Annotated in this window: 53 protein-coding genes (1 of these 53 running past the window's edge); 32 read left to right on the top strand and 21 right to left on the bottom strand. The window is 38.2% G+C overall.

Annotated elements, in window-relative coordinates:
- Positions 1-1,089 carry the 5' portion of a CYTH and CHAD domain-containing protein gene (locus tag AC07WY_RS14515; protein WP_494736573.1) on the bottom strand. The gene continues 381 nt to the left of window position 1, outside the view, so 1,089 of the gene's 1,470 nt are visible here — the first part of the coding sequence; the start codon lies at positions 1,087-1,089; the stop codon falls past the left edge of the window.
- A 197-nt stretch (positions 1,090-1,286) separates the two neighbouring features.
- Positions 1,287-2,747 (bottom strand): CYTH domain-containing protein, encoded by a 1,461-nt coding sequence (locus AC07WY_RS14510; protein WP_262085513.1) that lies wholly within the window; start codon positions 2,745-2,747, stop codon positions 1,287-1,289.
- Positions 2,748-3,057: 310 nt separating this feature from the next.
- On the opposite strand from AC07WY_RS14510, the gene AC07WY_RS14505 reads away from it, so the two are divergent.
- From AC07WY_RS14505 to AC07WY_RS14490, 4 genes are all read left to right on the top strand, one after another.
- Positions 3,058-3,441 carry an Mpo1-like protein gene (locus AC07WY_RS14505; protein ID WP_262085515.1) on the top strand — a complete coding sequence of 128 codons (384 nt, stop codon included), beginning with the start codon at positions 3,058-3,060 and terminating at the stop codon, positions 3,439-3,441.
- 125 nt (positions 3,442-3,566) lie between these two features.
- Positions 3,567-4,193 carry a thiamine phosphate synthase gene (gene thiE, locus AC07WY_RS14500; protein WP_105714500.1) on the top strand — a complete coding sequence of 209 codons (627 nt, stop codon included), beginning with the start codon at positions 3,567-3,569 and terminating at the stop codon, positions 4,191-4,193.
- Positions 4,194-4,255: 62 nt separating this feature from the next.
- Positions 4,256-5,551, top strand: coding sequence for a glutamate-1-semialdehyde 2,1-aminomutase (gene hemL / locus AC07WY_RS14495; protein ID WP_004721899.1), 1,296 nt, complete (start codon positions 4,256-4,258; stop codon positions 5,549-5,551).
- Positions 5,552-5,696: 145 nt separating this feature from the next.
- Entirely contained in the window at positions 5,697-6,113 is a 417-nt protein-coding gene (locus AC07WY_RS14490; RefSeq protein WP_262085517.1) for a GlcG/HbpS family heme-binding protein, read from the top strand.
- Positions 6,114-6,204: 91 nt separating this feature from the next.
- Here AC07WY_RS14490 and AC07WY_RS14485 read toward each other — a convergent pair whose 3' ends face one another.
- The 3 genes from AC07WY_RS14485 to AC07WY_RS14475 all read right to left on the bottom strand — a co-directional run bounded on the left by AC07WY_RS14485 (position 6,205) and on the right by AC07WY_RS14475 (position 8,316).
- Positions 6,205-7,269, bottom strand: coding sequence for an amidohydrolase family protein (locus tag AC07WY_RS14485; RefSeq protein WP_494736572.1), 1,065 nt, complete (start codon positions 7,267-7,269; stop codon positions 6,205-6,207).
- 217 nt (positions 7,270-7,486) lie between these two features.
- Positions 7,487-7,891: a DUF3144 domain-containing protein gene (locus AC07WY_RS14480; protein ID WP_004820141.1), complete on the bottom strand. Its 405-nt coding sequence runs from the start codon at positions 7,889-7,891 to the stop codon at positions 7,487-7,489.
- A 53-nt stretch (positions 7,892-7,944) separates the two neighbouring features.
- Complete coding sequence (locus AC07WY_RS14475) at positions 7,945-8,316, bottom strand: DUF3144 domain-containing protein (protein ID WP_262085519.1); 372 nt, start codon at positions 8,314-8,316, stop codon at positions 7,945-7,947.
- 88 nt (positions 8,317-8,404) lie between these two features.
- On the opposite strand from AC07WY_RS14475, the gene AC07WY_RS14470 reads away from it, so the two are divergent.
- Complete coding sequence (locus tag AC07WY_RS14470) at positions 8,405-9,037, top strand: hypothetical protein (protein ID WP_239046075.1); 633 nt, start codon at positions 8,405-8,407, stop codon at positions 9,035-9,037.
- 478 nt (positions 9,038-9,515) lie between these two features.
- Here the strand turns inward: AC07WY_RS14470 and AC07WY_RS14465 are convergent, their stop codons facing one another.
- Positions 9,516-10,487 (bottom strand): hypothetical protein, encoded by a 972-nt coding sequence (locus tag AC07WY_RS14465; RefSeq protein ID WP_262085520.1) that lies wholly within the window; start codon positions 10,485-10,487, stop codon positions 9,516-9,518.
- A 184-nt stretch (positions 10,488-10,671) separates the two neighbouring features.
- Positions 10,672-11,931: an MgtC/SapB family protein gene (locus AC07WY_RS14460; protein ID WP_494736571.1), complete on the bottom strand. Its 1,260-nt coding sequence runs from the start codon at positions 11,929-11,931 to the stop codon at positions 10,672-10,674.
- A 174-nt stretch (positions 11,932-12,105) separates the two neighbouring features.
- Between AC07WY_RS14460 and tfpB the strand changes: the two genes are divergently transcribed.
- From tfpB to AC07WY_RS14440, 4 genes are all read left to right on the top strand, one after another.
- Positions 12,106-13,863 carry a type IV pilus assembly ATPase TfpB gene (tfpB, locus tag AC07WY_RS14455; protein WP_494736570.1) on the top strand — a complete coding sequence of 586 codons (1,758 nt, stop codon included), beginning with the start codon at positions 12,106-12,108 and terminating at the stop codon, positions 13,861-13,863.
- A gap of 101 nt (positions 13,864-13,964) precedes the next feature.
- A complete protein-coding gene (locus AC07WY_RS14450) occupies positions 13,965-14,324 on the top strand; it encodes a NirD/YgiW/YdeI family stress tolerance protein (RefSeq protein WP_004820153.1) in 360 nt (119 codons plus the stop codon).
- A gap of 162 nt (positions 14,325-14,486) precedes the next feature.
- Positions 14,487-15,152: a response regulator transcription factor gene (locus tag AC07WY_RS14445; protein WP_494736569.1), complete on the top strand. Its 666-nt coding sequence runs from the start codon at positions 14,487-14,489 to the stop codon at positions 15,150-15,152.
- A 41-nt stretch (positions 15,153-15,193) separates the two neighbouring features.
- Positions 15,194-16,528, top strand: a complete 1,335-nt coding sequence (locus AC07WY_RS14440; protein ID WP_494736568.1) for a sensor histidine kinase — start codon at positions 15,194-15,196, stop codon at positions 16,526-16,528.
- Positions 16,529-16,717: 189 nt separating this feature from the next.
- On the opposite strand, the gene hemP is transcribed toward AC07WY_RS14440, so the two are convergent.
- On the bottom strand, positions 16,718-16,888 hold the full coding sequence (hemP, locus tag AC07WY_RS14435; protein WP_004721884.1) for a hemin uptake protein HemP: 171 nt from the start codon (positions 16,886-16,888) through the stop codon (positions 16,718-16,720).
- Positions 16,889-17,028: 140 nt separating this feature from the next.
- Between hemP and AC07WY_RS14430 the strand changes: the two genes are divergently transcribed.
- Complete coding sequence (locus AC07WY_RS14430; RefSeq protein WP_494736567.1) at positions 17,029-17,940, top strand: NUDIX domain-containing protein; 912 nt, start codon at positions 17,029-17,031, stop codon at positions 17,938-17,940.
- 26 nt (positions 17,941-17,966) lie between these two features.
- Here AC07WY_RS14430 and AC07WY_RS14425 read toward each other — a convergent pair whose 3' ends face one another.
- Together AC07WY_RS14425 and mrcB are read right to left on the bottom strand one after the other, a co-directional pair.
- Positions 17,967-18,551, bottom strand: coding sequence for a tetratricopeptide repeat protein (locus tag AC07WY_RS14425; RefSeq protein WP_004820161.1), 585 nt, complete (start codon positions 18,549-18,551; stop codon positions 17,967-17,969).
- 51 nt (positions 18,552-18,602) lie between these two features.
- Positions 18,603-20,996, bottom strand: a complete 2,394-nt coding sequence (gene mrcB / locus AC07WY_RS14420) for a penicillin-binding protein 1B (protein WP_035371136.1) — start codon at positions 20,994-20,996, stop codon at positions 18,603-18,605.
- A gap of 195 nt (positions 20,997-21,191) precedes the next feature.
- Between mrcB and AC07WY_RS14415 the strand changes: the two genes are divergently transcribed.
- The 3 genes from AC07WY_RS14415 to AC07WY_RS14405 all read left to right on the top strand — a co-directional run bounded on the left by AC07WY_RS14415 (position 21,192) and on the right by AC07WY_RS14405 (position 22,933).
- Positions 21,192-22,094 carry an NAD(+) kinase gene (locus AC07WY_RS14415; protein ID WP_004721877.1) on the top strand — a complete coding sequence of 301 codons (903 nt, stop codon included), beginning with the start codon at positions 21,192-21,194 and terminating at the stop codon, positions 22,092-22,094.
- 2 nt (positions 22,095-22,096) lie between these two features.
- Positions 22,097-22,363 carry a YeaC family protein gene (locus AC07WY_RS14410; protein WP_004721875.1) on the top strand — a complete coding sequence of 89 codons (267 nt, stop codon included), beginning with the start codon at positions 22,097-22,099 and terminating at the stop codon, positions 22,361-22,363.
- 123 nt (positions 22,364-22,486) lie between these two features.
- Positions 22,487-22,933 (top strand): hypothetical protein, encoded by a 447-nt coding sequence (locus tag AC07WY_RS14405; RefSeq protein ID WP_262085526.1) that lies wholly within the window; start codon positions 22,487-22,489, stop codon positions 22,931-22,933.
- Between the two features lie 27 nt (positions 22,934-22,960).
- On the opposite strand, the gene AC07WY_RS14400 is transcribed toward AC07WY_RS14405, so the two are convergent.
- Entirely contained in the window at positions 22,961-23,956 is a 996-nt protein-coding gene (locus AC07WY_RS14400; protein ID WP_262085527.1) for a glycosyl transferase family protein, read from the bottom strand.
- A gap of 419 nt (positions 23,957-24,375) precedes the next feature.
- Here AC07WY_RS14400 and AC07WY_RS14395 point away from each other — a divergent pair, with 419 nt between their 5' ends.
- Positions 24,376-25,737 carry a dicarboxylate/amino acid:cation symporter gene (locus AC07WY_RS14395; RefSeq protein WP_004721869.1) on the top strand — a complete coding sequence of 454 codons (1,362 nt, stop codon included), beginning with the start codon at positions 24,376-24,378 and terminating at the stop codon, positions 25,735-25,737.
- Positions 25,738-25,853: 116 nt separating this feature from the next.
- Positions 25,854-26,213: a hypothetical protein gene (locus AC07WY_RS14390; RefSeq protein ID WP_262085529.1), complete on the top strand. Its 360-nt coding sequence runs from the start codon at positions 25,854-25,856 to the stop codon at positions 26,211-26,213.
- Positions 26,214-26,218: 5 nt separating this feature from the next.
- Here the strand turns inward: AC07WY_RS14390 and prfH are convergent, their stop codons facing one another.
- Positions 26,219-26,809 carry a peptide chain release factor H gene (gene prfH / locus AC07WY_RS14385; protein ID WP_262085530.1) on the bottom strand — a complete coding sequence of 197 codons (591 nt, stop codon included), beginning with the start codon at positions 26,807-26,809 and terminating at the stop codon, positions 26,219-26,221.
- 301 nt (positions 26,810-27,110) lie between these two features.
- On the opposite strand from prfH, the gene cgtA reads away from it, so the two are divergent.
- Entirely contained in the window at positions 27,111-28,334 is a 1,224-nt protein-coding gene (gene cgtA, locus AC07WY_RS14380) for an Obg family GTPase CgtA (protein ID WP_004820174.1), read from the top strand.
- A gap of 61 nt (positions 28,335-28,395) precedes the next feature.
- On the top strand, positions 28,396-29,529 hold the full coding sequence (gene proB / locus AC07WY_RS14375; protein ID WP_004721861.1) for a glutamate 5-kinase: 1,134 nt from the start codon (positions 28,396-28,398) through the stop codon (positions 29,527-29,529).
- A gap of 47 nt (positions 29,530-29,576) precedes the next feature.
- Here the strand turns inward: proB and AC07WY_RS14370 are convergent, their stop codons facing one another.
- From AC07WY_RS14370 to AC07WY_RS14360, 3 genes are read right to left on the bottom strand one after another with little or no spacing between them, the layout of a single operon-like run.
- Positions 29,577-30,098, bottom strand: coding sequence for a hypothetical protein (locus AC07WY_RS14370; protein ID WP_004820176.1), 522 nt, complete (start codon positions 30,096-30,098; stop codon positions 29,577-29,579).
- Positions 30,099-30,118: 20 nt separating this feature from the next.
- Positions 30,119-30,766, bottom strand: coding sequence for an HAD-IB family hydrolase (locus AC07WY_RS14365; RefSeq protein ID WP_004820178.1), 648 nt, complete (start codon positions 30,764-30,766; stop codon positions 30,119-30,121).
- A complete protein-coding gene (locus AC07WY_RS14360; protein WP_419334438.1) occupies positions 30,733-31,941 on the bottom strand; it encodes a DUF1615 domain-containing protein in 1,209 nt (402 codons plus the stop codon). Before AC07WY_RS14360 ends, AC07WY_RS14365 begins: the two co-directional genes overlap by 34 nt.
- An 83-nt stretch (positions 31,942-32,024) precedes the next feature.
- Here AC07WY_RS14360 and dusB point away from each other — a divergent pair, with 83 nt between their 5' ends.
- On the top strand, positions 32,025-33,047 hold the full coding sequence (gene dusB / locus AC07WY_RS14355; RefSeq protein WP_494736566.1) for a tRNA dihydrouridine synthase DusB: 1,023 nt from the start codon (positions 32,025-32,027) through the stop codon (positions 33,045-33,047).
- 43 nt (positions 33,048-33,090) lie between these two features.
- Here dusB and AC07WY_RS14350 read toward each other — a convergent pair whose 3' ends face one another.
- Positions 33,091-33,684, bottom strand: a complete 594-nt coding sequence (locus AC07WY_RS14350) for a DUF4291 domain-containing protein (protein ID WP_494736565.1) — start codon at positions 33,682-33,684, stop codon at positions 33,091-33,093.
- A 543-nt stretch (positions 33,685-34,227) separates the two neighbouring features.
- Between AC07WY_RS14350 and AC07WY_RS14345 the strand changes: the two genes are divergently transcribed.
- Positions 34,228-34,734 carry a DinB family protein gene (locus tag AC07WY_RS14345; protein WP_262085536.1) on the top strand — a complete coding sequence of 169 codons (507 nt, stop codon included), beginning with the start codon at positions 34,228-34,230 and terminating at the stop codon, positions 34,732-34,734.
- 55 nt (positions 34,735-34,789) lie between these two features.
- Here AC07WY_RS14345 and AC07WY_RS14340 read toward each other — a convergent pair whose 3' ends face one another.
- The 3 genes from AC07WY_RS14340 to AC07WY_RS14330 all read right to left on the bottom strand — a co-directional run bounded on the left by AC07WY_RS14340 (position 34,790) and on the right by AC07WY_RS14330 (position 37,112).
- Positions 34,790-35,833, bottom strand: coding sequence for an NAD(P)H-dependent flavin oxidoreductase (locus tag AC07WY_RS14340; protein WP_494736564.1), 1,044 nt, complete (start codon positions 35,831-35,833; stop codon positions 34,790-34,792).
- 131 nt (positions 35,834-35,964) lie between these two features.
- Positions 35,965-36,666, bottom strand: coding sequence for a VIT1/CCC1 transporter family protein (locus AC07WY_RS14335; protein WP_262085538.1), 702 nt, complete (start codon positions 36,664-36,666; stop codon positions 35,965-35,967).
- A gap of 101 nt (positions 36,667-36,767) precedes the next feature.
- Positions 36,768-37,112, bottom strand: coding sequence for a hypothetical protein (locus tag AC07WY_RS14330; protein ID WP_004820201.1), 345 nt, complete (start codon positions 37,110-37,112; stop codon positions 36,768-36,770).
- A 552-nt stretch (positions 37,113-37,664) separates the two neighbouring features.
- Here AC07WY_RS14330 and AC07WY_RS14325 point away from each other — a divergent pair.
- The 4 genes from AC07WY_RS14325 to AC07WY_RS14310 all read left to right on the top strand — a co-directional run bounded on the left by AC07WY_RS14325 (position 37,665) and on the right by AC07WY_RS14310 (position 39,845).
- Positions 37,665-38,075 carry a roadblock/LC7 domain-containing protein gene (locus AC07WY_RS14325; RefSeq protein WP_262085539.1) on the top strand — a complete coding sequence of 137 codons (411 nt, stop codon included), beginning with the start codon at positions 37,665-37,667 and terminating at the stop codon, positions 38,073-38,075.
- Between the two features lie 364 nt (positions 38,076-38,439).
- Positions 38,440-38,796, top strand: coding sequence for a hypothetical protein (locus AC07WY_RS14320; protein WP_004721834.1), 357 nt, complete (start codon positions 38,440-38,442; stop codon positions 38,794-38,796).
- Between the two features lie 98 nt (positions 38,797-38,894).
- The gene (locus tag AC07WY_RS14315) at positions 38,895-39,110 is read left to right on the top strand and encodes a DUF1653 domain-containing protein (protein WP_419334425.1); all 216 of its coding nucleotides are present in this window, start codon (positions 38,895-38,897) and stop codon (positions 39,108-39,110) included.
- A gap of 141 nt (positions 39,111-39,251) precedes the next feature.
- Positions 39,252-39,845, top strand: a complete 594-nt coding sequence (locus AC07WY_RS14310) for an O-methyltransferase (RefSeq protein WP_262085540.1) — start codon at positions 39,252-39,254, stop codon at positions 39,843-39,845.
- Positions 39,846-39,909: 64 nt separating this feature from the next.
- Here AC07WY_RS14310 and AC07WY_RS14305 read toward each other — a convergent pair whose 3' ends face one another.
- Positions 39,910-40,116: a KTSC domain-containing protein gene (locus tag AC07WY_RS14305; RefSeq protein WP_004721830.1), complete on the bottom strand. Its 207-nt coding sequence runs from the start codon at positions 40,114-40,116 to the stop codon at positions 39,910-39,912.
- A gap of 542 nt (positions 40,117-40,658) precedes the next feature.
- Here AC07WY_RS14305 and AC07WY_RS14300 point away from each other — a divergent pair.
- The gene (locus AC07WY_RS14300) at positions 40,659-41,162 is read left to right on the top strand and encodes an endonuclease V (RefSeq protein WP_494736563.1); all 504 of its coding nucleotides are present in this window, start codon (positions 40,659-40,661) and stop codon (positions 41,160-41,162) included.
- A 100-nt stretch (positions 41,163-41,262) separates the two neighbouring features.
- Positions 41,263-41,619, top strand: a complete 357-nt coding sequence (locus AC07WY_RS14295) for a VOC family protein (RefSeq protein ID WP_262085542.1) — start codon at positions 41,263-41,265, stop codon at positions 41,617-41,619.
- Between the two features lie 97 nt (positions 41,620-41,716).
- On the opposite strand, the gene ahpC is transcribed toward AC07WY_RS14295, so the two are convergent.
- Positions 41,717-42,280 (bottom strand): alkyl hydroperoxide reductase subunit C, encoded by a 564-nt coding sequence (gene ahpC, locus AC07WY_RS14290; RefSeq protein ID WP_004721823.1) that lies wholly within the window; start codon positions 42,278-42,280, stop codon positions 41,717-41,719.
- Between the two features lie 619 nt (positions 42,281-42,899).
- Between ahpC and AC07WY_RS14285 the strand changes: the two genes are divergently transcribed.
- The 7 genes from AC07WY_RS14285 to AC07WY_RS14255 all read left to right on the top strand — a co-directional run.
- The gene (locus AC07WY_RS14285) at positions 42,900-46,880 is read left to right on the top strand and encodes a DUF3418 domain-containing protein (RefSeq protein ID WP_494736562.1); all 3,981 of its coding nucleotides are present in this window, start codon (positions 42,900-42,902) and stop codon (positions 46,878-46,880) included.
- Between the two features lie 46 nt (positions 46,881-46,926).
- Positions 46,927-48,042, top strand: coding sequence for a beta-ketoacyl-ACP synthase III (locus AC07WY_RS14280; protein ID WP_494736561.1), 1,116 nt, complete (start codon positions 46,927-46,929; stop codon positions 48,040-48,042).
- Between the two features lie 187 nt (positions 48,043-48,229).
- Positions 48,230-49,012, top strand: a complete 783-nt coding sequence (locus AC07WY_RS14275; RefSeq protein WP_494736560.1) for a lysophospholipid acyltransferase family protein — start codon at positions 48,230-48,232, stop codon at positions 49,010-49,012.
- Between the two features lie 42 nt (positions 49,013-49,054).
- Complete coding sequence (locus AC07WY_RS14270; RefSeq protein ID WP_034612111.1) at positions 49,055-49,579, top strand: hypothetical protein; 525 nt, start codon at positions 49,055-49,057, stop codon at positions 49,577-49,579.
- Between the two features lie 59 nt (positions 49,580-49,638).
- Entirely contained in the window at positions 49,639-50,037 is a 399-nt protein-coding gene (locus tag AC07WY_RS14265; RefSeq protein WP_494736559.1) for a GFA family protein, read from the top strand.
- Positions 50,038-50,237: 200 nt separating this feature from the next.
- Entirely contained in the window at positions 50,238-52,658 is a 2,421-nt protein-coding gene (gene blp2, locus AC07WY_RS14260; RefSeq protein ID WP_494736558.1) for an Ig-like repeat protein Blp2, read from the top strand.
- Positions 52,659-52,902: 244 nt separating this feature from the next.
- The coding region (locus tag AC07WY_RS14255) for an MBG domain-containing protein (RefSeq protein ID WP_494736557.1) at positions 52,903-57,671 on the top strand (4,769 nt) is incomplete at its 3' end.

The following is a 57,671-nucleotide window of genomic DNA, read 5'->3' as shown; positions in this document are numbered from 1 at the left end:
AGCTATTTGAGATTTTTCACTTGATTCTTGGGCAATAAATTGAATCAGGGATAGGACCAAATAATTAAAATTAAAAGATCTAAACAGTTTGGTTAATTTTTGCGAATCGACATCTTGTGGTTCTGGAAGTTTAAACTTAGGTGCACCAGCAGCTTCAAGCTGAGGTAATAACTCCTCTCGAATCATATCTAAATCACGAGCAGAACCGAGTTGTCTAAATAGTTCGGTTAACTGTGTTTGCCAAGTGGGGTCGATATGCAAAGACCAATTTGAAAAGGTTTTTAAAGCACTTCTTAAGCGACGAATTGCCACACGTGCCTGATGAATATGTTTGGAATTAAAGTTTCCAGATGCAATTGCTGTAGTGTTGGGGAGTAGATGTGATAAGCAATTATTCACGATCTTTTTTAATGCATTCTCAGGGTGATCCTTTGAATCAAGAACAAGTGGCGTTTGCAACTGTACGGGATTGTCTGGAGAGTTTTGTGCAAGCTGAAAACCTTGCTGTGCTTTGCTACGGGTATCAAGCCATAAGTTATAGCGTTTCATCCGAGGTAAGATAAAAGAAATGAGATCTTGAACAGTGCCTTGTTTCAGTTCAAATTCTAATTCACGTAATGCGAGACGCTGTTGATGGGCGATGATATGACCATGATCATAACTGACTTCAATTTCACTATTTTGAAATTTAAATAAGCTGAGCTTTCTTTCGATGTCTGTTTGAAACTGAACTTCTAATCCGTCTTTATGTTGTTCTAATAAGCGTTTAATATTTTTAGCAATATGCTTATTGCTGAGATAATTTTTTAGATCTAATTCTGTTTCCGCGCTTTCGATATTTTCCTCAAATTCAGCACGTTTAAGCCTTTGTTCTGTTGGAAGTTTGAGGGTTTGTACCCATTGCTGCTTTTCTTGATCATCTTCAAGGCGTTGACGAAGCGAAATGGAATGTTCAGACAAAATAAATTGTGCCGTATCATAGTATTTGGCTTGTAAGTGCTGAATATTGGTATCTTTTCTTTGAAATGCTTTAATGAGCATTTCTTGCTTTTCTTCAGGTATTTGGAATTTCAATTCAATTTCAAACATGCTTATCGTTCCATTCTTATTACTTATTCTCTCGATTTTAATCCGATAAATTGTTTTTTTTGAGTTTTTAATGAATGATTACAAATTCGCAACGTGAATACTCAAGCGACTACAAATATTCAATTTTATGCAGTATTTAAAGAGATGATTTTATTCAATAATTTTAATCAATAAAACCACCTCTTCTCGCTGCTGATTTATTTTAAAAACTTACGACTAACCAAGAACTGTTCCGTCGCTTCAAGCAGTTTTTCTGCATAAGCTTCTTGTTTTGCGGTAAGCCAGCCTAAAGCAAACCAATCACTGGCTTCTAGGTCGGTTTGTTGTAGGTAAGATGATGATGAAGCAAGCACTTGATATTGCTCACATGCTTGTTGAGCATCATTTAAAGATTTCGCATATTTTTGTAAGTTCTTAACATCATAGATATTGGTTAGGATCGGAAAGCTAAATTTTAATTCATTTAAATGTTGAGCCAGCGCTTCTAAACTTTCAAGGTCGGATAGATCAGCTTCATTTAAACTTTCTTGTAACTGTCGATACTGATTTTGCAATGTATTTTGCGCAAACCATTTTAAGTCATGGGTTGGCGCTTTCGCAGACTGTCCTAAACTGAACATGAGTAATTCTAAATAGTGCTGCACATTTTGAGTCGATTTGACCAAATTGATAAGTTTTTCATTGGCATACAAAATATCCCGATCTAAACTTTGTGCAGTTTTCGGATTTTGCAGTAAAGCACCTAGTGTGCGTTGCATATGTTCAAAATGCTGTAAGTTTTTAAAATGACTCTCAAACGCTGAAAGTTGATGTGACCATTTATCCGTTTTGGTATCTGTCCAATCTTTAAATAGAGAAAGACTTAAATGTAAGTGGTGTAGGGCAGTCTGTGCTTGAATAATATGTTCAGGCTGGGCAACTTGTGCAGAAATCGCGGCAATATTTGGCAATAAATGTTGTAATTGACTGGCAATAAGCACACGTAAATTTTTATCTGCAGTGTCTTTTTTATTTAAAATGGTTTCTTTACTGAGCTGTGCCGGGCTGACTTTTTGACCTACAGTCAATAAGTGTCCAAATTCAGCTTTGCTACGTACATCGAGCCACAAATGATACTTTTTAACCCATTCAAAACTAAAGGCTAAAAGTGATTGAATTGAGCCACTTTTTAATTCAAATTCTACTTCATGAATTTCTTGTTTGGAGGTTTCAGTTCTGACTTCACCAATATCGAGGCTGATTTCAATTTCAGCATCTTCAAACTGAATCACACGGATGGTACGTTGGATGTCAGTTTCAAATTGTAATTGGAGTTCATCAAATTTATCCCCCAATGCATTTTTTAACACAGCAAGTGCTTCGGGTTTATTCTGGTAAATATCAATATCTAAATGTGGGGCTTCAGCAAGCTCACCTAAATCAATATTGTCTTCAAAGCGTTGTAAATGGCTTTTGGTGGCGGCTTTTAATGTTTGTACCCAACGCGTTCCTTCTAAGCGTTGACGTAGTGCAGCGCCGTGTTGGGACATCTGACGATCAGGTGTGTCGTAGTATTTTGCTTGTAATTGAATAATTTGGGATTTTTTAGGATCTAATGCTTTGAGGAGTGCATTGCGGCGGGCTTCCGGAATTTGAAACTTTAATTCAACTTCAAGCATGTGAGGGTCCTAAGTGTTAATCATGGTTATTAGAGAGTTAAACATTCTTGAATGTTTAATCTGGCATTGTAACTTAAAATGTGTCATCAGAAGACTTGTATAGCATGCCATTTGAGTATTTTTTACCGCTATATCGTTACTAATTAAATATTTAGAATGACAAAATTTCCTATTCCGTGACTTGTATGGTCTGGGCAATACTTGAAGTCGCAAATATAGATGAATTGTCAACAGACTTGATATTGAATTTGGCTGTTATTGCAGCATAAAATAAACTAAGCTGATTAAAAATAAAACAGGATGATTGATCATGAACGCGTATGTTGAGCCTAAATCGGAATTAGAGCAAAACCCAAAGTTTGAATTACCAATTAAAAACTATTCAGAATTTTATCGTTTTTATTTAACTGAACACCGTAGCATGATGAGTCGCCGTTTGCATGCAGCTGGAAGTAGTCTCGGTATTTATTTCTTTAGCAAAGCAATTCGTCAACGTAAAGCAAAATATGTGGCCTATGGACTGCTTTCTGGCTATGCATGTGCTTGGGTGGGACATTTTGTATTTGAGAAAAATAAGCCAGCAAGCTTTAAGCAGCCTCTTTATAGTTTTATTTCTGACTGGCGTATGCTTTCCGATATTGTACGTGGCAATTTAAGTTTAAAAGACCGTAGTCTAGATAAAATTGAGAGCTAATCTTGCCAGTATGGTAATAAATTAAACAAAAAAGCTTAGAGATTTCTAAGCTTTTTTGTTTTTGTCACGTCTTCGCTGAGAAAACTTGCTTATAATCCATTTATTTGATTGTTTGAGAATATTGAATGCGCGGTCTTTACCTGATTACCAACGACGATCCAATCCAATTATTATTAGAAAAACTCGAAGCTGCTTTAAGCACTAAGCAAGTCGCTATTCTTCAGTATCGCCGTAAAAAAGTAGCTCAATCTGATCAAGCCAATGAAGTGAAGCAGATCAAGCAACTGTGTGAAAAGTATCAGACACCATTTTTGATTAATGATGATTTAGATTTAGCTGAACAATTTAGTTTAGGTGTTCATCTTGGGCAGTCTGATGGTGAAATTTCAGATGCAGTGCAACGTTTACCACAAGGTGTCATCATTGGGCGGACTTGCTTAAACTCAATTGAGTTGGCTGAAAAAGCAATCGCTGAAGGAGCAAGCTATGTGGCTTTTGGCGCAATTTATGCAACATCGACCAAACCTGAAGCAGGTAATATTGGCCTAGCGACATTACAGCAGGCATCTGAAAAGTTTGATTTACCTATTTGTGCTATAGGCGGTTTAACAGTTGAAAATTCTCAAGCTGTGATTGAGGCTGGTGCTGACCTTTGCGCAGTGATTAGTGATATATTAGCTTTATCAGTTGAAAATATTCCTGCCCGTGTCGCAGCTTGGGCACAGTTATTTGCAGAAACTGCAAAATCTTAATTTGTATCGTGATTTTTTATATCATTTTGAAATTTTAGTATTCTACAGGATTGAGTCGATTTATGAGCCTATCTCCAAAACAAGAGCAATTGTTTAAACAAGCCAGTAAACATATTCCAGGTGGAGTGAATTCTCCTGTACGAGCGTTTAATGGGGTGGGTGGTACGCCAGTATTTATCGAAAAAGCCAAAGGTGCTTATCTATACGATGTCGACGGCAAGCGCTATGTGGACTATGTGGGTTCTTGGGGGCCGATGATTTTAGGTCATGCACATCCTGATATTATCCAAGCAGTACAAGAAGCAGCAGTTGATGGTTTAAGCTTTGGTGCACCGACGGTACATGAAACCACACTGGCTGATTTGATCTGTGAGATCATGCCATCAATTGAATTGGTTCGTATGACCAACTCAGGTACTGAAGCAACCATGACCGCTATTCGTTTGGCGCGTGGTTATACTGGTCGTGACATGATTGTGAAATTTGAAGGTTGTTATCACGGACATTCAGATTCTTTATTGGTTAAAGCGGGTTCAGGCATGTTGACCATGGGTGAGCCAACATCAAAGGGTGTACCTGCTGATTTTGCCAAGCATACGGTGACCTTGCCATATAATGATATTGAAGCTGTTAAAGCTTGTTTTGCGAAATATGGTCAAGAGATTGCAGGGGTGATTGTTGAACCTGTTGCTGGAAATATGAATCTGGTTAAACCAATCAAAGGTTTCTTAGAAACGATTCGTGAGCAATGTGATCAATACAAATCAGTATTTATTATTGATGAAGTGATGACCGGTTTCCGTGTAGCACTCGGTGGTGCGCAAGCATATTATAATGTAAAACCTGATTTAACGACTTTGGGTAAAATTATTGGTGCTGGATTACCAGTCGGTGCATTTGGTGGAAAACGTGAAATCATGGAATGTATCGCGCCTTTAGGTGGGGTTTACCAAGCAGGAACCTTGTCGGGTAATCCTTTGGCTATGCGAGCAGGGATCAAAATGTTTGAAACCCTTCGCCAACCTAACTTCTACACTGATTTGTCTGCAAAATTAGATCAATTATTACAGGGGCTACAAGCGGCTGCGGATGAAGCTGGAATCCCATTCTTTACTCAACAAGCTGGTGGTTTGTTCGGTCTTTACTTTACAGATCAGACCGAAATTAGCAGTTTTGACCATATTTTAAAATGCGATATTGAAGCATTCCGTAAATTCTTCCACGGGATGTTAAATCGTGGTGTAAACCTTGCTCCATCTGCATTTGAGGCAGGCTTTATTTCAGCTGCACACAGTGATGAAGATATTCAATTTACCATTGATATGGCTAAACAAGTCTTTGCTGAAATGCAAGCTTAAGGGGATTTAAGGCCGCTTCGATTGCTTGAATAAATGAGCAGAATGGACAGTCTTTTTGCATCAAGTTTGATTTAGAATAAAAGCCTGTAGTCTAAGGACTACAGGCTTTTTTGTGATTTTAGACATTATAATTCAGGAAGAAAATATGCAAACCAAACACTATTTAACCTTATCTGATGCAGAGTTTTTATTGAATAAAGCACATCAATATGCAATTGATCATTCTTTTAATGTCAGTATTGCCATCGTTGATGAAACGGGCAATTTATTGGCAATGAAGCGTATGGACGGCGCTTCTGCATTGACGTCGAAATTCTGTTTGGACAAAGCCAGATGCTCTGCATTAAGTCGTAGACCGTCAGGATCATATGAGACCCTTATCAAAAATGGTCAAATGGGATTTTTAACCATGCAGAGCGGCTCAGGGATGTTGGAAGGTGGTGAGCCTATTTTGTATCAAGGTCAGTTGGTTGGTGCAGTGGGTATTTCAGGAGTGAAATCATTTGAAGATGCTGAAATTGCACGACATGCAATTCAAGCCTTTCTTGCTCAATGTAATTAAACTTCTATACTTAAAAAATTATGCGTATAGGTAAAGTCAGTAAATAAGTTTGAAGAGGTGTTTAAATAAACACCTCTTTTATCTTGTAAAATTACAAACGATAGAATTGTTTGGCATTATGATGGAAGATATTTTCCAGTGCATTTTCATCATATTGCATCACGATATCACTAAACGCATCAATGATATTCACCAGACTGGTATTAACCCGATCCATTGGAAAATTGGAAGCAAACATCACCCGATAGGTGCCAAAACTTTCCAAAGCATGCAGAATCAGTGGTGCAACTAGATCAGTGATTTGTTGCTTAGAGGCCAGTTGTTTTTTCTTATAAAATTGATGACCAAGTACTGGCATAAATAGACCTGACATTTTGGTATATACATTTGGATAAGCGGATAATTCAGCAATAGCATCTTGCCATTGATAAAAAATATTTTCACGTGCTGTTTTAGACAAGCCTGTATTTTGTCCAATTTTACCAAACAAGCCTGCTGGTGTACCAAAGTGGTCTAAAACAATTGAGGTTTCTGGGAACTTTTTTGCCAGCTCAATTACATCGGGAATTTGATGAGAATACACCCAAGCATCAAAACTCAGGTTATGTTGCGCGAGTTGTTCAAAACCTTTTAAGAATTTTTTCTCGGTATACAGGTGCGGGATATCTGTCCAATTATGCACGCCTTTATCTTCATGAAAGGCAGCCATACGGCGTATACCGCGCAAACGTTTAGATGCTTTTTGGTGTAACTTTAAAATCTTTTTGAAATTAGGATCGCACGGGTCGGCGCTAGCCACGATGCCACCAAGTTTTACAGTATTTTCATTAAAGGGTAAGGATTCAATAAATTCTGTTTCACCCACGACGCCTTTGCCTTTCTGTTTGGCCCAACTGGCTTCAATATGCACCACTTGTTCGACTGTATATGAGCCAAGATCATGTTTATAGTCTTGTGGTAAATAGGGGCGGGTGATGTGCTCAGTTAGTCCAACCGTTTCAATCAAATCTTTAGCTTTGACTAAACGCACCATTTTATCGAGTAGGAATGGACGCTTGCCCAAAAGCTTTACCGCAAATGCTGCTGCATGAGGGGTGTTGTAGGGATCCCACTGGTGAATATGTGGGTCAATGATTGGAAAATTCAAATCTTGCATATAACGTCCAAATTGTTATTTATTATCAAAATACAATACATGAATTTTATAAAAGGTGAATATTGTCACTTGGTAAATTTATGGGATAAGGTCATTGGGAGGATCAGTTGATTTTATTGTTTTAGGGATGACTGCCGAAAGATTGTTATAAAAAAATAGCCTCATTGAAGAGGCTATTTTATCAATGCTTTGATTGATCTAAGATGAATTAATTCAATCAGTGTTGATGATCATGGCCATCATGATCATGCTTGTGGGTATGAAAATCTTCGTTTTTACGGAAACGGAGATAATTTTCAAACTGCTCACAATACTCATCATAATTGTCTTCAAGCATCATTTGGAATTGTTGCAATATATAAGACATGACTTGTTCTTTCGCGTCACGCATTTCATCACCATCTTTAAAGGTGTTTGCAGCAACCCAGGTATTAAAACGTGCAGTAGCGAAGAGCATTGCTGAGCTGACTTGTCCACGAAGTTCTTCTGGCTTAGGTTGCTGTCCTTTCGCTGGGCGGCAAAACTCATTGGCTTGTTTGATAAACTCATCCGCACGCTCAAAAAAAACAGCATTTAAAGCTTCTTCTTCGGTGACATCAGTAGCATCGATTTTTTGAGACATGACTTTTCCACATAGCGTATTTCATTGGTGGGCTATTATAGGCAATCCAAGGGTTAAACGAAACGCTTTACTTCTTCTGTATCTGAATTTGCAAAATAGCTGTCAAAATTTTCTTGATATTCATCAAGATGATCTTCAAGCATGAGCTTAAATTGTTCTACATAATAGTCTAAGATGACTTGGCGATCCGCTTTAAAATCTGGCGCTTGATTGTAGGCACATGCCGCATGCCAAATACTATAACGAGCATTGGCATACATAAATGAAGCACTGATCTTTCCAGGATGTGCTGTCAAATGCGAAACTTGATGATTTTGTTCTGCAAATTGATTGGCGAGAGCAATAAATTCATCAGCACGCTCATAAAAGTATTCGTCAGATTCAACTTCTTCAGTTTCTTCAAAAAAATCATTATTTTCGGACATTATCATTCCTTTTCATAGACTTGTTTCATTGATATAACTATAGCATACTCAAATAGCCTAAGCTTAATAAATACTCAAGGAGTAGATAATGCAAGATGCGATTGCCATACAAAGCTTGAAAAGTGATATTGCATTATTACGCCAAAATATTTGGCCGCCTGTAGACTTAAGCAATGTTGAAGGTTTGCCAATTTATTATGGAACCCAATCCGCAGTAGAGGCTTACTATAAACAGTGGCTTGGGTTGCTAGAAAGGGCACAAACCTTGTATCAACCTTTTATGCAGGATGAGGCTTTAGATGTGGCTCAATTACCCAGCCATTTAAATTTACCTTTGTTCTTTTTTCATGTAGATCGAATTCGAATTAATAAAACCCGTGCCAAAGAATCAAAAACTTTTCGTGGGATTGCTTCACTGGTTGAGAAATGTGGGCAATTTGAACCCAGCCAAATTAAAAATATGTCGCAGTGGTTAAACAGTGATGATAGCGCAGCCTTGGTTGCGCATCGTGAGTTTATTGATTTAAGAACCTATATTTTCCAGTTTGGACAAAGTGAATATACCAGAACACGATTTTATGTGAATGGTTTAGTGCTGAGTACTGAAAAAGATTTTGAATTGGTCGATGCCCGCGATAAGCCGCGCAAGCCACGTAATGATAGCTATGCTGATCCTTTAGCGGATAACAATCTCTGGAAAGTATTTGGCAAATATCGTTAGGCTGTTGTGAAATAGACGGTTGTAGATTTTGTTAAATAGGCTGTGATTTTTAACTTTGTTGTTTTTCTAGCTACAAAATGAAACGAGTAGATTATTTTAAGCACTGACTAAAAATAAGATTTAGTCAGTGCTTTTATATTAGGGGCTGTAGACATTTCATAAATGGCTTGCGTTGTAGGTTAAAATTGAGCATGAGACGTATACGTCGTAAAGCATGAAACGAAGATAATAGCGAGACTATTTTCGAGTTTCATAACGAAGGGTGAGATAATTTTAACCACAACCCTGAGCAAGAACAAAGCACTGCTTTGTTTGCAGCGCAAGGCGCAGCGGGGGACTAGAGTGTTTTTTGCCGCTACTTTGTTACGAACTACTTATTTAGAATGACTAAATTTCGTATTTCGCGCCTAGTATCGCTTAAAAAACACACGTAGTCGCAAACATAGACGAATTGTCAACAGACCCTAAGGATTATCTTTTATTTTACAGCATCAATTGCAACACTTGCTGTTTTGTTAAACAGCGTACATTCTGACTTTAAGCCATTTAGATAAGCTTCTGCTAACTGCGCATTTATACTGTTTTTACCAAACTCAGCAACAGCATCTTGATAATCACGTTCATATTGCTTAATTTGGTTTGCAAGTATGTCATATTCACCCGCAGTATAATAACTTGCTGGGTAATAGTCAGAGCCGATTTTAGCTACGGCATCAACCGATGTATTCAGTTGCATGTCTCTGGATAAATCTAAGTTGAACTTTCCTAGCGTCGTTGAAATATAACCATCTTTAAAATATTTTGATGGGTCGTAATTATTCAGACGATAGCCTGAATAAAAATCAGCAAAGTTTGTATTTGTTGAAGAGGAAATTGATCGTAAACACGTTGATCCAGACGGGAATGTTTTGCCTTTTAGTTTTTGCACATAATATGAAGAATAAGCGCCAACTACTGAGCTAAGTGCTATGTTTGAACCAGCATAATGCTCAAATCCATTGATGTATGGACTAATTGCTTTGCCTGTTAAGTTCACTGTTTCAAATTTTTCAGTTAATTCCAATTGGTTATAGTTACGAGATGAATAGGGTGTAAATGTCCAAACTGTCGCTGTTTTCGATTTCAACGTTGCATATTGATAGCCCAAATCAGTTTTACTTTTAGGTGCATCATAGAGCCCATCTGTTGCTAGATAATCACTTAAAAGATCTGATGAAAGGAACTGTGTTGAACCATCAACGTTATATTCACCATTGATGTACATCTGCTTATTGTTAAAGCTAAACTTTACTTTAGTAAAGAGGTTAATGTCTTGGGTTGAAGCGCCAGTTTCATACCCAAACCATTCAGATTCGTTGTTCGTTGTATAATCCCCAGCATCTGAATCACCTCCACATGCGCTTAAAAATAATGAAGAAATGATGGTAAAAGACAGTAATTTAATTTTCATGAATTATTCCAAATTATAAAATATTAAAATTTATGAGTATAAAAATTCTCGCTGTCATCATATTTAAACATTTTATTTTTTCAATGTTTTTTTGATGAAATTTTAAAATTCTCTTAATTTTATATTGATCGAAAACTTAAAATGATTTTGCTGCTTTTCAATTTCATCCGTGCAAAAAAGTGCTTTAATATTGAAGAACCCAAACAAAAACGATGATAAACATGGTCATATGCAAAATTTGAATTGGAGCAAAGATCAAGGCATAGCGGCTGCCACCACTTAAAAATGCATTGATCGATTTCGCAATGGCATGTGCAGCTAAACCTAAAACAAAGGCGAGAGATAAGATGTGATTACTCGGTTCTCCCTGAATGACAATCGTGGCCAAAGCACCATGAATTTCAAATAATGAGGCCAAAAGCGTACCTGCAATTAAACCCGCATCACCCAATAAAAGATTTAGCCCATATACACCCGCCTGAATCAAGGTTAACGACGCTGCAATAATGGCTGCTTCTTTTAGACTAAACATACGACTATCTGTAAGCTGATTATTTTCAATCGGTTGTGTATGACGCATAAACCATAAGGCAAAAATGGTGAGGATCGCGATAGCGATTAGACTGGGCAGTACAATGAGATTGAACCAAGTAATACTGACACCAATTACAATAATCATGAGTTGTAGTAGGGTTGCCACGCAAGACATTAATGCTGCCCCAGCATTGGCTTTGGCATCTGCACGTCCATTTCTGACTTCTAATCCTAAGCTGGCAATGGTAGCGGTACTGGAAACAAAACCTGAAGCAAGCGAAGACAACAGCATGGCATTTTTTGATGACAATAATCGTTTGGCAATATGTGCAAGTGCTTGCACCGCCAAGATTAAGGTGAGTAATTTTAAAATAACATAGGGGTTAAGCACAGCACCCCATAAAGCTTTGTTTGGTGTCAGTGGCAATGCAATTAATAACAATGCCAGTAAGAAAATTCCATCTTTAAATTCAGATTCTGTAATCCATTTCCCTGCAATGCCATGCATAGAATGTTTAGTCATCAACAAGACGGTGAGGATGACCGATAAACCTGCGGCAAAAGAAATATTCCAAACGCACATTCCACCGATAAAATAAGTGAGGATAAATGCAATTTCAGTGGTTACACCGGGATCATCAGTTTGATTCTTTAGAGAATAAATGACGATACCTCCTGTAATGAGTGCGCCCACAATGCCAAAATAGGGACCAAACAAAAAGCAAACAGCGCCAAGTAAAGCGCAAATGGCAAATGACCTTAAACCGGCAAAACTATTTTGATTTTCACGTTGCTGACTCCGTTCACGTTCAAGACCGATAAGTAGACCACAACCCAATGCAGCCGCAATGATGGTGAGGAAATCGGTATAAGAGCCAAATGAAAATGGATATAGCGATATAAAATTCATAGTGCTCTCCAAATAAGACCATGAATTAATAGAATGATTTCAATGTATCGCAAAGTTTTAGAAAAACAAAAGTTTATTTTTAAGCCTTACGCTAAATACATTATTGAATTTAGAAAATCCAAGAAATACAACAATTAATTTTGTTATAGTAGATTGAGTTTCGGGGATATAACAATGCAATTTAATTTTGAAATCGATACAGCTTGGTGTTTAGAACAATTATTAAAAGATGGTCGTATTACAGAACGTGAAAAACTATTGGTACAAACCACGCATCGACAACGCGATCAGTTGAAGTGGCATCCTTTGCAATGGATAGCCAGCTTTAAGCTCGTCGATGCTAAAAATCCAGTGAAAAGACTGACATTGACCACACTGACAGAATGGTTGGCTGAAAAAGCCGAACTCAATTCATTTACAATTGATCCGTTAAAGGCCGATGTGACTTCACTTACCAATGTCATGTCGCAAGAGTTTGCAATAAGAAATAAAATTTTAGCAGTTGAGGTCAGTGCCGATAAAATTCTGATTGGTACAGCACAGCCTTTTATGACGGATTGGGTACATAATTTAGAACGTAGTTTAAGCCCCAAAAAAATTGAAAAAGTGGTGTTAAATCCTGAGTTATTACAACGTTATTTAACTGAATATTATCAAGTCAGTAAAGCGGTCAGCAATTCGCAAAAATCCAGTGCCTATGATAAAGAAAATAAAGGTGTAGAAGCACTTTTACAATTGGGTGATACCCAGAATCCTGATGCCAATGATCAGCATATTGTGAAACTGGTCGATTGGGTTTTGCAGTTTGCTTTTGAGCAAGGTGCAAGTGATATTCACTTAGAACCGCGTAAGGAAAAAGGCAAAATTCGTTTTCGTATCGATGGGGTACTGCATACGATTTATAATATGCCAGCCAATACCCTAACCGCAGTTATTTCACGGATTAAAATTTTAGGTCGTATGAATGTTGCAGAAAAACGTAAACCGCAGGATGGGCGTTTAAAAACACGGACACCGAAAGGACAAGAAACCGAGCTACGTCTTTCAACTTTGCCGACTGCTTTTGGTGAAAAGTTGGTGATGCGTATTTTCGATCCAGAAGTTTTGGTGCGAAGTTTTCAACAATTGGGTTTTGATGAACATTTATTGGCGCAGTGGCATGCTTTAACTCAACATAGTCATGGCATTATTTTGGTGACTGGTCCCACTGGTTCAGGTAAAACCACCACGCTTTATTCTTCGTTAAAACAATTGGCTACCGAACAAGTGAACGTCTGTACCATTGAAGATCCGATTGAGATGTTGGAGCCAAGTTTTAACCAGATGCAGGTCAATCAAGGGATTGAGCTCGGTTTTGCTGATGGTATCCGTGCATTGATGCGTCAAGATCCAGATATTATTATGGTTGGGGAAATTCGTGACCAAGATACTGCCAACATGGCGATTCAGGCAGCATTAACAGGTCATTTAGTACTTTCAACTCTGCATACCAATGATGCACCATCAAGTCTGACACGTTTGCATGATTTAGGCGTGCAGCCTTTTTTAACCGCTGCAACGATTTTGGGAGTATTGGCTCAGCGTTTAGTGCGTAAGCTTTGTCCACATTGCAAACAAGAAACCTTTATCAATGAACAAGAGTGGAAGCATTTGACATTTGGTTATCAGACCAAAATGCCTAGTTTTGTATATAAAGCAGTTGGGTGTGAGGAATGCCGTCAAACAGGTTATAAAGGTCGTGTCGGGATTTACGAGTTTATGCCGATTAGCCTTGAAGCAAAGCAGAGAATTAGTGCGGGCGTGACTTTAGATGATTTAAAAATGCAGGCAAAAAAAGAGGGTATTGAACCATTAAGAATTGCTGGTGCACGGAAAGTATTGGAAGGCGTAACTACGCAGGAAGAAGTCCTTAGAGTTGTGCCTTTAAATTAATTTTGACTTAAAATAGCAAATGAAGAAATCCTAAGATTCACCTCATGTTGGTTTGTTTTAATGCTTCTATCGAAACAATGAACCGATATGAGGACACAACAATGAACGTCATTGCGAAAACAATTTTAACCACAAGCTTGATTGGTTTAACAAGTTTTGCCACTGCAAACACAGCGATAAATCAATCAGCGCTTACACCAAGTTTAACCACAGTAAAACAAGCGTTAACATTAAAAGACGATACTAAAGTGCAGCTTCGTGGCAACGTGGTTAAAGCAATCGGTGATGAAAAATATCAATTCCGTGATAGCACTGGTAGCATTACTGTCGATATTGATGATGAGTTATGGCAAGGTAAACCGATCGCAGCAAATGCTACAGTGACATTGTTTGGTGAGGTCGATATCGACTATAAGCCGACAAAACGTGTAGAAATTGATGTAGATGCGGTGAATTTTTAATTATTTTATCCATTAAAACAAATCACAGCAGATTCTCGTTATATTCGCTAAGACTACATGTGTATGCATGTGGTCTTTACCTATGTTCAACAAGTATGAACAGCAACAAACTGCAGATTTTATTTTGATCAAGGCTTTATCTGCCTAAAAGAGAGATGGTCTATGCGAATTTTGCTCGCTGAAGATGATAGTTCACAAGCTGAAAGTATTAAATCTTGGTTGGAAATGGATGGCTACAATATAGATTGGGTCGAACGTGGTGATCATGCAATTCTAGCCATAGAACAGCATCAATATGACTGCATCTTGCTAGATCGTGGTTTGCCCAAAGCCACTGGCGATGAAATCCTTAAACTGTTAAAACGTCAATTTCCAGAAATTCCTGTGATTTTTCTTACAGCGAGAGACAGCATCCAAGATCGTGTGCAAGGTTTGGATCTCGGCGCAAATGATTATTTGGTAAAGCCTTTTAGTTTAGAAGAATTATCTGCCCGAGTACGGGCACAACTCAGACAAACCCAAGTCACAAATTTACATGAAATAAAATATGAAAATTTAGTGCTAGATAGTCAAGCAAAAACGGTATTTCAAGATCAGCAAGTTGTTCATCTCACTGCAAAAGAATTTCAAATTTTATATAAATTGATGCAAAAGCCTGAACATATTGTGACACGAGAGCAATTGGAAGAATCTCTTTATGCTTGGGGGGATGAAATTGAGAGTAATGCGATTGAAGTTTATATTTATCAATTGCGTAAGAAGATCGGTGGACATTTGATCAAAACAATCCGTGGCTTGGGCTATCGTATGAATAAAGAGCAAGATTGAGTATTTCACCAAGTACTTTGAATGATTTCAATAGGATGAATATGACCCAGGCAGTATCACTACAAACCAAGCTGATTAAGACCTCCATGCTCAGTTCAATTGTGGCAGGTGTTTTTGCGCTGATACTTTTGGTCAGTCTTTCGATTTATCACAACATGAAGGTACAAGATGAAATCATGGATGAAGTTGCAGATATGCTTCTGATTTCAGATTTAAGTGCGACGTCTGGTTTTCAATTGGATGAGTTAAGTGATGAATTTGATATTCAGTACCGATTGATGAATGGTGAGGTGATGTTGACCCAATCACCTGAATTTGATTTGCAACAAGGGCATGACAATCTTCTGGCGAAGGGTGAAGACAATGGATATGCATTTATTTGGGCAGAGAATAAGCTGTTACGTAGCTACCGAGCGATTGATCAGGATTCTCAGTTAAGCGTCTATGTTATACAGCCCTTAAGTGTCCGTTTTAAAGACTTATTGCAAAGTTTTATCAGCTATTTATTGGTTTTATTGAGTCTCTGGTTGCTGCAATGGCTGATTTTACATTTCTCTGTAAAAAAACAATTTAAATCTATTCAACTGCTTTCGACAGAAATTGCAGAGAAAAATGCCAATGATCTCAGCTTAATTCAGCAACAGCCTGCATTTAAAGAACTTGAGCCGATGGTCAATCAGCTCAATCAAATGCTTGCGCGACTGGATCAAGCTTTAATTGCTGAACAACGCTTTACCGCTGATGCATCACATGAATTACGTTCGCCACTTTCTGCGATACAGATGCGTTTGCAGTTATTACAACGCAAATATGCCGAGTTCCCTGAGATTTATCAGCAACTCAATAGTATTCAAAATGATGTGAATCGAGGAACGCTGGTTCTTGAAAATCTTTTGCTTTTAGCACGATTAGATCCAGCGGATGCCAGTGAATTACCGAAGACTTGGATAAGTCTAGAGCAAATGACTCAGCATGTGCTAAATAGTTTAGATCCTTTTATAGACGAAAAGCGGGTTCAGATTCATATTCAAAGCGAAGATGTTCAGGTCTATGTAAATGAAGAATTACTGTTTATTTGTATTCGCAATCTTGTCGATAATGCGATTCGTTATACGCCAGTACAGGGCAATATTTATATTCAGATTGGACCTTTAAACAATAGCAATAGCTTTGAAATTCAAAATGATGGGGAGGGTATTCCTCAAGACATCTTAGATCGTTTAGGTGAACGTTTTTACCGAGCGTTGGGGACCAAAACACAAGGTTCAGGTTTAGGTTTGTCAATTTGTAAAAAGGTGATCGATTTACATCATGGACAGATTCAGTTTGCTGCTTCCAAATATGGCGGTTTGAGCGTTTGTGTTTATTTACGTTAAAGCTGTGCGATTGAATCGGGCATTTTTATTGAATGTTTAACATTTCATTGGATCGTTTTATAGAGATTGGGTGTTGTATAAAAATCAATAGACAAGCATTAAAAATCAACTGACAAAATTAAAAAGCAGTATGCGCTGATTCATACTGCTTGTTCCCACGTTTTTTGTTTTAACTTAATGTTTTTATAGTTATTTGGTCAAAATTAGACGATTGTTACGTGTTAAACGTAAGCGATATTCTTCTCCAGCATGCATGATGCGAATTTCGCGCCCTAATGCAAATAAGTTATTTGAATGTAACATCGGAAGAGATTGGTGAGCTTCAGTGTTACGTGTGAATAGGCTAAAAGGTGCGTTCATTATTGTTACTCCGTGTGGGGTGCTGTCTAAGTGATTTAAATGATAATCATTATCGAATAGGTCTGTCAACGATAATTTTTATCATTTATAAAATTTCTATAATTGCTTACAATTCATTAAAAATTCAGGTGTCGATTTTTATGTCTAAACCCAGTATTCATGTGGCTATCGCTTTATTACTTTATCGTGGGAAAGTGCTGGTCGGTTGGCGCAATGCAGATCAGCATCAGGGCAATAAATATGAATTTCCTGGTGGCAAAATTGAAGCAGGGGAAACGCCTGTTGAAGCATGTCGTCGAGAGATCTTTGAGGAAGTGGGAATTGGCATCCAGCAATGGCATGCTTTTGATGTGATTCATCATGTTTATGATGATGTTGAAGTGTTTCTCCATCTTTTTCATGCCACGGTTCCTGAACAATATTTGCATGATATTCAGAAACCTTGGACATGGTATGGACGTGATCAACTATTCGCGCTGAATTTCCCTAAAGCCAATCAAGCGATTATTCAACGCTTGTACTGGGCGCATCAAATTAAAATCTCCGACAATCTTTCAGCATTGAGCATAGAAAAAAGTCTAGATGACAACGCGCAATTTTTTTATTTTAGAACGACTGCAGATCAGATCGCTGTAACACAAATTTCGCAGCTAGATCCAAATGCCTTATCTCGCTTGATCGTCAATATAGAGCTATGGCAACAGTTGCCTGAACATCTTCAAAAAAATATAGCTGCTGTACATTATAAACAGCATCAATTGATGGATTTACACATCGGGCAGTTACCAATCGGTCTACGTTGTATAGCAGCATGTCATGATTTGGTCTCTTTACAGCGAGCACAGAGCTTAGGCTTTGATGCTGTGATGTTAAGTCCAGTATTTGCAACCCAAACCCATCCTGAAGCCAATGCACTTGGATGGGAAAAATTTGCCGAATATGCCAAGACCTGTGATTTACCCGTCTTTGCATTGGGGGGATTAAGCCAAGCTGATTTAGAGATTGCACAACAGCATTATGCATACGGGATTGCTGGGATTCGAAATTTTTAATCGAGCAGAGATATTGGTTTAAACAGTTATAAGCGTTGTAACTGTTTTTGCGCTTCTGCGATGGTCTGTTGATTTTTTAATTGCTGAGCAGCCTGCAAGATAACATTCCAAAAGGTTTTCTTCTGGGATGGACTTTGCGCATAACTTAAACCACGTCGCGCTAAAGATTCAGCATTCGCATATTGTTTCTTCTGATTGGCAATTTGAGCCAAATAAGAGAACACTTGTGCCGATTGTGGTGCAATACGTTGTGCATGGATTGCATAACGTTCAGCTTCATCCCACTGGCCCTTTTGATACGCAGTTTGAGTTTGTTGGATGAGTTGTTTAAAGGCTGGGATATTTTCTCCATCCTCAAATTTTTGCGTTTGAGGCTTGGATTGTGGCGCAATCACAACAGGAACTTTTTCACGTTTAATTTCAGGGCGTTCATAAGGGGTAATTTTTACCCCATCTGGTGTCGCAACCCGATGGTCAGGCTGTTCAGATTTTGGCTTTTCAACAGATTTGCTTGGTTTAGAATTTTGTTGGGGTGTTGTTTGACACCCGGCCAAAGTTAATATTCCACTTAAACTTAGAATATAAGCGATTGTGCTTACATTTCGTTTCATCACAAATTCCTATTTAAAAGCCAATTTACCCGTATATCCAATACGTTTAGATTAGTTGTTATAACTACCACTTGAGATCACATGACCTCTTGAGTCCTGATCTAAACTGTCTTCACTTTCGCGAATATAGTTTTCTATACTATCACTTGAATGCGGCTGTGAAGTGTTTTGTTGCGTATCAGGCGTGGATTGAGGATCAACTTGATAATATGGCATGCCGCACTCTGTTGCACGATTAGGGACTGTGTGACGTAATAATGGAATATATAGTGCGCCTTCACAGCCTTGTGCTGAAAGCTCCCCAGTACGAGAGTCAATCCATTGCCATGAAATATCATCAGTTTGACGTAAATTCACTGGTTTTTGGCGTAATTGCTTCATGACATTGATCCATACAGGTAATGCACCTGATGAACCTGTAAGCCCAGTGATTTTATTGTTGTCTAAGCCTAACCACACCACTGCTAAATTATTGCCTGAATATCCAGCAAACCAAGAATCACGGGTATCGTTGGTTGTACCTGATTTGCCCGCAAGTTTGAGATCAGCAGGTAATGTGTTGTAAGCCGCTTTACCTGTACCCGCAGACATGACTTGTTGTAAGCCAAAGTTCAATAAGAAGGCAGCAGAAGGGTCTATGGTTTGTTGTACATTTAAACCAAAACGCTCCAATAAACGACCATTAGAATCTACAACAGTACGAATCGCTTTGGTTGGGTATTTAAATCCACCTGTTGCAAAGTTACCATAAATACTCATCACTTCCATGGGTGACATATCAACCGCACCAAGGAAAATAGACGGGTAGTTTGGAATCTTTGAGGTCACCCCAAATTTAGACAAGTTATTGCTAAATGTAGAGATCCCAAATTCGTTCCCTAAACGCACAGCAGACAAGTTATATGAGTTTGCTAAGGCTTGAGACATCGGAACATAGCCATGACCTGTTCCACTATAGTTCTTTGGTGTCCAGGTTTGATTACCACTGACAGGTAAACTAATTGGCGCATCTTCAATTTGTGATGCCCAGTTATAACGACCTGATTCCAACGCACTTAAATAAATCACAGGTTTAAGCAAAGAACCCACTTGACGTTTCGCATCTACAGTACGGTTAAAGCCAGTAAAGTCTTGGGTTGAACCAACAGCGGCAATCAATTCGCCGTTTTCAGGACGGGTAACTAAAACAGCACCTTGCAGGTCTTTTAATCTTGCTGGGTTCGCATTGGCTAAACGGCTCACCGTTTCTCTAAAGCTCTTTTGTACTCTAGTTTGTGCAATTGGATCAAGTGTCGTAAAAATTCTCAAACCTTGATTGGTTAAATCTGATTCTTGGTATTCGGTTTTAAGTTGACGACGTACAATATCTAAGAAGTCTGGGAAGCTTGCTGTACCTAATGTTGGTTTACGCACCACATTGAGCGGGCGTGCAATTTCTTTTTCATATTGCGCTTGGTCTAAGTATCCCATCACCAACATATTGTTCAGCACAATATCGCGACGTTTTTTTGCGCCTTCAGGATTTTTCCAAGGGTTAAATAGGGTAGGACCCTGAACTAAACCGACCAAAAATGCTTGTTGTGAAATATTTAATTCACTGAGTGGTAAACCAAAATAGAATTGTGAAGCCAAGCCATAACCATTGACAGAGTAGTTACCACTTTGACCTAAATTCACTTCATTCAAATAGGCTTCTAAAATTTCGTCTTTGCTGTAATGAAGCTCTAATAACAGTGACATCAGGGCTTCATTCACTTTACGTTTTAAGGTCTTTTCAGGGGTTAAGAAAAAGTTCTTAACCAACTGTTGCGTCAGTGTTGAACCACCTTGACGTTTACCACCAGTCACGTTACTGAGTAACGCGCGCGCTGTACCACGGAATGAAATACCATGATGACGATAAAAGTTTCTATCCTCTGTAGCAATTAAAGCTTCAATCAAAGGTTTAGGAACTTTATTTAATTTAATGAGGACACGGTCTTCATTGTGTTGCGGGTAGATACCACCAATTAACATTGGTTCTAAACGTGCGATTCCAGTATTGGTCGGTTTGGTGGCTTTTACATCTGTAACTGTATCGCCAGCAAAGGTCACTTGTAGGACTTGTTCTGGATCTACACTGTCACCAAAGTCAAAGCCACGTGTATGCACGTAAATTGTATTCGGTTGGGTAATATAGGTTCCCGATTTGGTATAGCTATCACTGTTTTTATAACCGAGTAATTTGAGCTCTTGTTCAAACTCTATTTGGGCAATTGGCGCAGTTGCATAGATTTCTAATGGGCGAGCGAATACTTTCGCAGGAATATCCCAGCGATTGCCTTCAAACTTATCTCGAATAACATTGTCGAGGCGAATTAAGTAGACGCTAAATGCGAGAAATACTGCAATAATTAATACACAAAAAATCAGTGCAATTAAGCCTATACCACGTTCGGTCTTCATATACAGATAATAATACCCAAATTTATTTTCGCTAATCATGCGAAGCTTTTCTTAATTTTGCAATAATAAATCTGTGAAATACACAAATTTAAAGGCTTTTTAAACATTCTCGTTATTTTTCGTATATGAATGATTTTATAAACATATACTGAGAGTGCTATTATATCTCAGAATTTCAGTGGAGCTACCGCATCTGTGCAAATTTCACCAAAGACCTTTCGTAATATCGGTTTAATTGGAAGACCAGATAAATCATCTGTGGTTGATACGCTTTGTCTTATACACGATCATTTATTAAGTTTGGGTCTGCATCCAGTTTTTGATACAGCTACAGCACAACTTGTACCTTATACCAATACACAAACTGTCAGTAAGAATCTGCTCGGTGAAGTGGTTGATTTGGTTATTGTCGTCGGTGGTGATGGTTCTTTATTACATGCTGCACGTGCATTGGTAAAATACAATATTCCTGTACTTGGGGTGAACCGCGGTCGTTTAGGGTTTTTAACAGATATTAAACCCACTGAAGTGCTGTTTAAGTTAGATCAAGTTTTAAAAGGTGAGTTTCAGCTTGATCGTCGCTTTTTATTGGAAATTGAAATTCGCAGTAAAAATGAAATAATTTATGATGCAATTGCTTTGAATGATGTGGTACTTCATTCAGGTAAATCTGTACATATGATTGATTTTGAGCTGAATATTGATGGGCAATATGTTTATCGCCAACACAGCGATGGTTTAATTGTATCGACCCCGACAGGTTCAACGGCATATGCCTTATCTGGTGGGGGACCGATTTTACATCCAAGTATGGATGCAATTGCTTTGGTTCCAATGCACCCACATACGTTGTCATCAAGACCGATTGTGGTAGGTGGGCAAAGCGAAATTAAGATATTGATCCGTGAAAACCGGGTGTTGCCGATGGTCAGTGCCGATGGTCAGCATAGCGTTTCATTAAATGTCGGTGATAGTTTGCATATTCGTAAACATCCCTTCAAACTAATACTTTTACATCCACCAGGTTATGACTTCTATATGGCTTGTCGTACTAAACTTGGCTGGAATCAAGATTTTGATTCTTTTCAGCGGGATTGACCATGAATATTGAACAGATGCTTTCTATTTTAGATGCTGACATTGTTGAGCGTTTAAAAACTGCGGTAGAAATTGGTAAATGGCCAAATGGTGTGGCGTTGACTGCTGAGCAACGTCAAACCTGTATGCAAGCAGTGATTGCTTGGGAACATCAGAATATACCTGAAAAAGAACGTACAGGTTATATCGATAAAGGGCATAAAGAAGAAGGTGAGGAATGTGATTCGCATGTGCCTGAGCCAGAATTTAAACCGATTCGTTTTATCTAACTGAGCAAAAGATCCCTTGAATCACAGAGTAGTTTCACTTTGTGATTCAAACACACAATTTAAAAAACAATAATATTTAAACTGTTTCAATCATGATGATATTAAAACGATAAAGAGGTTAAAATGCTCAAGCTACTCAAAACAATAAAGCTTGCTCGACTCAGTTTATTCTGTATCACTGCAATTTCGACCAGTACATTCGCTGAGCAAACAAGTGATGCTAAACGTATTCAATGTTTATTAGAAGTTACCGTAACCGCAAGTCAAAATTTCCAAACGCCTGTCACACAATATACATCAATTAAAAATGATGGTTATCCCATGCTGTTAGTTGGTATCAAGATCCGTAATGCTTATACAGCCGACGCATCAAAAAAGATAAAAACCCATCATCTGTATTGTTCCAGTCTGATTGGAAAGCAAAAAGATGCTTATTTATCTGGTCCTTATCAATCCAATAATATCGATGTCAAAATAGGTGATCAGTTGCAACTTATCAATATTCATTCTTCAGGAAAAAGTTATCCCTATTGGGCTGATTTTTATTTTATCCAAAAGCGTGATCAATAACGTTCACGCTTGTGTTTAAAGATGAAATTAGAAACGCGTGTTCCAAAGGTGCTTTGCTTTACTCATGGCTTCTAGATAGTTATTTACAATACCCATGGTATATAAAGCAATGCCCATTGTTTCAGTGATGGCAATTTCTCCATATTCATGTGCTTGTTGGCCTTCCCAAACCGCTTTAAAAACAGCGAGATCAAGCTGTTCTTCTGTTGGGCTGCGGTTATCGGTTAATTTAGGCAATTCATGTTCATAAAGTTCACCATCTTGAATGCCACAGATGAGGGTTTTTGCATCAGGATTACGCTCAAACTCGCCACCTTCACCTTTAATCACAGCACTATTTTTATAACCTAATTGAAAGGCAGCTTGTTGGTGTGAACTACGATAAGCAGGGTGGAAAATTGCCTGTAAGGTTGCTTTGGCATTGAATGGATTAATCAAACGAGCCAGTGTGTGAATCGGGGAGCGTAACCCCATCACATTTCTAAGATTGATCAAATCTGCCAAGATCGGAGAGATCACATTTAAAGGCAAATAGGCAAAATTTTGGGTGTCTAGTTGCTGTTTGACTTGTGCTTCATTTTGGCAAATTGGAAAGTCCAAGTATTCTAAGACTTGTTCAGTATACACACGGTTCATAGTATGGCCTGATGCACCATGCATCACGATTTTATAACCATGCTTTGAAAGTGTTAATGCTGCCAATAAAAACCACGGGTAGTGTTTGCGTTTACCCGCATAAGATGACCAATCTAAATCCACAGCAAGTGGTTGAAAATTCAATTGGTCTTTGGTCGCTTGGACAAAGCCTGTCAGTTCATCTACAGACTCTTCTTTGACCCGAAGCAACATTAAAAACGCGCCAAGTTGTACGTCTAAGACTTCATTTTTCAAAATCATTGAAAAAGCTTGATAAGCTTCATCATAAGTTAATGATCGTGCACCATTTTTCCCTTTACCAACAATTCGCACAAACTGCGCAAAAGGATGTTCAAAGTCTTTATAAAGATTGCGTTTTGTATTCATGTCAAATGGATCAAGGGAGAGGATACAGTGAAATACACTATGCCATAAATTGATCTGAATCGTATAGACATAGATGATATTAGACTAAGGTCTAAGCATAAATTGCACAGATGTTAGGCGAAATTAACATTTGCATAGAGATTGATCATCAAAAATTAATTAAAATAGCCTTGAAGAGCGTTTTATTTTTTATCTCCTGTTCTGTATTTATTCTTTTGGCCAAGGTGCCAGCGAGAATAAATCTTAAACATCGTCATTCGTTGTCATTGTTTTGGAAAACTGTCGTTTTCTGAAGGGATTTTTATTTGCTAAAAACCGACTTCCCAGAAGTTTTTATCGGGATTTTGGGCTGTGTCAGCAAATGGTAGCATTAACATTGGATATTTCTTCAAACAGAAATATAGAAAGAAGTAATTATCATGGCTAAGAAACCGCTGTATAAGTCACTCTATTTTCAAGTGATTGTTGCCATTATTTTGGGTGTGATTGTAGGGCACTACTTTCCAAGTGGTACTCAATTGATCAATGGTGTAGAGAAAAGTGTTCCTGGTTTAGGCGAACAACTCAAACCTTTAGGTGATGCTTTTATTAAGCTCATTAAAATGATTATTGCCCCTGTGATTTTCTGTACCGTGGTCAGTGGGATTGCGGGCATGGAAAGCATGAAATCAGTGGGTAAGACTGGTGGTATTGCACTTTTATACTTTGAAGTCGTGTCTACCATTGCCCTGATTATTGGTTTGGTTGTCATCAATATCGCCAAGCCGGGCGTTGGTATGAATGTTGATCCTGCGACTTTAGATACCACGGGTATCAGTAAGTATGTGGAATCAGGTGCATCACAGTCTACTGTTGATTTCTTTTTGCATATTATTCCAAATACGGTTGTGGGCGCATTTGCAGAAGGTGAAATTCTACAAGTTCTTTTATTTGCCTTATTGTTTGGTTTTGCATTACATAAACTTGGCGATGCTGGAAAACCAGTATTAAGATTGATTGATCAAATTTCGCATGTGTTCTTTAACATTGTGAATATGATTATGAAACTTGCGCCAATCGGTGCTTTTGGTGCGATGGCATTTACCATTGGTAAGTATGGGATTGGTAGCTTAGCGCAACTTGCACAGTTAATTCTTTGTTTCTATATCACGTGTTTGTTGTTTATCTTTATTATTTTAGGTTCAATCAGTCGTTTCTGCGGATTTAGTATTTTAAAAATGATTCGTATGATTCGTGAAGAATTGTTGATTGTATTGGGTACATCGTCTTCAGAATCTGTATTACCGCGTATGCTGAAAAAGCTTGAAATTGCTGGATGTGAAAAGTCTGTGGTTGGTTTGGTAATTCCAACAGGTTATTCATTTAACCTTGATGGTACCTCTATTTATTTGACTATGGCGGCGATCTTTATTGCGCAAGCAACCAATACTCAACTGGATATTTGGCATGAAATTACTTTACTTGCAGTCTTGTTGATTTCATCAAAAGGTGCAGCAGGTGTAACTGGTTCAGGCTTTATTGTCATGGCAGCAACTTTGGCTGCTGTAGGTAATATCCCAGTCGCTGGTTTGGCTTTGATTTTAGGTATTGACCGTTTCATGTCAGAAGCACGTGCATTGACTAACTTGGTGGGTAACTCTTTGGCAACGATTGTAGTTGCCAAGTGGGTCGGAAAGCTGGATGTTGAGAAGCTCAATGATGCTTTAAATAACCCAGCTGAAGTGGATCGTAAAATGCTTGAAGAATCAAATCAACCCCAATTGGATTTGCAAAAGTCTTAATTTTATTGTGTTGTAAATCAAGGAAGCTCAGGCTTCCTTTTTTATTGTTGTGATAAAATCGTGTTTCGATTAGAAATCAATTTCTATAATCAAAACTATCTTTAATTAGGTATTCAATGGATAAAAATATTCAAGATATTGCATATCAATTATGTGCAGAATTTATACAAGCAGTTTGTCATAAAAATTTTAAACAACTTCATTTAAAATTTGGAATATCTCAAGCCGTTTGGGATGAAATTCAAGAAGACGTTTTACATTACTATTTTGATCAAGACATTCCTGAACTAACAATTTCAAATGAGAATTTTGAAGTTTTTCAATATTATCAAGGTGGTTATGGAATAGAGGCCAAATTAGAAACCACGTTAAATGATGAAACAGAAAAATGGACAGATTTAACATTAAGTGCTGAGCTAATTGAAAAAGAAAATAGAACGTTTCAATTTGCATATCGTTTAATTGAAGTGATGTAAAAACATCACTTTTTAAATGCTCGGACGGCATTGCCTCGCTCGATCAACGCGTGTTGTAAATGTTGAGCGTGTTTCTGATGGGCTTGCTGGCTCTCCATCTGTTGTTGTAGTTTGAGTGCAATCAATTCTTTTGCCACACGTTTATTGGCATGTTGGCTTCGTTCAGTCATGACCTTTACACTTATCCCAGATGCAACATGAGTTGCATGGACAGCAGAGTCGGTTGTGTTGACATGCTGGCCACCAGCACCTGAAGCACGGCAGGCCTGAAAAGTGATGGTGTCATCCGCAGGGAGTTGCAACGGTGTATCGAAAAGCGTAATGCCTACAAACCAGTTTTTACGTTTATGTTGTGGACGAATTGGACTTTGAAAAGTCCATTGAATTGTACCGAGCCAAGTATTGAGCCATGTTCGGGCATCCTCATCGACACTGAGCAGTACCGAGGAATAACCATATTGAGTCGTATGGCTTTCAATTGTTTGGAGATGGATCTTTTTTGTTTTGGCTTCTTTGCGTATTTCTTCAAGCGTATATTTTACAGCGAGTTGACATTCTGCGGGTCCAAGCGCAGCACTGAGTTGGACGATAGACAATATGCGTGTTCCTTAAAATTAATGTATAAGTTCGAAAATCAAAAAAATGCATGCGAATAAACAGAAATTTTGAGATTCATTAAAATAAGCGTGATTTAATTTTGAATTATTGATTTTCAGCGAACTGATTATAGAAAAATATGTGAATAAAAAACAATCGAAATCGAATAAAAATATGCATTATCAAGCCTCTCACAATAAATGTTTAAGAAAATTCATGCTTAGCTGAATAATACTATTCGAGAAATTTTTGAAAATATGGCAGAATATGGGGTTTTAAAGATTTTAGAGGATTGGCAGCATGCGCTTTGTTGATGAAGCAGTCATTACCGTAGAGGCTGGCGACGGTGGCAATGGCGTAGCCAGTTTTCGCCGTGAAAAATTTGTACCATTTGGTGGCCCAGATGGTGGTGATGGTGGTCGTGGCGGCAGCGTATATATTCAAGCTGACGACGATACCAGTACCTTAGTAGATTATCGTTATACCCGTAAATTTCGCGCTGAACGTGGTAAAAACGGTGCTGGCGCAAACTGTGCTGGTCGTGGTGGTGAATCAGTTATTCTGAAAGTTCCAGTAGGAACAACCATTGTAGATACAGAGTCTGGCGATATTATTGGTGATTTGGTTGAAGATGGCCAAAAGGTTTTAGTTGCACATGGTGGCGATGGTGGTTTGGGGAATACTCATTTTAAATCATCGACTAACCGTTCTCCGCGTAAATGTACACATGGTATCAAAGGTGAATACCGTGAAATTCGTTTAGAGTTAAAAGTTCTAGCGGATGTAGGTTTATTGGGGATGCCGAATGCAGGTAAATCTACCTTTATCCGTGCAGTATCAGCAGCTAAACCAAAAGTTGCAGATTATCCATTTACAACAATGGTACCGAACTTGGGTGTGGTCGATGCGGATCGTCATCGTTCATTCGTTATGGCGGATATTCCAGGATTGATTGAAGGTGCAGCAGAAGGTGCAGGTTTAGGGATTCGCTTCCTTAAGCATTTGGCACGTACACGTATTCTTTTGCATATTGTCGATGTACAACCGATTGATGGTTCAGATCCTGCCTACAATGCCAAAGCGATTGTGGAAGAATTGAAAAAATTCTCACCAACATTGGCTCAATTACCGATTGTTCTTGTTTTAAACAAACTTGATCAATTAACTGATGATACTCAAGAAGAATGGTGTAATCATATTCTTGAAGAATTACAATGGGATGGTCCTGTATTTAAAACTTCAGGCTTGCTTGAGGAAGGTACCAAACCTGTTGTGTATTACCTCATGGATCAAATCGAGCAACAACGTGAGTTGGAAGACGAAGATCCAGAGTATGCAGCGAAAATGAAAGCATTCCGTGATCAGCTTGAAGCTGAAACACGTGAGCAAACGATTGCTGCAAAAGAAGCTTATCGTGAAATGCGTCGTCAACAACGTCTTGCTGGTATTTTGGCAGAGGAAGAAGATGATGAGGATGACGATGGCGAGGATGATGGCGAAATGGAAGTGTACTACGTACGCTAATTTCTAAGGGTATCTATAGTCTCTAAGGATACCCATTTAGAAAAGAAAGACCGAGGACAAGATGATAGAAGTGGTAGATGGGCAACGTCAGCTCAAGGCTTTAAAACGTATCGTTGTTAAAATCGGATCATCTTTACTCACAGCAAATGGGCAAGGTTTAGATTTGGATGCAATTTCGCATTGGGCGAAACAAATTGCAGATCTACACAATGCAGGGCACGAGATCATTCTTGTGTCTTCAGGTGCTGTGGCTGAAGGGATGGTTCGTATGAAGCTAGAGAATCGACCCACCGATTTACCCAGTCTACAAGCTTGTGCTGCCATTGGTCAGATGGGATTAATTCACACATGGTCAAGTGTGTTGGAAAAGCATTCGATCCAAACTGCGCAAGTCTTGTTAACTCATGATGATCTTGCAGATCGCCGTCGTTACCTTAACTCATGTGATGCATTGCAGAATTTAATTGATTGGAAAGTGATTCCTGTAATCAATGAAAATGACACAGTGTCTACTGATGAAATCCGCTTTGGTGATAATGATACGCTTGCAGCAATGGTTGCAGGGCAAGTTCATGCAGACTTACTGATCATTTTGACTGATCAGCAAGGGATGTTTGATTCAGACCCGCGTTCTAATCCAAATGCAAAATTGTTCCATACTGTTCGTGCAATGGATGAAACCTTGTTTGATATGGCAGGCGGTGGTGGTAAGTTTGGTCGTGGTGGTATGTTGACCAAAGTTCGTGCTGCTCGTTTGGCTGCCAAGTCTGGTTGTCCAACACTGATTGCTAGTGGTGAAAGTGACAATGTATTGGCTCGTTTAATGGCGGGTGAATTATTGGGTACTTTGTTCATTACTGATGATGATCGTGTTACAGCACATCAACAGTGGTTGGCTGCCCATCTTCAAACTGCAGGGCGTTTGGTTTTAGATGATGGTGCCGTCAAAGCCATTAAAGAAAACCATCGTAGTTTATTGCCTGTAGGGGTAAAAGCAGTTGAAGGGCATTTTGATCGCGGTGATGTTGTGGAATGTGTTGATCAGTATGGTCATCGAGTCGCGGTTGGACGAGTGAACTTTAGTTCGCGTTCTGCTGAAACTGTCAAAGGTTTAGCTTCGGATAAAGTGTATCAGGTGCTAGGTGAAGCACGTTCTTTAGAAATGATTCATCGTAATCACATGTCGATTTATTGATTAGTTTTAAGATTTCTAAGAAATATAACCCCGCTTTGGCGGGGTTTTTATTTGGGTATGATTAATGGTGCTTTTTCGTTGTATAGATCGGATTTAAAAAATTTATGGCCGACCCATGACTTTAAGTAAAAATGTTGATCATGGAAACGAGAGCCTCCTTGTACACCTTTACCAAAATTTTCATCGTTATTTAATTTACGTTTGATCGCACTAAAAAAACTTTTAATATTTTTATCGGGTGTTTTTGAGATGATTCTTAAACTTATTTTTTCTAACGTATCCTCTGTTTCTCGACCACCTTCACCTGCAATCGCATATATACAGTATTCATCTTTGTAGATTTTATCTTTACTGATGTTTTGAGCTTGATCGAGAAAATAGAAGCCAAGATTAGGATGATCATATTGGCTAAGTTGTTCTTGTAAATTATCAGGCGTGGCAATTTTCATTTGAATTTTATGATCTGAATCAAAATATTCTATTGCCATTTCAATTTGATATTTCTTTAACTCGTGTTGAATATAGGGATAGAATTCAGAGAGTGGCATGATGATATTGATATAGGACATTGAAAAATCTCAGTGCTGAATTACGCAAATTTTTTTTCATCTTCTAAATAGGGCAAAACCTGATCCTTACCAACCATATATTGATAGTCGGCCAAATGAAGCATATCTAAATCTTCTTCACTGTTCCCATAGGCGAATATTTTATTATATTGATCTAAATCATATCTTTCTAAGATACGAAGTCGTTTTTGTTCACAACTGCAATCTGGCGTGGAATAGTTGCCAGTAAATTTGCCATCTATGACTTCAGTACCAGTACAGATCAAATCGATATCTAAGATTTGGCAAATGATTTTGAGGTAAATATCTACAGATGCTGAAACCAAAACAACATCATCGCCATTTGTTTGATGTTTTAATAACTGCTGATAAAGATTTTGATCCAGTTGTCGAACTAAGCGTTGAGCATATTCGTTTGCAATATCTTGAATTTCATTGGCATCGGCTTGTTTAAACATTGCATTAAATAATTTGATACGCATGGAGTTGGCAGGATAGATATTTAAATAATAAGCCTGAATCCACGGTAAAATTTTAATGCCTTGCTTTACGATATGTCTTTTTGATAAAGCATAGAAAATAAACCCTGTGAAACTGTCTTTTTTACACAAGGTTCCGTCAAAATCAAATAATGCTAAATTTTTAAACGTTTTGCTCGGTGCATACATGTTTCATATCGTCCGTTTACGCGGCTTGCGTACCAGTTAGTATTATAATCACGACTCAATTTAGGCCCAGAAATGACAACTTCAGGCATTATCGCATACATTGGATCTTTGCCTGTTTTATTCTTATAAAGTTTAGTCACTGCAATATAGGTTTGAGTTTTTTCAAAATCTTGCTGCTTCTCGTCTTTTAAATCACTACGTAGTTGTCTCGGTGTAACTAAAATATTATTTTTTGAAAATAAAGCAGTGAGAGCTTTTTCTGTATCAGTTATCGCTGGACGTGGGTCGCCATTTTTGTCATACGAGAGTAAATCACCATCGAGTGCCAGATCAGCTTCAGTGAGCTTATCAATCATTTTTTGAAAAGCGGCATTTCTGCTCGAATACATCCCAGAGTTATAGTCAGCAAAACGATAAATCGGTTTATCATAATCTGCTGGATACATCATTAAACGATGGATTCCATAGTATAAACCACCAAATTCAGTATATAGATCATCACGTAATTCATTGATGTTCATACTGGTGCGTTTATGCTCTTTGGCATAATTGATATGAACCTGCATTGAACCTAATGTTGTGATTGGGTTCATTTTTTCAGCAATATCTTGACCAACAAATTTTGCCGCACCCGTCAGCGCACTCACATGATAATGCTTTGCCATATAATCAAAGATTTCACGGTAAAGTACGTCTAAATCTTTTTCAGTGCGGACACGACTCATTTGTTTTAAATAGTTATCATCTGGTGAGGGCTGATTTTTTAAAACATTCTCAAAATATGAAGCAACCGTGCCACCAATTGTGGTTCCAAGTTTATCTTCAAATTTTTCATTTAAACGTGTGGTGACTTCTTTTACCGCTTTATCCCCCAAACCTGGCACAACAGGATTGGCAACAAAGTTAGATTCCTGATCAACCACCGCGATGATGGTACAGATATTTTCTTTGTTGGTTGGGATTTTTAATTCATTGGAAATATCGTAGATGTCTTTTGCCCACGAGTCACGTTGATTGACACGGTTTGGAATCAGTTTTCTGATTTGCTCTTGTTTTAATTGTTCATCATCTTCATGGGCAAACCATGAACCTTTACCACAAGCAACTAGGCTTAAAGAAAGAGCTAACACGCTGAAAGATTTAAGAAATGCGTGATGTCGAACTAATTTTTTCATGTCGAAGAAAACATACTCAGAAAATGATGAGCCACTATGGCAGATGCAGTATACTATGAAGGTCTAAAAATGTATGAATATATATGTATATTGGTCCTTATCAACTGTCAAATAATTTAATCGTTGCGCCTATGGCCGGAGTCACAGACCGTCCGTTTAGGACACTGTGTAAATACTTTGGCGCTGGGCATGCGGTAAGTGAAATGATGACCTCTGATCAGACCTTACGTATGACCAAAAAGAGTCTATATCGGGCAAATTTTGATGGTGAATTAGCGCCGATTTCAGCGCAAATTGCAGGATCTGAACCAGATCAGTTGGCTGAGGCAGCACGTTATCAAGTTGCAAATGGTGCGCAAATTGTCGATATCAATATGGGATGCCCAGCAAAAAAAGTCTGTAATAAACTGGCAGGTTCGGCATTGCTGAAAGATGAAGATTTGGTTGCCCGAATTTTAGAAGCGGTGGTAAAAGCGGTTGATGTGCCTGTGACGTTAAAAACACGGTTAGGTTTTTTAAATGGTCATGAGAATATTATCCGTGTGGCGAAACGAGCAGAAGAAGCAGGAATTGCAGCCTTAGCCTTACATGGTCGTACCCGTGAGGATATGTATTTAAATACGGCACGTTATAGTTTGATTAAAGAAGTCAAACAGATGCTCTCTATTCCTGTGATTGCCAATGGAGATATCGACAGTCCAGAGAAAGCTAAATATGTATTGGACTATACTGGTGCTGATGCCGTTATGATTGGGCGCGCGGCCCAAGGGCGTCCGTGGATTTTTCGTGAAATTGCCCATTATTTAAAAACCGGTGAATATTTAGCAGCACCAGATATTCAAGAAGTAAAACACGTATTACTGGGCCATTTGTCTGAACTTTATCAATTCTATGGTGAATACTCAGGTTGCCGAATTGCACGTAAGCATATTGCTTGGTACACCAAAGGTTTACACTCAAGTAATGAATTTCGTCAAAATATGTACAAAGTGGAAAGCACTGTAGCACAAGCAAAAGTTGTTGAGGATTACTTTAATCACTTGCTTGAACAAGGCAATACGATGAGTGATGTACAGGTTGAATCGGTAAATTTATTGGATGTGTAATCAATAAGGTGTAATGAGTATGGGAACGAACTCCCATACTGAATCAACCAATCACCAAATGTTTTTTTAATGCGTCGTTTAAAGGATAAATACGTTGTTTAGGCAAGAGCTTTTCAGCGTGTTTATACTGTCCTAGACGTCGAAATTGCGCCATCTTATTTACAAGAGGGGTGATATCTTGGATTGAGTGAATCGCCGTGTTGTTAAACGCTTGAATTAAAAAACGACTAATCCCAATTTGAATACTACGCTGTTCAAGCTTAGTTCCCTTTAAATTCCGTTCAGGATCCCACTGAATATGAGCCTTGGCATTTTCAAAAGACTCAAACCAGTGTTCGCCATTTTTATGCGCAGAGAGTGTCGGGTCGGTATGGATACTTTGCTGTAGTAAATATTCCCAAAAATCACGTTTGATACGGATTGCCAAAATATGATTTTGGTTGGATTTTGTTGCCCAATGACTTCTTTCCATTAGCCATAAAAATGAAGGTTTTATCCATGTCATTCTGTGAAAGGAAAAGGGCGAAACAAACTTTTGTTGTTGTACCGCCAATTGTGCAATTTGTTGGTTATAGGCTTGATAAACTGTAATCGTGTCACGGTCATATAGCGCACGTATTTGATGATATGCAGACATGATAAATCTCACTTGTATTTTGAATAAGTTGTTAAAAATTTTAAAACTTAATCAAATAAGTGGAAAATCATTCACCGATTGGCAAAAAATTTGATTTAACATGAGTATCAAGCTAGCTTTATTGATTTTGTCGCTATTCTAGCCAAAATGGTATTTTTATCAAGCTGATCAGGGGCTGTTGACATTTCATAAATGGCTTGCGTTGTAGGTTAAAATTGAGCATGAGACGTATACGTCGTAAAGCATGAATGAGAATAGCGAGACTATTTTCAAGTTTCATAACGAAGGCTGAGATAATTTTAGCCACAACCCTGAGCAAGAACAAAGCACTGCTTTGTTTGCAGCGCAAGGCGCAGCGGGGGACTAGCGTGTTTTTTGCCGCTACGTCGTTACCTTGCGAAACGATGTTTCTCATCATTTAGAATGACTAAATTTCGTATTTCGCGCCTAGTACCGCCTAAAAAACACACGTAGTCGCAAACGTAGACGAATTGTCAACAGACCCTATATTTCATATACCCACAATGATGGTTTAGTTAAGTCATGAATAAAGACTCTTTCAGAATACTGGCACAATACAATATCTGGGCAACCCAGCGTCTTTGTGAAAGTTTAAAAGCTGTATCCGATGATGATTTTAACAAAGATGTTGGTCTTTACTTTAAAAGCATTGTTGGCACCTTGAATCATCTATTGTTGGGTGAACATTATCTCTGGTATTCACGCTTTAAGCAGGGGATATCACCTGCAATTGCATTAAATACAATGATCCAAACTAAAAAGACAGCATTACTGGATGAATTACAAGAGAAGTCGAAAAATTGGATTGAGTTTCTAGAGCAGTTAGATGAAAAAACCTTAAATGCAGATTTAACCTATAAACGCGTTTCTGGACAAGAACTGACTTTGCCTTATGCTGCGACACTTATGCATGTATTTAATCATGGCACACATCATCGTGGGCAAATTACCGCTGCAATGACGGGATTGGGGTATGCATGTCCTGAACTAGATTTGGTATATATGTTGGTTGAACAAAGCCAAGCCTAATCAATATAAATAGAAGCTGTTGCAGTTCAGCTTCTATTGAAAGCTGAGTTGAGTATTAAGAATGGTTCATTTCCACAACCAATTGATTAACCAGATCCTGAGCCTCTAATTCACGAATCTGTCCAACATTACTTCCAGCCCAAAATGCACCAAAGCCAGTATCACCATGTTGCACCGCGAAAGCATTTAGCTGTTTTGCCAAATCATAGGCATAAGGGTAGGCAGCTACATGTGGACGGTCGGGCTGATCAATCCTCGCTTGCCAATGATTGATGATGCCGCGTGCTGGACGACCTGAAATGCTTGAGGTAATTTGAGTGAGTGGATGATCAAATAAGGCCTTGCGATATGCTACATTGGCGTTTGATGTTTTACATTGCACAAAAGCTGTTCCCAATTGTACGGCATCAGCACCAAGATTTAACATGGCTTTGGCTTGTTGCCCATTCATAATACCCCCTGCTGCAACGACAGGCAGTGAGCTATGTTTTTTGATAAGTGTGACTAGATCTGCGGTTTTAATTGCACCATCAATTTGAGCGTTAAAAATACCGCGATGCCCACCTGCTTCGATACCTTGAGCCACAATAATATCAATCCCAGCTTCTTCAATAGCCAGCGCTTCAGCCAGATTGGTTGCAGAAACTAGAGTGATGATACCGGCTTGTTTTAATTTTTGAATTTGATATTGATGCGGGATACCAAAATGAAAACTTACCGCTTTGGGTTGAGTGTCTAAACACAGGTTTAAAAAATCATCATTGTCTTTAAAGCTCGGGTAGATGCATTTTAATTCTGTGGGTGGATTTACGCCGAATTTTTTAAATTCAGCTGCTAAATGTTGACTCCACAGCGTATTAGATTCAGTGTTTAATGCTGTTGATTCATGACAGAAAAAATTTAATTGAAAAGGATGTGGTGTTAACGCCTGGGTTTCTTGAATTTGTTGAAGTGCAGAATCTATGGTATTTGCACCGAGCCCTAAAGCGCCTAAAGCCCCTTGATTTGATACTTCTGCTGCCAATAGTGGGGTAGAAACGCCTGCCATTGGTGCAAGTAAGATGGGATGTTTTATCCCTAATTGTTCTAATAAAGACATACTTAAGCTCCTTGAGTTTTAAGTTACTTTGCCCAAGCCAATTGCAATAAGCAAATTATGTTCGGTATTTATTATAAAAATATAATTCAAATACACCTTTATAAGTGTAGCTTATTTTATACAGGCTTAGATTACATCGGAGTGACTTGGAACAGAGAACCAATCCAGCTTGAGAACGCCATTGCGATAATTCCCCATACTCCCACACGGAAACTACCCTTGAGTATTGATGTACCCGCAAAATAGCTGGATAAGGCACCGAGTATGACCAGAGATAAGATACCGACTACTAAAACAATTTTTTCTAAATACACTTCGGGGCTAAACAGAATCGACAATGTTGGAAATAAGGCGCCTATTGAAAATGATAAGGCTGAAGAACCAGCAGCTTGTAATGGTCTTGCCGCAGTTGCTTCATTGATCCCAATTTCATCCCGTGCATGCGCTTCTAAGGCATCTTTTTCTGTGAGTTGAACAGCAACTTGATGCGCCAATTCGGGATCTAAACCGCGTTGAATATAAATGTGAGTCAGTTCTTTAAGCTCTAAGTGTGGGTTTTTTTCTAATTCGCGAGCTTCGATTTTTAAATCCGCTGCTTCAATATCTGCTTGAGATTTGACGGAAATATATTCACCGGCAGCCATTGAGGTTGCACCTGAAATCAATCCCGCAATACAGGTAATCAATAGCGTGTGACTAGACGCACCACTCGCTGCCATTCCCATCACTAAACTGGTCACAGAAATGATGCCATCATTTGCACCCAAGACCGCTGCTCTTAACCAGCCTGTACGTTGTATAAAATGCTGTTCTAGGTGATGAGAATGTGGCATAAACAAAACTCCGAGTAACTGAAAGCTGATTCATTGATAATCTAAATATATGACAAATATAAAAAAGCTCCTATATTTAGGAGCTTTTTTTCAGATTAAAACTATTGGCTTGCTTTTTCTTTAACGTCCGCAGCACCTTTTTCAACAGCACCAGCTGCAGTTGCAGTGGCATCTTTAGCCGCATCAACAGTTGCATCGGCAGCATGTGCAGTTGCATCAGCGGCATGATCGACAGCAGTCGCAGTTGCATTTGCTGCATTATCCGCAGCTTTCGCCGTCGCATCAGCTGCATTTTGAGCGGCATGTTCTGCATCATGTTTTGCTTGTTCTACGGCATTTTCAGCATGTTCACCTGTGGTCGCTCCTGTTTCTGGCGCTTTATCTTTATTACAACCAACAAGTGCAATCGTTGCAATCAGACCAAGAGAGAGTAGAAGTTTATTCATTGTCTTGTACCTTTTTTAAATTGATTTTTGGCATCCAGCAGTTGGATGAAATAAATATAAACACAAAAAATAACCAAATCAAAAAATAAAATGTAAAGTTTTTATAAGATCAATTTATCTTATATCGAATAATAGCGCACAAATCTAGTTTTAATAAAAGCTTAATATAATATCAATAAACTGATTTTATAGTTTAACTGCCAATATCAATAAAATAAACAATGGTAAAATTTAAGCTTGTTTTAATGCTGTATCATTAAAACTAAATCAAGATAAGGTTTAAGATCCACTCAATTTATGATATTAGTTATTTGAAAGTGACCTTGTTGAAAAAAATCTGACAATTTGACGCTTTGTGGCACAATATCAGTGCTCAAAAAATTAAATTAAAAGTGAAAAAACATGTTTACAAGCCAATAAAAACAGATAGAATTGAATGTAAAATGTGAAGTATATCAAATAATTCTGTTGCTGGAAAAAGTCTGAAAAACTTGTGTTTTCGGCTTTTGAAAATGCTGAATTTACAAATTAATTTATGGGGTTTTCTTGAATATGCTTGACCTAAACACATCTCGAAAAGTACCTGATGATTTTGTAGCATATGCTGAAAAACAAATCAGGCAGCTTTTGAACTCTGTCAGTGGTGTAGAGTTCATCATGTTGTGTACTTCTGATGGGTTTGAAATTGCTTTAGTCAACAAGAAAAATATTAGCAATTCTGGAAAGATTGCCGCAGTGAGTAGTTCGATTTTAGCCCTAGTAACCGCATTTGTTTCAGAAATCAATCTTGTTGGATGTCAAACAATTACCTTAGATGCTGAGAACGGAAAAGCACTTTTGACAGCCATTCCTCATTCAAAGCATCCACTGGTTTTAGTGGCGATGACCAACAAAGATATTTTATTGGGACAAATGCTCTATGAGCTTAAATCCACCTCAGAATTACTGATGAGAAATATATAGATAAGCCATTGTGAAAAATGTAACTTCAGTTGCATTTTTTTTGAAAAATGAGATTTATACTGGATTTTTCTATCTGGTGTTTGTTAGATTTTTTCTAAAGTTTTAAATAGTCAAATTAGTCATTTATTTTTTAAATTTCTATTGAATAGTTAATATTTTTTATGCTATTAAAATGAGTGTGGGAAATAATTAATTAAAATTGATTATCAAATAAAATTAAATGGGTATTCAAAAAAAGAATACTAATTTATCCATGTTAGTTAGAAATGAATATTTTTAACTAAATAGTAAAGTGTTTTAGTAAAGCAAAATAAAAATTGAATTACTAAAGCGAACAACAATGTTGAAAGAAACGGGGATGCTCATGGCTCGTATTACACTAGATCAATTAACTGATATCGATGGTTTCGTTTGTGCTGCATTAGTAGACAGCGAAAGTGGTTTATCTTTAGCGACTGCAGGTGCAGGTTTAGACTTAGAATTAGCAGCAGCAGGTAATACTGAAGTTGTTCGTGCTAAGCGTAAAGTAGCAAAAGCACTGAAATTAGATGATGTAATTGAAGATATTTTAATTACATTAGGTAAACAGTATCATTTGATTCGCCCACTTGATTCAAATGAAAACTTATTCCTTTATCTTGTTTTAGATCGTTCTAAATCAAACTTAGCAATGGCTCGCCACGAGTTAAAAGCATTTGAAAAAGGCTTAGACTTTTCTTAATTTAAAAATTGAAAAGCATAAAAAACTCGTCTACGGACGAGTTTTTTCTTTGGCTATCCTGTATAACATAGATATCGTATTTAGAGTGTTGAGTGTAGATGTTAAAAGCTGGAATTTATAAACATTATAAAGGTAATTTATACCAAGTCTTTCATGTCGCAACACACAGTGAAACCCGTGAAAGAGTTGTGGTTTACCAATGTTTATATGATGATTACTCAATCTGGGTTCGACCTTATGAAATGTTTTGTGAGCAGGTCACCTTAGAAAATGGTCAAGTCCAAGCGAGATTTGAATTTTTACATGAGGTTTGAGTTGTACTTGCTAGATTTTACCAAATGATAAAGTCACGAAATAAACCGTAACGATGTAACTTGTCAAAAGCTATGTATTGTCATAGCAATGACGTAAATGATTGAAATAATAACAATGATAGTAAAAAGGAAGATCTAAACATGAGTTTAAGTAACCCATTTTTGCAACGATTGAATGAACTATATCAATCCTTTATTAAGTTTGATGCTACACAGTGTGATCGTATTAAACGCTATCGAAATATTGAACCTGAATCAGCATTGTTTTTAGCCATGCAAGTGCGAATTCAGCAATCTAAGAAAATTTTAGAGATTGGGACATCAACAGGTTACTCTACATTGTGGCTTGCAGATGCAGCCAAAGTCACAGGTGCCAAGGTGACAACGCTAGAGATCGATAAAAAAAGAACTCAGCAAGCGCAACTGCATGCTCAAGAGTTACGGGTTGATGACGTGATTGATTTTTGGGTAGGGGATGCACAAAAATACTTGGAACAGTGTCAGGAACAATATGACTTTATTCTACTGGACGCTGAACGCAATGCTTATTTAAATTACTGGGTATATCTACAGAAGATGCTTGTAGAGCATGGTGGGGTACTGATTGTAGATAATGTGATATCACATGCTGCTGAAGTAAAGAGCTTTATCACGGAAGTTAAACGAGATGAAAGGTTTATGACCACAACTTTGTCGATTGGATCTGGTCTGTTTGTGGTGACATTTAAAAACTAATCGAGTTTTTACATCAGGGAGAAATCTCCCTGACTTTGCTCTAAAAGCACAGTTCTAAAAAAAACTATAAAATTGAAAGTCGCTTAAAATGTAAATCGTATTCTAGATATTTATGCACGAATGCTGTTTTATCACTACATCGTAGTAAATTATTGTATATAAATTCTGGGACAGGATGGTAAAGTTCACCAGAACCATTGTTATAAAAAATTTTTAAATACCGTGAAGAAGCATTGTACTTCCAAGAAGTCACGGTAATCATTGATCCCATAAGCAACCCCTTAAACTTTTGATTGTTTTACAGAAAAATGTATTCTGTATCTTTTGAAATTAGTCTATTCACTTAAAGAAATGTATAGTGGTTTTGTAAATAAAGCTGTTTATATTCTGCTAAAGATATTCATATTTTAACATTACAGATTCTGGGCAAGATAAACACTCAAAAAATCATCAGTAAATGAGAAAATTGGTATTTTACTTTAGGGTCTGTTGACATTTCATAAATGGCTTGCGTTGTAGGTTAAAATTGAGCAGGCAAGGCATGAAACGAAGAGAATAGCGAGACTATTTTCGAGTTTCATAACGAAGGCTGAGATAATTTTAGCCACAACCCTGAGCAAGAACAAAGCACTGCTTTGTTTGCAGCGCAAGGCGCAGCGGGGGACTAGCGTGTTTTTTGCCGCTACGTCGTTACGAACTACTCTTTTAGAATGACTAAATTTCGTATTTCGCGTCTAGTATCGCCTAAAAAAACACTCGTAGTCGCAAACATAGACGAATTGTCAACAGACCCTAATCATTAAGAGGTAGATCATGATTCTTGCAATAGACGTTGCCTATATAGATAACTCTGCACAAGTTGCTGGTGTAGTATTTGAATCTTGGGCGAGTTCAGCTGTATTGAATCATTACCTTATCACCATCAACCCAATTGCTGACTATGAGTCAGGTCAATTTTATAAACGTGAATTACCGTGTATTTTGACGTTATTGGATTTGGTGAAAGAGCCCATTGATATGATTGTGATTGATGGCTATGTCTATTTAGGCGCTGAACAAACAGCAGGTTTAGGACAGCACTTATATGCTGCCTTAGTTGATAAAATCCCTGTGATTGGAGTGGCTAAAAATGAATTTAGGGGAACACCAATGGAATTTGAAATTTTACGTGGACAAAGTGTTAAGCCATTATATGTCTCTGCCATCGGCATAGAATTAGTGCAAGCAAAACATAATGTACAGTCCATGTACGGGAAATATTGTATTCCAGAGTTACTCAAGCAAGTTGATCGTTTGAGTAGAACAACGCAAAAATAATTTTTTGCTATCCTATATTCAGTGGTTTAAATGTATTATCAATTGACTCATTTTTTGTTTTCTATAGAACAATATTTTATAAATTTAAGGAGAAACATCAATGGATCAGTCAGCGGCTTTTCAAAAAATTTCCATTAACTATATTGAATTTATGGTGAAAGATGTCGTACAAAGCAAAAGGTTTTATCGAAACTTAGGCTGGACTTTTACCGACTTTGGCCCTGAATATTGTGAATTTGATTCTGGAGAGATAAAAGGGGGCTTTGCTCAGTCTGATGATGTGCAAAGTTCTGGTGGTGCATTAATTGTTTTGTATAGTGCCCAATTAGAACAAAGCTTAACGTGTGTGAAAGAGGCGGGTGCAACCATCGTACAAGAGATTTTTAGTTTTCCTGGTGGACGTCGTTTTCATTTTAAAGATTTAGATGGATATGAAATTGCAATTTGGTCGCATTAAATAAAAATCTACAAACACAAAAACCTGTACATAAAATCTAATGCAAAAAACCACGCTAAAAAGCGTGGTTTTTTATGTGTTTAATCTAATTCAAGAATTAGATTTTACCAACTAGGTCGATTGAAGGAGCAAGAGTTGCATCGCCTTCTTTCCATTTAGCTGGGCAAACTTCACCAGGATGACCGTGAACATATTGAGCTGCTTTAACTTTACGAAGAAGTTCAGAAGCATCACGACCAATACCACCAGCATTGATTTCGATGATTTGGATTTTACCTTCAGGATCGATAACGAAAGTACCACGATCAGCAAGACCAGCAGATTCAATTAAAACTTCGAAGTTTTTAGCAAGAACCCAAGTTGGGTCGCCAACCATTACATATTCAATTTTTTTGATTTCTTCAGAAGAATCGTGCCAAGCTTTGTGCGTGAAGTGTGTATCTGTAGAAACAGAGTAGATTTCAACGCCTAATTTTTTGAATTCAGCATAGTTGTCAGCAAGGTCACCAAGTTCTGTTGGGCAAACAAAAGTGAAGTCAGCTGGATAGAAGAAAACTACAGACCATTTACCTTTAAGATCGGCTTCTGTAACTTCGATGAATTGGCCGTTTTGGAAAGCTTGTGCTTTAAAAGGTTTAACTTCAGTATTAATTAAGCTCATCATTATCTCCATGATTGAGGTGTTTATCTAATATTTAACTAGAATAATGAATTTTAGATTATTGGGGAAATAGTATTTTTTTATCGCTAAGATCGGAAAATCAAATTAGCGTGCTCCAGATACATTTCACCAAAAACCGTTGTTTTGTCAGTATTTCATCAACTAAAGCAAATAAAGATGATGTTTGAATGACAAAGCATCCTTTTTTAATCTGTTACAAACATGATGCTTCTGGGGCTATATTTCAAGGGCGATTTCTAAAAAAGATATAAAATTTATTTCAATGTATAGAATTTGTTCATATAAGATAAATTGAATTTTAACTCCATCACATTTCAATGTTGTATAGCGTGCAAATGATTTGGGGGGGCTGCTGTTTTGTACTTAAGCATCACCCCAAGCTACCTTATTGATGTAGATCAACCGCAACAGATCTAGGTCTATATGAGTATTTGCAGCCACAGACAGTTGCTAGTTGAGTGGACTTTAGCAGCTTTTAAATATTATTTTTATAATACATGCATAACGTAAACATGAATTCACTTTGATTGGACTATCTCTCCTGTGCTTTACAGCGTAAAATATTCCGTTCAATTTTAAGTATTAGGATAATGCATCTGTGCCAAATCAGTTAAATGTCGATCAATGGGTTATGGTACGAGATCGCCATCGTTTAAATCGACTGAAAAAAGGAAAAGATGCTCATCCTGAAAAATTCCAAGAACTGTTTGAGAAATCAAACCATCAAGTCAAAAAAAGATTAGCCAGCCTACCGACAATTAAACTCAATCAGGATCTACCGGTTACCCAGTATGCAGATAAACTGATTGAAGCGATTCAAAAGCATCAGATTATTATTGTTGCAGGGGAGACGGGTTCTGGTAAAACCACACAATTGCCACAGATCGCAATGCTTGCAGGTCGTGGCTTAACTGGGATGATTGGTCATACTCAGCCTCGTCGTTTGGCAGCACGAAGTGTATCGCAACGTATTGCTGAAGAAGTCGGTGAGAAGCTGGGTGAAAGCATCAGTTTTAAAGTGCGTTTTAATGAACAAGGATCAAATGATTCAATCGTTCGCTTAATGACGGACGGTATTCTTCTTGCTGAACTTTCTAATGATCGTTATTTAAATAAATATGACACGATTATTATTGATGAAGCGCATGAACGTTCATTAAACATTGATTTCATCATGGGTTACCTAAAACAACTGGTAAAAAAGCGCCCTGATTTAAAAATCATTATTACTTCAGCGACATTAGATGTGAATCGCTTTAGCGAATATTTTAATGGCGCACCGATTTTTGAAGTGGAAGGACGTAGCTTTCCAGTAGAACTGCGTTATCGTCCGATTTCTGAGATGACGATCAGCGGCAGTGATGATGATGACTTTGATGATTTTGAAGAAAATTTACCACGTGCAGTGGTACAAGCTGTAGAAGAATGTTTTAAGGATGCTGAATCTAAAGGACATCCTGAACATGCGGATATTCTTATTTTTTCAAGCACTGAACAAGAAATTCGAGAACTACAAGAGACCTTACAAAAATTTGGTCCTAAACACACGCAAATTTTACCGTTATATGCACGTTTAGCTTTAGCCGAACAGCAGAAAATCTTTAATCCCTCTGGTGGTGGGCGACGTATTATCATCGCGACCAACGTCGCTGAAACAGCATTGACTGTACCGAATATTCGTTATGTGATCGACAGTGGCTTTGCGCGTATTTCTCGCTATAACTATCGTTCACGGGTACAGCGTTTACCGATTGAAGCGATCTCTCAAGCTGCTGCAAATCAGCGTAAAGGCCGATGTGGTCGTATTACACCAGGTGTTTGCATTCGCTTATACAGTGAAGATGATTTTCAAAGTCGTCCAGATTTTACTGAACCCGAAATTAAACGCACCAATTTAGCATCGGTTATTTTACAGATGCAAAGTCTCGGTTTGGGTGCTGTAGAAGATTTTGATTTTATTGAGCCACCAGACCATCGTTTGGTCAATGATGGGCGTAAATTGCTGATTGAATTAGGTGCTATCCATGAAGTGCAAAATTCAAATAATCTTCCTCAAGCGGTTGCACAAAGTGAAAGTGCGGTTTCCCAACAGGGAGCTGTAGCTGGTGCTAAAGCAAAAAACCTTGCTCAACCTGTCACTAAAAAAGCCGAACTTCAAAACAACAGTTTAACCAAAATCGGTCTACAAATGGCAAAAATGCCTATAGACCCACGCCTTGCACGGATGATTCTCGGTGGTGCTCATTTTGGAGTACTGAATGAAGTTTTGATTATTGTTGCTGCGCTTGCAGTACAAGACCCACGAGAGCGTCCTGCTGATAAGCAAATGCAGGCAGATCAAAAACATGCGCTATTTAAAGAAGCAGATTCAGATTTTCTATTTTATATTAAACTGTGGAATACACTGACTGAAAATCGTGAAACTTTAAGTGAAAGCAAAAGACGTAATTTTGCCAAACAGCATTTTCTTAGCTGGTTGCGCTTACGCGAGTGGAAGAAAACGCATGAACAATTACTGGATTTAGCACAGGGCTTAAAACTTTCATTCAATGAAAAGACAGCCAGTTATGAAAATTTACATCGTGCTTTATTGACAGGATTATTGTCTTTTATTGCCAATAAAACTGACGAACGTAATATTTTTATGGCAGTTCGTCAGCAAAAAGCCCGAATTTTTCCTGCATCGACCTTACATAAAACCAATACCCCATGGGTGATGGCATTTGAAATGGTCGAAACCTCACAGGTGTATTTACGCACACTAGCAAAAATTGAGCCTGAGTGGATTCTTTTAGCTGCGCCTAACTTATTAAAACATCATTATTTTGAGCCACATTGGGCGAAAAAACCGGGTGTGGTCAATGCTTATGATCAGATTTCATTATTTGGGCTGATCATTGAACCGAAACGCGCCACCAATTATGAAAAAGTGGACCAATTGGCTGCGCATGAAATTTTCTTAAGAGATGCACTAACCACAGGAAACTTGGGAACAACCCCACCATTCTTAAAACACAACCTATTAAAGCTTGAAGAAGTTGAGCGTGTGGAAGACAAACTGCGTCGTCGTGATTTGGTTGTCGATGAAGAAACCATTTATCAGTTTTATGCCGCAAAAGTACCTACAGAAATTGCCAGTCGGCGTAGTTTTGAAGATTGGCGAGCAACAGTAGAGCCGCAGAATCCTCGTTATCTGTTTGTTGATGATGATGATTTATGGATGAATGACCGTCCAACCACGCAACAATTTCCAGATTATTTACATAATGGACAATTACGTTTAGCTGCCAGCTATCGTTTTGATCCAAGTCATGATGAAGATGGCGCAACAGTAAAAATTCCGGTACAAGCCTTAGCGCAAGTTGATGAAAATATTTGGTCTTGGGGAATTCCGGGTTGGCGTTTGGATTTAATCGAAGCGTTATTAAAAGCCTTACCAAAAGATAAACGTCGTAATTTGGTGCCGATCCCAGATACAGCCAATAAATTGATCAAAGCAGTCGATGCGCAACATTTGCATCAGCATATTTTTGAGTTTTTGGCATTTCAATTACGTGGTGAACAAATTACCAGTAAAGATTTTTCTTTTGAACGTATTGATCAGTACTTAATTCCATTTATCAAAGTAATTGATGAAAAAGGCCGCGTGATTGAAAAAGGCCGTGATCTTGCCGAACTCAAAGCACGTTGTCGAACTGAAACACACAGTCCCGTCAAACAGTTAAAAGGTGAGTTTACTACTTTCCCTGAAAGCTTTGTATTTGAGGCCTCTCAGAAAGTAACCGGAGTTGTAGTTAAACAATATCAGGCACTGGTCCCGAGCAAAGACTTTGCTAAGTTAGAGTTGAAAGATGACTCTGGTATTGTGATTCAGACTTTTAATGATCAAAGTGAAGCGATTAAGCAGCACCGTGAAGGCGTAATTCGTTTGATTCATATGCAATTGGGTGATTTGATTCGTCAATTGAAAAAGCAAATTTCCAAGCCACTGGCATTGGCATATTCTCCTTTGGGTGATAAAGCACAACTTGAGCAAATGTTGGTGTACGCAACATTACAAATGGCTATTCAAGATTTACCCATTAATGCTGAAGAATTTGCGATAGTCTTGGCAGATGTGAAAAAGTCATTTTTAAGTCATGGTCAGGAAGCATTAAAGCTGATCAGTGAAATTTATATTCAATGGCAGGAAATACGTCAGCAATTGCTGATGTTGGATCAAGACGTATTTGCTAAAAATATGAATGATATTGAAGATCAACTGGATTTAATGAACTTATCCAATTTTGTTTATTCAAAATCTTCCGATATTTGGCAGGAATATCCACGTTATTTAAAAGCATTGTTATTGCGTTTAGATCGATTGCCGAATAATCTAAATCGTGATGATGCTGCAATTAAAGAAGTCGATCCTTGGATGGATAAACTGTTTAAGTTTAAGTCGGATGTTCGTGTTAAAGAAGTCTACTTCATGGTTGAGGAACTACGTATTTCATTATTTTCTCAACCAATGAAAACCAAGATGCCGATTTCGTCAACCAGAATACAAAAAGTATGGGAAAAGCTTGGAATCAGTTAGAATAGAAATAATTTGAAATATTTGTGAATTTAAAAAGGAGTTTTACATGGGCATCCGTATTACAGGTACAGGTTTGTACCATCCTGAAGAAGTGATTACCAATGAAGAATTGGTGGATTGTTTAAATGCTTATGTGGAACAATTTAACAGTGAAAATGCTGAAAAAATTGAAGCGGGTGAAGTTGTTGCCCGTCGTGGTTCTAGTGCAGAATTTATTGAAAAAGCCTCAGGCGTAAAGCGTCGTTATGTCATTGAAAAATCAGGTGTCCTAGACATTAATCGCTTGCGTCCACGTTTAGAAGAACGTTCAGATGAAGAGCTTTCAATCCAAGCAGAATGGGGCGTAATTGCAGCAAAACAAGCGATGGAAAATGCAGGCGTAACTGCAGAAGACATCGATGTGGTGATTTTGGCTTGTTCAAATTTACAACGTGCTTATCCTGCTGTTGCAATTGAAATTCAAACTGCATTGGGTATTCAAGGCTATGCTTATGACATGAATGTGGCGTGTTCAGCTGCTACATTTGGTTTAAAACAAGCCTATGATGCTGTAAAAACGGGTGCACGTCGTGTGTTATTGGTTAATGTGGAAATTACCTCAGGCCATACTGACTATCGTTCACGTGACTGTCACTTTATTTTTGGTGATGTTGCAACAGCTTCAATTATTGAAGAAACGGACAGCAAAACAGGGTTTGAAATCGTAGATACCCATTTGTTTACCCAATTCTCTAATAACATCCGAAATAATTTTGGTTTCTTAAATGGTTCAGAATTAACTTCTCGTGATGATAAGCAATTCCGTCAAGATGGCCGCAAAGTATTTAAAGAAGTGTGTCCATTGGTTGCGAAAATTATTTCTACACAATTGGAAAAGAACAGTATTCAACCTGAAAATGTAAAACGTTTTTGGTTGCATCAAGCCAATGCCAATATGAATGAATTAATTTTAAAACTCATTGTCGGTAAAGAAGTTGCAGAAGCGGATCCTGATTTGGTACCAATCATTTTAGATGAGTTTGCCAATACGTCTTCAGCAGGTGTGATTATTGCATTACATCGTAGTGCGAATCAGGTGAATGATGGTGAATATGGTGTACTGTGTTCATTTGGTGCAGGTTATTCTGTGGGTTCCATCCTTGTGCAAAAGCATGTTGCTTAAATTATAACTTTATAAAAATTCCCCCCTTGCGCCGCGAAAAGCGCAGTTTAGCTACTTTGAAAAAGAGGGGGGATTGTCCAGAATTTAAGTTATTTTATTTGTGTAAAGCTCTTCCCTGAAAATGGAGGAGTCATATGCTTAAGGCTAAGATCAAATAATGTTGAAAAGTATTTTGTAGAGATACAGCATGACTGAAAAAACCTTGAAAATACGACACAACGCTAAACTGATTCGATTAATAAGTAGCTTACAGCGCTTTTACTTTCGTCCAACATTTTTAGGTACTGAAAATTTAGTGCCGAATAAACCAGCCATGTATGTCGGTAATCACACCATCTATGGTGTTTTAGATTCTCCGATTCTGATTGATTATTTATTTACAGAACATAAAATCGCAGTGGTCAGTTTAGCTGATCATATGCATTTTCATATTCCGATTTGGAAAGAAGTGGTTAAACGTGTCGGTGGGGTTGATGGCGTACAAGAATATGCCAAAGAAGCGATGCGACAAGGTTATTCGATTCTGGTTTTTCCAGGCGGCGGTCGAGAAGTCATTAAACGTAAAGGTGAAGCTTATCAACTGATCTGGAAGCAACGCTTTGGTTTCTTAAAGTTGGCTCAGGAATTTGGTTATGAAATTGCCCCTTTTGTGGCTTTAGGTGGTGATGAAGTTTTTGATTTAGCTTTTGATGTAAACGTACTGCTTAAACAAAAGTGGTTTAATAAAATATTATCAAATCCCAAAATAGGTTCATTGCTTAGACAAGGTGAAGTTATTCCTTCGATTCCGAAGCATATTATTCCAAAGCGAATCCCTTTTTATTTTAAATTTATGCCACGGTTATCTATTGACCAGATAGAAAACATGGATGATATGATTGTATTTCGTGATCAATTGCAAGCGAGCATTTATACTGAAATTGAGGCGTTAAAGTCCTATCGAGCACATGACTTGGAACAAAAAACCTAGAACAAAAAGCTTAGAACAAAAAACAATTTTTGAGATCGCATAATGTTTGAACTGCAAACCAATTTTAAACAGATACTTAAGCTCTTCAATCCGCGAACTCAACCCATTCAAAGTACTGTGACTTTTCTTCAAGATCCTTATTATCTCGAATTTTTAGGACAGTGTAGCGATACTGAAATTACCCCTGATATTGATTTATTTGGCTATGAAACTACGATAAAGGAAAACCAGTATTTCGCAGAGCATGTGGAAAATTTATCCCAACAACTATGGAAAATTGGTCGTACAGGTCAAGGTGATGAATGGTTTTTAGATCGGAATAGTTTTGATATTTTATTCTATGATCATGATTTAGGTATGGACTTAGATGAGAATTTAAAACGTGATCAGTTTCAGTCGATGCAAATCAACTTTTTTCAATTTTTACAATTTGCTTTACTTCTGCAAGCGTTGGAACAACACTTGGATAAAAATCCATTATCTACGATTGAGTTAGAGCAATTTCAAGATACCGTGAACCGTATCCATCCTGAACTTTTTTCACGTTATCCATTTGATTATTTATAAGTTATAAGTGTTACAATTGAACGATAAAATGAGTTTACTCACAATATAGAGGAATAAAAATGTATACAGCTTCATGCCTTTGTGGAGGTATTCAACTGAAAATTCATAGTGAAATCCCTCAAATATTTGTCTGCCATTGTCAGCAATGTCAAAAAGCCCAAGGTTCAGCATTTGTGGCGATTGCTCCTATCCAGACTAAAGATTTAGAGATTGTTCAAGGACAGGCATTGTTTCAAGAATATTATGCCTCTGAAAATAAAAAGCGAACGTTTTGTAAAAGATGTGCATCCCCATTATTTAGTGCGCGTTTAGACCTACCTGAGGTCGTGAGATTACGTGTAGGCATTGTAAATGAGCCTGTTCAAGGCAAGATTGTTTCACATGCGTTTACTGACAACAAAGCTGCTTGGTTTGAAATTTTGGATGATGCCCCACAATTTGCTCAAGCGCTTTGTTAAAGAGTGAAGTTATATGTGAACAACAAAAATGCTGGATATTTATTGTTTAAATAAGATTTTGTGCGCTATCTTACTTATTTTTAAGTATCTGAATTTTATATTTTTATAAATAATTCAGAAATCAGTTTAAGTCGTTTGTATATATAAATACCTTCTGTATAATTTTCAAAAAATACACTTTAAATCAATAGAAGGTATAAATGACAAGAATAGTCGTCGCTGCAAAACAAGACAAAATATTACTACAGGATTCTCAAGCAAAAACGGTCAGTTTAGATCAACCCGCTATTATTCAAATTGGTGTCACACAACAAGATGTGAAAACACTAGAGCGATTAGGCGATAAGCTGATTATTAGTTTAAATAATGGTGAGCAAATTGTTTTAGAGGGTTTTTTTCAAGCCAATTCAACCACAACGCATTCTCTAACGTTCCCCAAAGCAGATGGAAGTTTCTCACTTGCTCACTTTGATGCCAATGGAAAATTTACAGACTATAGCGGTTTGCAAAAACTCGACACTTTACTCTATGAAGGGGCCAATACTGCGGCTGTTCAACAAGTCTCTGCCTACGAAGATTCAACCCCTGAGTTTTCATTTTCAAATTTATTTTCATCAAGCGCAGTGAAAGCAGGTGTTGGTCTTGTTTCTGCAATTGGTTTAGGTTTGGCATTGCTTGATGATGGGGGCAGTAATCAATCAAAGGGTATTACCGACATTATTGCACCGAAAACCCCGACGGCAACTTTGAATGCAGAGGGGACTGAAATTAAGGGTACCGCTGAAGCGGGTGCGACTATTTATGTGATTGATAAAAACCAGAAAGTGATTGCCACAGCAGTGGTCGATAAAGATGGAAATTATTCTTTGACATTGCCAGAGGCTTTGCTAAACAACAATACTTATTATATCAATGCAAAAGACAAAGCTGGAAATGCCTCAACCTATACCTCGGTTGTTGGCACGAAAGATACCATTGCACCTAATGAGCCTCAAGGGCAGTTAAATGAGCAAGGAAATATTGTTACTGGTAAAGCAGAGGCGAATGCCACAATTAATGTATATGACCCAGCAGGTCACCTGATTGGTACTGCTAAAGCCAATGCACAGGGACAATTTTCTGTTGCCATTTCTCCTGCTTTAACCACAGGCCAGATCGGTACAGTCGAAGCGATTGATGCATCTGGAAATAAATCAGAAAAACATAATATTGAAGTGGGTAAAGATACTATCGCACCTGATCAACCCAAGTTTGAGGTATCTAAAGAAGGGACTTCAATACACGGAACCGCAGAAGCAAATGCTAAAGTGATTATTCAAGATTCAACAGGTGTGGTGATTGCAACGGGTACTGTAGATGCCAATGGTAAATTCAATATCACCATTTCTCCTGCTTTAGATGCAAGCAAGACTGGCAAAATTATTGTTGAAGATGCTGCTGGAAATAAGTCAAGTGCTGTAGAAATTAAAGCTGGACAAGATGTTTTAGCACCAGATAAACCCGTGGCCAATTTAAATGCTGAAGGCACTATGATCACGGGTACCGCTGAAGCAAACTCCAAAATTTCAGTCTATGACAGTGCAAATAAATTATTAGGCACAGCAACAACGGACGCAAACGGAAATTATTCTGTCACACTTTCAACAGCGTTGACTGAAGCAAAAGTCGGCAGTGTATATGCAACAGATGCAGCTGGAAATCAGTCAGCGCTTAGCTCTGTAACAGGTACCAAAGATGTAACCGCGCCTGCAAGTCCAAAAATCACAGATGTGGTTGATGATGTGGGGGCAACTGTAGGCTCTGTTGCTGCAAATGGGACGACAGATGACAAGCGCCCTGTGATTTCAGGAACAGGAGAAGCTGGGGCGACTTTGATTATTTATGATAATAATCAGGCAATTGGAAAGGTCACAGTCGGTGCAGATAGTAAATGGTCATTTAGTTTTGCTTATGATTTAACTCTGGGGAGTCACAGTATTACTACTGTACAAACGGATAAAGCAGGGAATACCAGTTTAGTGAGTGATGCTCGAACATTTACTGTAGTCGAAATCGCCGCAAAAATGGCAGTTTTTGATGAAGCCTTGGCTTTTCATGCTGATTTAGCTAATTCGAATATTGATTCAGTTAAAAGTGCTGATGCGATTGGGTCAGGTGTTTTAAATTCTGAGCCAGAAAGTAGCGCTCAAGTATTAGGGCAATCGACACCAATAGAAAATCAATTTTCGCAGCTCCATTCAAATGTTTCAGATTTAGATCATACTGCTATAGCTGGCAGTTCAGCTATTCTCAGTACAAGCATAGCGACTGTACTGCAAGATGCACTTGAGAATACCAAAGTTGACGATATCAAGGTAGCCAATACCAATTCTTATGACAGCACGGCCATTTCAGTCGATGAATTGTTGGCAAAGACTTCAGTTAATGATTTAACTACAAATCAGATTGATGATGTGCTTGCTCGAACAATTGATCAAAGTGCTACATCCGTTGTCGATGATGCTAAAAATACTGAATTGGTCGTTTTCAATAAAGCCGAAAATCTATCAGCGCAAGATATACCTGTATTGCAATCTGATCTGATCAAAGACTTGTTTGATCCACAATTACTGACCTTTTGATTGAAAATAACCAGATAAGCACCTACGGGTGCTTTTTATGGAAACCAGATTTTATAGCGCTTGTTTAGCTTAAAATTGATGCATAAGGCTTTCAAATAAACGCTGAATAATTTTTTCAGCGTTTATATTTTTATCTAAAACGTGAACTTATACATATAAAATACCCAATTTCAGGTATATCTCTCTATTCCCCCATTTGATCTAATGATTGATATTTGATCAAAAAGTAGATTTGGGGATTATCATGAATAAAATTTATAAAGTTATTTGGAATTCACAACTTAGGTGTTGGCAAGCCGTTTCAGAATTGGCAAAAAATCATAGCACTTCACAAAGTACTTTGGATCATAAAAACGCGCTGACGGGCACTGTTCAAAAAGTATCTGGGATAAATTTAATCCGATTGGCTTTTTGGGGGCTAGCTTTATTGCCATTATCGATTTATGCCGCAATTTCTAATACGGAACTGCCTACAGGCGCCAATATCACTCAAGGTTCAGCCAACATTTCCCAAAATGGCAACGTTTTAAATATTCATCAAAATAGTCAAAACCTTTCGACCAACTGGAATACTTTTAATATTGGTAAAGATGCGACGGTTAATTTTAATCAGCAAAACCAGTCATCTATAGCCATTAATCGGGTTTTGGATAGCAATGCATCGCAGATTATGGGGCGTTTAAATGCCAATGGGCAGGTGTTTTTACTCAATCCAAATGGTGTGGTTTTTTCTAAGACGGCTCAAGTGAATGTTGGCGGTTTGGTTGCTTCAACTTTAAGTTTGAACGATGCGGATATTCAAAATGGAAAATATACTTTAAAAGCCAATGCCAATAGCACAGCAACGATAGAAAATAACGGTACTATTCAAACTTTATCAGGTGGAACTGTTGCGCTGATTGCGCCCAATGTTAAAAATACCGGCTCTATTGTGACACCGAATGGCGTTACTCATCTCACTGCTGCCAGTCAAGTCACTCTTGCTTTACAGGATGGTTCACTCACCCAGTACCAAGTTGATCAAGGGGTATTCAAAGGTTTAGTAGACAATGGTGGTGCAATTCTTGCCGATAATGGGGCTGTATATTTAACTGCAAAAGCCAAAGACAGTTTAAGTAAAGCCGTGGTCAATCATAGTGGGATTATTGAAGCCAATCGCTTAAGCCAAAATGCCAAAGGTGAAATCATTCTGTTAGGTGATATGCAAAATGGTGAAACAAATGTCAGTGGCCTGCTTAAAGCTGAAGGGAAAAATGGTCAAGATGGTGGGTTTATTGAAACCTCCGCAGCTCAAGTAAAGATTGAGAATAGTACGGTGGTATCCTCTCATTCTGAGGGCGGGAAAATCGGAAACTGGTTGATCGACCCTACCGATTTCAGTATTAATTCGGGTAATGCATCAGCAAGCAGTAGCGGCATAGGCGCAACCACTTTAGCAAGCAGTCTTGCAACCAGTAATGTCATATTGCTAACTAGCTCTACGGGTAACCAAAAGGGTGATATCAATGTTAATGCTGATGTAACTTGGGGGAGTGCGACCAGTCTGACTTTAAATGCACAAAATGACATCAACATTAATGCCAATATCACAGCGACCAATAATAGTGGCAAACTTAATTTGATATATGGACAAAACACGGGCAATACCAGCGCAAATTATTATATTAACAATGGCGCAAAAATAAACTTAAAGGCTGGGCAGAATTTTAGTACCCAAAAAGGCACGGCTGCTACTATTAACTATCAAGTCATTACGGCTTTGGGTGCACAGGGTTCGACAACAAGTCAAGATTTACAAGGGATCAACGGGAACCTGAGTGGTAATTATGTGTTGGGTGCAGACATAGATGCCAGCAGTACGGCGCTGTGGAATGGTTATACCGGATTCGACCCAATTGGCTTTTATAATGCAAATTTGAGTCCAACGGATCTCTCACAGCAGGCTTTTCGTGGACGGTTTGATGGATTAGGTCATGCGATTAGTGGATTAAGTATTGACTCTATGTATCAGGGCATTGGACTGTTTGCGATTACGCATCAGGGTGCACTTATACAAAATGTTGGACTGAATAGTATAAGTTATTCGGGTTATGGAAAAACAGGCGGGATCGTGGGGATTAATCTAGGCACGATTAATAATGTTTATGTCAATGCAGGCTTAGTCACAGGTAATACCGAGCAGTATGGCGGATTGGTGGGTTGGAACTATAATTCAGGAAATATTTTAAATTCTTATGCCAATGTGACTGTAAAAGGAAAATATTCGAATAATAATTATATTGGCGGTCTGGTTGGTTATAGTGATGGTGTTGTAAGTTCTTCTTTTGCAACAGGCGCGGTGACAGGAAATAATTATGTTGGCGGTTTAATTGGTGCTATATCAGGACAAATTAACAATTCTTATGCAACAGGTACTGTTATTGGAAGTCAGTATGTTGGAGGATTGGTGGGTTTCAATGGTGGCAGTGTTGACAAAAATTATTCTTCTGGAAGTGTAACTGGGGGGCAGTATGTTGGTGGTCTTGTTGGTGGTGGTAATGGTACAACCACAAATAGTTTCTGGAACACCAGTACTTCTGGAAGAACAAGCAGTGCGGGTGGTGTAGGAAAAACCACAACAGAACTTCAGCAAATTTCTACTTTTGCAGGTTGGGATATTGATGATGCAGGTGGTACAGGAAAAGTTTGGCGTATTTATGAAGGACGATCTGCGCCGTTACTACGTCATTTCCTAAAACCCTTGGTCACAGAAATTGTCGCTAATTTTTCTGACAAAATTTATGATGGATCGATAGCTTCTGGAACACTGGCTTCAGGACTGAATTATAAAACAACCAGTAAAAATGCAGGGATTTATAGTTTAAATGATGGCTCAATTCTGATTAGTGGTGTTCCAATCGCGGCAAATACAACACAGTTTGGCGATGATGTAATTTATAAAGAAAATGGTGGTTCAGGTTCATTAACAATCGCGAAAAGAGATTTAAATATTAATGGCTTGAGCGCTGCTGATAAGGTCTATGATACATCAAAAGTAGCAACCTTATCGGGTACTGCGGGAGTGACAGTGCTGTCAGGTGATTCAGTGACACTTTCGGGTATTGGATTTGGATCATTTACTGATAAAAATGTGGGCAATAATAAAAATGTGATTGTGTCGGGTTATACGCTGACTGGAACAGATGCTTTAAATTACAACTTGCTACAGCCGACAAATCTTAAAGCCAGTATAACGCCTGCAGTTTTAACCATTAATGGAATAAGTGTTGCAGATAAAACGTATGATGGTTTGGCTATTGCAACCTTAAATGGCACTGCTTCAATCAATCCGTTTGCTGGAGACTTTGTTGGATTGACTGGTAGTGGTATAGGAACATTTACAGATAAGAATGCCGGGATCAGGTCTGTGATCGTAACAGGCTATAACTTAACAGGTGCGGATGCAGGAAATTATACTTTTAGTCAGCCTATAGGTTTAAGCGCCACAATTCATAAAGCACAAGCCATTGTAACGGCCAATAGTTTAAATACGGTCTATAACGGTAAAGATCAAACGGCTACTGGCTTTACTGCGACAGGTTTGGTCAATGGCGAAACTACAAGTGTATTGTCAGGTGTTTCTGCAACTGTCACAGGCAAAGATGCAGGCAAATACACCAACACAGTAACAGGTGTAGACAAGAACTATGATCTGACACTTATTGATGGCTCATTAGATATTGCGAAAGCGAAAGCCACCGTAACCGCCAATAGCGTATCAACCACCTATAACGGTAAAGATCAAACGGCTGTTGGCTTTAGTGCAACAGGCTTGGTCAATGGCGAAACTACAACTATATTGTCAGGTGTTTCAGCAACGGTGACTGCTAAAGATGCAGGTCAATATACCAATACCGCGACAGGTACAGATAAGAACTATGAGCTCAGTTTTGTTAATGGCTCTTTGGATATCGCCAAAGCCAAAGCCACTGTGACCGCCAATAGTTTAAATACCGTCTATAACGGTAAAGGTCAAACGGCTGCTGGCTTTAGCGCGACAGGTTTGGTCAATGGTGAAACAGAATCAGTACTCTCAGGCGTAAGTGCAACGGTGACTGCTAAAGATGCTGGCAAATACACCAATACCGCAACGGGTCTAGACAAGAACTATGAGTTAAGTTTTGTTGATGGTTCTTTGGATATCGCGAAAGCGAAAGTCACCGTAACCGCCAATAGTGTATCAACTACATATAACGGTAAAGATCAAACGGCTGCTGGCTTTACTGCAACTGGTTTAGTTAATGGTGAAACTGAATCTGTCTTATCAGGTGTTTCGGCAACTGTGACTGCTAAAGATGCTGGCAAATACACCAATAATGCAACAGGCATAGATAAAAACTACGAGCTAAGCTTTGTGGATGGTTCATTAGATATCGCCAAAGCTAAAGCCACTGTAACTGCCAATAGCGTATCAACCACCTATAACGGTAAGGATCAAACTGCTGCTGGTTTTACTGCAACAGGCTTAGTTAATGGTGAAACTGAATCAGTACTATCAGACGTAACTGCAACAGTTACTGCTAAAGATGCAGGTCAATACACCAGCACGGCAACGGGTCTAGACAAGAACTATGAGCTAAGCTTTGTTGATGGCTCTTTAGATATCGCGAAGGCTAAAGCCACCGTAACAGCCAATAGTGTATCAACTACTTATAACGGTAAAGATCAAACGGCTACTGGCTTTAGTGCGACAGGTTTGGTCAATAGTGAAACCGAATCGGTATTGTCAGGTGTAACTGCAACAGTGACTGCTAAAGATGCTGGCAAATACACCAATAGTGCGACAGGTATAGATAAAAACTATGAGTTAAGTTTTGTTGATGGCTCTTTAGATATCGCGAAAGCTAAAGCCACTGTCACCGCCAATAGTTTAAATACAGTCTATAACGGTAAAGACCAAACAGCTGCTGGTTTTACTGCAACAGGCTTGGTCAATGGCGAAACTGAATCAGTACTCTCAGGCGTAAGTGCAAC

This window comes from Acinetobacter sp. GW821-FHT01C12, from assembly GCF_059422625.1.
This window is presented reverse-complemented; position numbering and strand designations above follow the sequence as displayed.

Bases quoted from the DNA above. Each gene is read 5' to 3' on its own strand.
- AC07WY_RS14510 (WP_262085513.1), bottom strand. From the start codon at position 2,747: ATGCTTGAAGTTGAATTAAAGTTTCAAATTCCGGAAGCCCGCCGCAAT.
- AC07WY_RS14505 (WP_262085515.1), top strand. From the start codon at position 3,058: ATGAACGCGTATGTTGAGCCTAAATCGGAATTAGAGCAAAACCCAAAG.
- thiE (WP_105714500.1), top strand. From the start codon at position 3,567: ATGCGCGGTCTTTACCTGATTACCAACGACGATCCAATCCAATTATTA.
- hemL (WP_004721899.1), top strand. From the start codon at position 4,256: ATGAGCCTATCTCCAAAACAAGAGCAATTGTTTAAACAAGCCAGTAAA.
- AC07WY_RS14490 (WP_262085517.1), top strand. From the start codon at position 5,697: ATGCAAACCAAACACTATTTAACCTTATCTGATGCAGAGTTTTTATTG.
- AC07WY_RS14485 (WP_494736572.1), bottom strand. From the start codon at position 7,269: ATGCAAGATTTGAATTTTCCAATCATTGACCCACATATTCACCAGTGG.
- AC07WY_RS14480 (WP_004820141.1), bottom strand. From the start codon at position 7,891: ATGTCTCAAAAAATCGATGCTACTGATGTCACCGAAGAAGAAGCTTTA.
- AC07WY_RS14475 (WP_262085519.1), bottom strand. From the start codon at position 8,316: ATGTCCGAAAATAATGATTTTTTTGAAGAAACTGAAGAAGTTGAATCT.
- AC07WY_RS14470 (WP_239046075.1), top strand. From the start codon at position 8,405: ATGCAAGATGCGATTGCCATACAAAGCTTGAAAAGTGATATTGCATTA.
- AC07WY_RS14465 (WP_262085520.1), bottom strand. From the start codon at position 10,487: ATGAAAATTAAATTACTGTCTTTTACCATCATTTCTTCATTATTTTTA.
- AC07WY_RS14460 (WP_494736571.1), bottom strand. From the start codon at position 11,931: ATGAATTTTATATCGCTATATCCATTTTCATTTGGCTCTTATACCGAT.
- tfpB (WP_494736570.1), top strand. From the start codon at position 12,106: ATGCAATTTAATTTTGAAATCGATACAGCTTGGTGTTTAGAACAATTA.
- AC07WY_RS14450 (WP_004820153.1), top strand. From the start codon at position 13,965: ATGAACGTCATTGCGAAAACAATTTTAACCACAAGCTTGATTGGTTTA.
- AC07WY_RS14445 (WP_494736569.1), top strand. From the start codon at position 14,487: ATGCGAATTTTGCTCGCTGAAGATGATAGTTCACAAGCTGAAAGTATT.
- AC07WY_RS14440 (WP_494736568.1), top strand. From the start codon at position 15,194: ATGACCCAGGCAGTATCACTACAAACCAAGCTGATTAAGACCTCCATG.
- hemP (WP_004721884.1), bottom strand. From the start codon at position 16,888: ATGAACGCACCTTTTAGCCTATTCACACGTAACACTGAAGCTCACCAA.
- AC07WY_RS14430 (WP_494736567.1), top strand. From the start codon at position 17,029: ATGTCTAAACCCAGTATTCATGTGGCTATCGCTTTATTACTTTATCGT.
- AC07WY_RS14425 (WP_004820161.1), bottom strand. From the start codon at position 18,551: ATGAAACGAAATGTAAGCACAATCGCTTATATTCTAAGTTTAAGTGGA.
- mrcB (WP_035371136.1), bottom strand. From the start codon at position 20,996: ATGAAGACCGAACGTGGTATAGGCTTAATTGCACTGATTTTTTGTGTA.
- AC07WY_RS14410 (WP_004721875.1), top strand. From the start codon at position 22,097: ATGAATATTGAACAGATGCTTTCTATTTTAGATGCTGACATTGTTGAG.
- AC07WY_RS14405 (WP_262085526.1), top strand. From the start codon at position 22,487: ATGCTCAAGCTACTCAAAACAATAAAGCTTGCTCGACTCAGTTTATTC.
- AC07WY_RS14400 (WP_262085527.1), bottom strand. From the start codon at position 23,956: ATGAATACAAAACGCAATCTTTATAAAGACTTTGAACATCCTTTTGCG.
- AC07WY_RS14395 (WP_004721869.1), top strand. From the start codon at position 24,376: ATGGCTAAGAAACCGCTGTATAAGTCACTCTATTTTCAAGTGATTGTT.
- AC07WY_RS14390 (WP_262085529.1), top strand. From the start codon at position 25,854: ATGGATAAAAATATTCAAGATATTGCATATCAATTATGTGCAGAATTT.
- cgtA (WP_004820174.1), top strand. From the start codon at position 27,111: ATGCGCTTTGTTGATGAAGCAGTCATTACCGTAGAGGCTGGCGACGGT.
- proB (WP_004721861.1), top strand. From the start codon at position 28,396: ATGATAGAAGTGGTAGATGGGCAACGTCAGCTCAAGGCTTTAAAACGT.
- AC07WY_RS14370 (WP_004820176.1), bottom strand. From the start codon at position 30,098: ATGTCCTATATCAATATCATCATGCCACTCTCTGAATTCTATCCCTAT.
- AC07WY_RS14365 (WP_004820178.1), bottom strand. From the start codon at position 30,766: ATGTATGCACCGAGCAAAACGTTTAAAAATTTAGCATTATTTGATTTT.
- AC07WY_RS14360 (WP_419334438.1), bottom strand. From the start codon at position 31,941: ATGAAAAAATTAGTTCGACATCACGCATTTCTTAAATCTTTCAGCGTG.
- dusB (WP_494736566.1), top strand. From the start codon at position 32,025: ATGTATATTGGTCCTTATCAACTGTCAAATAATTTAATCGTTGCGCCT.
- AC07WY_RS14350 (WP_494736565.1), bottom strand. From the start codon at position 33,684: ATGTCTGCATATCATCAAATACGTGCGCTATATGACCGTGACACGATT.
- AC07WY_RS14345 (WP_262085536.1), top strand. From the start codon at position 34,228: ATGAATAAAGACTCTTTCAGAATACTGGCACAATACAATATCTGGGCA.
- AC07WY_RS14340 (WP_494736564.1), bottom strand. From the start codon at position 35,833: ATGTCTTTATTAGAACAATTAGGGATAAAACATCCCATCTTACTTGCA.
- AC07WY_RS14335 (WP_262085538.1), bottom strand. From the start codon at position 36,666: ATGCCACATTCTCATCACCTAGAACAGCATTTTATACAACGTACAGGC.
- AC07WY_RS14330 (WP_004820201.1), bottom strand. From the start codon at position 37,112: ATGAATAAACTTCTACTCTCTCTTGGTCTGATTGCAACGATTGCACTT.
- AC07WY_RS14325 (WP_262085539.1), top strand. From the start codon at position 37,665: ATGCTTGACCTAAACACATCTCGAAAAGTACCTGATGATTTTGTAGCA.
- AC07WY_RS14320 (WP_004721834.1), top strand. From the start codon at position 38,440: ATGGCTCGTATTACACTAGATCAATTAACTGATATCGATGGTTTCGTT.
- AC07WY_RS14315 (WP_419334425.1), top strand. From the start codon at position 38,895: ATGTTAAAAGCTGGAATTTATAAACATTATAAAGGTAATTTATACCAA.
- AC07WY_RS14310 (WP_262085540.1), top strand. From the start codon at position 39,252: ATGAGTTTAAGTAACCCATTTTTGCAACGATTGAATGAACTATATCAA.
- AC07WY_RS14305 (WP_004721830.1), bottom strand. From the start codon at position 40,116: ATGGGATCAATGATTACCGTGACTTCTTGGAAGTACAATGCTTCTTCA.
- AC07WY_RS14300 (WP_494736563.1), top strand. From the start codon at position 40,659: ATGATTCTTGCAATAGACGTTGCCTATATAGATAACTCTGCACAAGTT.
- AC07WY_RS14295 (WP_262085542.1), top strand. From the start codon at position 41,263: ATGGATCAGTCAGCGGCTTTTCAAAAAATTTCCATTAACTATATTGAA.
- ahpC (WP_004721823.1), bottom strand. From the start codon at position 42,280: ATGAGCTTAATTAATACTGAAGTTAAACCTTTTAAAGCACAAGCTTTC.
- AC07WY_RS14280 (WP_494736561.1), top strand. From the start codon at position 46,927: ATGGGCATCCGTATTACAGGTACAGGTTTGTACCATCCTGAAGAAGTG.
- AC07WY_RS14275 (WP_494736560.1), top strand. From the start codon at position 48,230: ATGACTGAAAAAACCTTGAAAATACGACACAACGCTAAACTGATTCGA.
- AC07WY_RS14270 (WP_034612111.1), top strand. From the start codon at position 49,055: ATGTTTGAACTGCAAACCAATTTTAAACAGATACTTAAGCTCTTCAAT.
- AC07WY_RS14265 (WP_494736559.1), top strand. From the start codon at position 49,639: ATGTATACAGCTTCATGCCTTTGTGGAGGTATTCAACTGAAAATTCAT.
- blp2 (WP_494736558.1), top strand. From the start codon at position 50,238: ATGACAAGAATAGTCGTCGCTGCAAAACAAGACAAAATATTACTACAG.